Origin of the sequence: Bradyrhizobium sp. Gha (genome assembly GCF_900113735.1) — a bacterium.
Lineage (GTDB): Bacteria > Pseudomonadota > Alphaproteobacteria > Rhizobiales > Xanthobacteraceae > Bradyrhizobium.
The window spans coordinates 15,001-70,722 of sequence record NZ_FOQM01000028.1; the positions used below are offsets into that span (position 1 = coordinate 15,001).

Annotated in this window: 54 protein-coding genes and 1 pseudogene (1 of these 55 only partly in view); 36 read left to right on the forward strand and 19 right to left on the reverse strand. The window is 63.6% G+C overall.

Annotation, left to right across the window (positions count from 1 at the left end; translation table 11 throughout):
• Nucleotides 1–344, reverse strand: partial view of a GFA family protein gene (locus tag BM222_RS27680; RefSeq protein WP_092235108.1) — the 5' portion only. 55 nt of this gene lie to the left of the window's left edge; only the first 344 of its 399 coding nucleotides appear in the window; the start codon lies at nt 342–344; the stop codon falls past the left edge of the window.
• A 289-nt stretch (nt 345–633) separates the two neighbouring features.
• On the opposite strand from BM222_RS27680, the gene BM222_RS27685 reads away from it, so the two are divergent.
• The 5 genes and pseudogenes from BM222_RS27685 to BM222_RS27700 all read left to right on the forward strand — a co-directional run bounded on the left by BM222_RS27685 (nt 634) and on the right by BM222_RS27700 (nt 5,924).
• Nucleotides 634–1,224, forward strand: a complete 591-nt coding sequence (locus BM222_RS27685; protein WP_092235111.1) for a hypothetical protein — start codon at nt 634–636, stop codon at nt 1,222–1,224.
• A 268-nt stretch (nt 1,225–1,492) separates the two neighbouring features.
• Nucleotides 1,493–3,157, forward strand: coding sequence for a sulfatase-like hydrolase/transferase (locus BM222_RS27690; protein WP_092235114.1), 1,665 nt, complete (start codon nt 1,493–1,495; stop codon nt 3,155–3,157).
• Between the two features lie 816 nt (nt 3,158–3,973).
• Nucleotides 3,974–4,063, forward strand: a pseudogene (locus BM222_RS43410) (SOS response-associated peptidase); the annotation flags it as partial.
• Between the two features lie 133 nt (nt 4,064–4,196).
• The gene (locus BM222_RS27695; RefSeq protein WP_092235117.1) at nt 4,197–4,940 is read left to right on the forward strand and encodes a Crp/Fnr family transcriptional regulator; all 744 of its coding nucleotides are present in this window, start codon (nt 4,197–4,199) and stop codon (nt 4,938–4,940) included.
• A gap of 483 nt (nt 4,941–5,423) precedes the next feature.
• Entirely contained in the window at nt 5,424–5,924 is a 501-nt protein-coding gene (locus tag BM222_RS27700; protein WP_092235120.1) for a DUF1269 domain-containing protein, read from the forward strand.
• A 729-nt stretch (nt 5,925–6,653) separates the two neighbouring features.
• On the opposite strand, the gene BM222_RS27705 is transcribed toward BM222_RS27700, so the two are convergent.
• The 4 genes from BM222_RS27705 to BM222_RS27720 form a co-directional block, all read right to left on the reverse strand.
• Complete coding sequence (locus tag BM222_RS27705; protein WP_092235123.1) at nt 6,654–7,961, reverse strand: NAD(P)H-dependent oxidoreductase; 1,308 nt, start codon at nt 7,959–7,961, stop codon at nt 6,654–6,656.
• Between the two features lie 175 nt (nt 7,962–8,136).
• Complete coding sequence (locus BM222_RS27710) at nt 8,137–8,937, reverse strand: phytanoyl-CoA dioxygenase family protein (protein ID WP_092235126.1); 801 nt, start codon at nt 8,935–8,937, stop codon at nt 8,137–8,139.
• Between the two features lie 206 nt (nt 8,938–9,143).
• On the reverse strand, nt 9,144–9,956 hold the full coding sequence (locus tag BM222_RS27715) for an alpha/beta fold hydrolase (protein ID WP_092235129.1): 813 nt from the start codon (nt 9,954–9,956) through the stop codon (nt 9,144–9,146).
• 2 nt (nt 9,957–9,958) lie between these two features.
• Entirely contained in the window at nt 9,959–10,777 is an 819-nt protein-coding gene (locus tag BM222_RS27720; RefSeq protein WP_092235132.1) for an alpha/beta fold hydrolase, read from the reverse strand.
• Between the two features lie 136 nt (nt 10,778–10,913).
• Here BM222_RS27720 and BM222_RS27725 point away from each other — a divergent pair, with 136 nt between their 5' ends.
• Nucleotides 10,914–11,456, forward strand: a complete 543-nt coding sequence (locus BM222_RS27725; protein ID WP_092235344.1) for a methylated-DNA--[protein]-cysteine S-methyltransferase — start codon at nt 10,914–10,916, stop codon at nt 11,454–11,456.
• 3 nt (nt 11,457–11,459) lie between these two features.
• Here the strand turns inward: BM222_RS27725 and BM222_RS27730 are convergent, their stop codons facing one another.
• Together BM222_RS27730 and BM222_RS27735 are read right to left on the reverse strand one after the other, a co-directional pair.
• The gene (locus BM222_RS27730; protein WP_092235135.1) at nt 11,460–13,004 is read right to left on the reverse strand and encodes an acyl-CoA synthetase; all 1,545 of its coding nucleotides are present in this window, start codon (nt 13,002–13,004) and stop codon (nt 11,460–11,462) included.
• A 116-nt stretch (nt 13,005–13,120) separates the two neighbouring features.
• Nucleotides 13,121–14,293, reverse strand: a complete 1,173-nt coding sequence (locus BM222_RS27735) for an acetyl-CoA C-acetyltransferase (RefSeq protein ID WP_092235348.1) — start codon at nt 14,291–14,293, stop codon at nt 13,121–13,123.
• 214 nt (nt 14,294–14,507) lie between these two features.
• On the opposite strand from BM222_RS27735, the gene BM222_RS27740 reads away from it, so the two are divergent.
• From BM222_RS27740 to BM222_RS27775, 8 genes are all read left to right on the forward strand, one after another.
• Entirely contained in the window at nt 14,508–15,110 is a 603-nt protein-coding gene (locus BM222_RS27740) for a TetR family transcriptional regulator (protein ID WP_092235138.1), read from the forward strand.
• Between the two features lie 55 nt (nt 15,111–15,165).
• The gene (locus tag BM222_RS27745; RefSeq protein WP_092235141.1) at nt 15,166–15,924 is read left to right on the forward strand and encodes an SDR family NAD(P)-dependent oxidoreductase; all 759 of its coding nucleotides are present in this window, start codon (nt 15,166–15,168) and stop codon (nt 15,922–15,924) included.
• Between the two features lie 78 nt (nt 15,925–16,002).
• Nucleotides 16,003–16,809: an enoyl-CoA hydratase/isomerase family protein gene (locus tag BM222_RS27750; RefSeq protein ID WP_092235144.1), complete on the forward strand. Its 807-nt coding sequence runs from the start codon at nt 16,003–16,005 to the stop codon at nt 16,807–16,809.
• A 43-nt stretch (nt 16,810–16,852) separates the two neighbouring features.
• Nucleotides 16,853–18,724 carry an AMP-binding protein gene (locus tag BM222_RS27755; RefSeq protein ID WP_092235147.1) on the forward strand — a complete coding sequence of 624 codons (1,872 nt, stop codon included), beginning with the start codon at nt 16,853–16,855 and terminating at the stop codon, nt 18,722–18,724.
• 27 nt (nt 18,725–18,751) lie between these two features.
• Nucleotides 18,752–19,879: an acyl-CoA dehydrogenase family protein gene (locus BM222_RS27760; RefSeq protein WP_092235149.1), complete on the forward strand. Its 1,128-nt coding sequence runs from the start codon at nt 18,752–18,754 to the stop codon at nt 19,877–19,879.
• 118 nt (nt 19,880–19,997) lie between these two features.
• Nucleotides 19,998–21,242 carry an acyl-CoA dehydrogenase gene (locus BM222_RS27765; protein WP_092235152.1) on the forward strand — a complete coding sequence of 415 codons (1,245 nt, stop codon included), beginning with the start codon at nt 19,998–20,000 and terminating at the stop codon, nt 21,240–21,242.
• A 9-nt stretch (nt 21,243–21,251) separates the two neighbouring features.
• Entirely contained in the window at nt 21,252–22,496 is a 1,245-nt protein-coding gene (locus BM222_RS27770) for an acyl-CoA dehydrogenase (protein ID WP_092235155.1), read from the forward strand.
• 130 nt (nt 22,497–22,626) lie between these two features.
• On the forward strand, nt 22,627–23,328 hold the full coding sequence (locus BM222_RS27775) for a nitroreductase (RefSeq protein ID WP_092235158.1): 702 nt from the start codon (nt 22,627–22,629) through the stop codon (nt 23,326–23,328).
• Nucleotides 23,329–23,417: 89 nt separating this feature from the next.
• Here BM222_RS27775 and BM222_RS27780 read toward each other — a convergent pair whose 3' ends face one another.
• Nucleotides 23,418–23,966, reverse strand: a complete 549-nt coding sequence (locus BM222_RS27780; protein ID WP_092235160.1) for a sigma-70 family RNA polymerase sigma factor — start codon at nt 23,964–23,966, stop codon at nt 23,418–23,420.
• Nucleotides 23,966–24,199 carry a NepR family anti-sigma factor gene (locus tag BM222_RS27785; protein WP_177243502.1) on the reverse strand — a complete coding sequence of 78 codons (234 nt, stop codon included), beginning with the start codon at nt 24,197–24,199 and terminating at the stop codon, nt 23,966–23,968. Before BM222_RS27785 ends, BM222_RS27780 begins: the two co-directional genes overlap by 1 nt.
• A 208-nt stretch (nt 24,200–24,407) precedes the next feature.
• Between BM222_RS27785 and BM222_RS27790 the strand changes: the two genes are divergently transcribed.
• On the forward strand, nt 24,408–25,214 hold the full coding sequence (locus tag BM222_RS27790; protein WP_177243503.1) for a response regulator: 807 nt from the start codon (nt 24,408–24,410) through the stop codon (nt 25,212–25,214).
• 101 nt (nt 25,215–25,315) lie between these two features.
• Here BM222_RS27790 and BM222_RS27795 read toward each other — a convergent pair whose 3' ends face one another.
• Entirely contained in the window at nt 25,316–26,191 is an 876-nt protein-coding gene (locus BM222_RS27795) for an energy transducer TonB family protein (protein ID WP_244547268.1), read from the reverse strand.
• A 161-nt stretch (nt 26,192–26,352) separates the two neighbouring features.
• Here BM222_RS27795 and BM222_RS27800 point away from each other — a divergent pair, with 161 nt between their 5' ends.
• From BM222_RS27800 to htpG, 3 genes are all read left to right on the forward strand, one after another.
• Entirely contained in the window at nt 26,353–26,952 is a 600-nt protein-coding gene (locus BM222_RS27800) for a nuclear transport factor 2 family protein (RefSeq protein WP_177243512.1), read from the forward strand.
• Between the two features lie 251 nt (nt 26,953–27,203).
• Entirely contained in the window at nt 27,204–27,626 is a 423-nt protein-coding gene (locus BM222_RS27805) for a hypothetical protein (RefSeq protein WP_092235171.1), read from the forward strand.
• Nucleotides 27,627–27,740: 114 nt separating this feature from the next.
• Nucleotides 27,741–29,615 (forward strand): molecular chaperone HtpG, encoded by a 1,875-nt coding sequence (gene htpG / locus BM222_RS27810; protein WP_092235174.1) that lies wholly within the window; start codon nt 27,741–27,743, stop codon nt 29,613–29,615.
• Between the two features lie 157 nt (nt 29,616–29,772).
• Here htpG and BM222_RS27815 read toward each other — a convergent pair whose 3' ends face one another.
• Nucleotides 29,773–32,907, reverse strand: a complete 3,135-nt coding sequence (locus BM222_RS27815) for an efflux RND transporter permease subunit (RefSeq protein WP_092235178.1) — start codon at nt 32,905–32,907, stop codon at nt 29,773–29,775.
• A gap of 424 nt (nt 32,908–33,331) precedes the next feature.
• Here BM222_RS27815 and BM222_RS27820 point away from each other — a divergent pair, with 424 nt between their 5' ends.
• Nucleotides 33,332–33,607 carry a DUF3551 domain-containing protein gene (locus BM222_RS27820; RefSeq protein ID WP_092235181.1) on the forward strand — a complete coding sequence of 92 codons (276 nt, stop codon included), beginning with the start codon at nt 33,332–33,334 and terminating at the stop codon, nt 33,605–33,607.
• Nucleotides 33,608–33,668: 61 nt separating this feature from the next.
• On the opposite strand, the gene BM222_RS27825 is transcribed toward BM222_RS27820, so the two are convergent.
• Nucleotides 33,669–34,649: a Bug family tripartite tricarboxylate transporter substrate binding protein gene (locus BM222_RS27825; protein ID WP_092235184.1), complete on the reverse strand. Its 981-nt coding sequence runs from the start codon at nt 34,647–34,649 to the stop codon at nt 33,669–33,671.
• 224 nt (nt 34,650–34,873) lie between these two features.
• Here BM222_RS27825 and BM222_RS27830 point away from each other — a divergent pair, with 224 nt between their 5' ends.
• From BM222_RS27830 to BM222_RS27855, 6 genes are all read left to right on the forward strand, one after another.
• Nucleotides 34,874–36,688 carry a long-chain-acyl-CoA synthetase gene (locus BM222_RS27830; protein ID WP_092235186.1) on the forward strand — a complete coding sequence of 605 codons (1,815 nt, stop codon included), beginning with the start codon at nt 34,874–34,876 and terminating at the stop codon, nt 36,686–36,688.
• Nucleotides 36,689–36,839: 151 nt separating this feature from the next.
• Nucleotides 36,840–37,085 carry an acyl carrier protein gene (locus tag BM222_RS27835; protein WP_092235189.1) on the forward strand — a complete coding sequence of 82 codons (246 nt, stop codon included), beginning with the start codon at nt 36,840–36,842 and terminating at the stop codon, nt 37,083–37,085.
• The gene (locus BM222_RS27840) at nt 37,072–38,454 is read left to right on the forward strand and encodes a class I adenylate-forming enzyme family protein (protein WP_177243504.1); all 1,383 of its coding nucleotides are present in this window, start codon (nt 37,072–37,074) and stop codon (nt 38,452–38,454) included. The genes BM222_RS27835 and BM222_RS27840 overlap by 14 nt, the downstream gene beginning before the upstream one ends.
• Nucleotides 38,447–39,169 (forward strand): SDR family NAD(P)-dependent oxidoreductase, encoded by a 723-nt coding sequence (locus tag BM222_RS27845; protein WP_092235195.1) that lies wholly within the window; start codon nt 38,447–38,449, stop codon nt 39,167–39,169. The genes BM222_RS27840 and BM222_RS27845 overlap by 8 nt, the downstream gene beginning before the upstream one ends.
• A gap of 126 nt (nt 39,170–39,295) precedes the next feature.
• Nucleotides 39,296–39,496: a hypothetical protein gene (locus BM222_RS27850; protein ID WP_092235352.1), complete on the forward strand. Its 201-nt coding sequence runs from the start codon at nt 39,296–39,298 to the stop codon at nt 39,494–39,496.
• 173 nt (nt 39,497–39,669) lie between these two features.
• Nucleotides 39,670–40,821 carry a DUF3095 domain-containing protein gene (locus tag BM222_RS27855; RefSeq protein ID WP_092235198.1) on the forward strand — a complete coding sequence of 384 codons (1,152 nt, stop codon included), beginning with the start codon at nt 39,670–39,672 and terminating at the stop codon, nt 40,819–40,821.
• Here BM222_RS27855 and BM222_RS27860 read toward each other — a convergent pair.
• Nucleotides 40,818–41,258, reverse strand: coding sequence for a DUF2147 domain-containing protein (locus BM222_RS27860; RefSeq protein WP_092235202.1), 441 nt, complete (start codon nt 41,256–41,258; stop codon nt 40,818–40,820). The two genes, BM222_RS27855 and BM222_RS27860, sit on opposite strands and share 4 nt — an antisense overlap.
• Before the next feature lie 135 nt (nt 41,259–41,393).
• On the reverse strand, nt 41,394–41,921 hold the full coding sequence (locus BM222_RS27865; RefSeq protein WP_092235205.1) for a GNAT family N-acetyltransferase: 528 nt from the start codon (nt 41,919–41,921) through the stop codon (nt 41,394–41,396).
• A 233-nt stretch (nt 41,922–42,154) separates the two neighbouring features.
• Here BM222_RS27865 and BM222_RS27870 point away from each other — a divergent pair, with 233 nt between their 5' ends.
• The 10 genes from BM222_RS27870 (at nt 42,155) to BM222_RS27915 (ending at nt 49,844) form a co-directional block, all read left to right on the forward strand.
• Nucleotides 42,155–42,751 carry a superoxide dismutase gene (locus BM222_RS27870; protein WP_092235208.1) on the forward strand — a complete coding sequence of 199 codons (597 nt, stop codon included), beginning with the start codon at nt 42,155–42,157 and terminating at the stop codon, nt 42,749–42,751.
• A gap of 194 nt (nt 42,752–42,945) precedes the next feature.
• Nucleotides 42,946–43,170: a hypothetical protein gene (locus tag BM222_RS27875; RefSeq protein ID WP_092235211.1), complete on the forward strand. Its 225-nt coding sequence runs from the start codon at nt 42,946–42,948 to the stop codon at nt 43,168–43,170.
• Between the two features lie 2 nt (nt 43,171–43,172).
• Nucleotides 43,173–43,928 (forward strand): metal ABC transporter ATP-binding protein, encoded by a 756-nt coding sequence (locus BM222_RS27880; RefSeq protein WP_177243505.1) that lies wholly within the window; start codon nt 43,173–43,175, stop codon nt 43,926–43,928.
• A gap of 6 nt (nt 43,929–43,934) precedes the next feature.
• Complete coding sequence (locus BM222_RS27885) at nt 43,935–44,804, forward strand: metal ABC transporter permease (RefSeq protein ID WP_092235219.1); 870 nt, start codon at nt 43,935–43,937, stop codon at nt 44,802–44,804.
• 2 nt (nt 44,805–44,806) lie between these two features.
• The gene (locus tag BM222_RS27890) at nt 44,807–45,670 is read left to right on the forward strand and encodes a metal ABC transporter substrate-binding protein (RefSeq protein ID WP_092235222.1); all 864 of its coding nucleotides are present in this window, start codon (nt 44,807–44,809) and stop codon (nt 45,668–45,670) included.
• 55 nt (nt 45,671–45,725) lie between these two features.
• Nucleotides 45,726–46,784, forward strand: coding sequence for a CobW family GTP-binding protein (locus BM222_RS27895; protein ID WP_092235226.1), 1,059 nt, complete (start codon nt 45,726–45,728; stop codon nt 46,782–46,784).
• Entirely contained in the window at nt 46,784–47,803 is a 1,020-nt protein-coding gene (locus BM222_RS27900) for a WD40 repeat domain-containing protein (RefSeq protein WP_177243506.1), read from the forward strand. The genes BM222_RS27895 and BM222_RS27900 overlap by 1 nt, the downstream gene beginning before the upstream one ends.
• A gap of 30 nt (nt 47,804–47,833) precedes the next feature.
• A complete protein-coding gene (locus BM222_RS27905) occupies nt 47,834–48,550 on the forward strand; it encodes an MgtC/SapB family protein (protein ID WP_092235233.1) in 717 nt (238 codons plus the stop codon).
• 100 nt (nt 48,551–48,650) lie between these two features.
• A complete protein-coding gene (locus tag BM222_RS27910) occupies nt 48,651–48,989 on the forward strand; it encodes a hypothetical protein (RefSeq protein WP_092235355.1) in 339 nt (112 codons plus the stop codon).
• A 114-nt stretch (nt 48,990–49,103) separates the two neighbouring features.
• A complete protein-coding gene (locus BM222_RS27915) occupies nt 49,104–49,844 on the forward strand; it encodes an acetoacetate decarboxylase (RefSeq protein ID WP_092235235.1) in 741 nt (246 codons plus the stop codon).
• Nucleotides 49,845–49,881: 37 nt separating this feature from the next.
• Here the strand turns inward: BM222_RS27915 and BM222_RS27920 are convergent, their stop codons facing one another.
• The 5 genes from BM222_RS27920 to BM222_RS27940 all read right to left on the reverse strand — a co-directional run bounded on the left by BM222_RS27920 (nt 49,882) and on the right by BM222_RS27940 (nt 55,483).
• Nucleotides 49,882–51,489: a lyase family protein gene (locus tag BM222_RS27920; protein ID WP_092235239.1), complete on the reverse strand. Its 1,608-nt coding sequence runs from the start codon at nt 51,487–51,489 to the stop codon at nt 49,882–49,884.
• 99 nt (nt 51,490–51,588) lie between these two features.
• The gene (locus tag BM222_RS27925; protein WP_092235242.1) at nt 51,589–53,031 is read right to left on the reverse strand and encodes a homospermidine synthase; all 1,443 of its coding nucleotides are present in this window, start codon (nt 53,029–53,031) and stop codon (nt 51,589–51,591) included.
• Between the two features lie 64 nt (nt 53,032–53,095).
• The gene (locus BM222_RS27930; protein WP_092235245.1) at nt 53,096–53,485 is read right to left on the reverse strand and encodes a RidA family protein; all 390 of its coding nucleotides are present in this window, start codon (nt 53,483–53,485) and stop codon (nt 53,096–53,098) included.
• A gap of 138 nt (nt 53,486–53,623) precedes the next feature.
• Nucleotides 53,624–54,211, reverse strand: a complete 588-nt coding sequence (locus BM222_RS27935) for a GNAT family N-acetyltransferase (protein WP_092235249.1) — start codon at nt 54,209–54,211, stop codon at nt 53,624–53,626.
• Nucleotides 54,212–54,340: 129 nt separating this feature from the next.
• On the reverse strand, nt 54,341–55,483 hold the full coding sequence (locus BM222_RS27940) for a type III PLP-dependent enzyme (protein ID WP_092235252.1): 1,143 nt from the start codon (nt 55,481–55,483) through the stop codon (nt 54,341–54,343).
• Here BM222_RS27940 and BM222_RS27945 point away from each other — a divergent pair.
• The gene (locus BM222_RS27945) at nt 55,482–55,670 is read left to right on the forward strand and encodes a hypothetical protein (RefSeq protein ID WP_177243507.1); all 189 of its coding nucleotides are present in this window, start codon (nt 55,482–55,484) and stop codon (nt 55,668–55,670) included. The two genes, BM222_RS27940 and BM222_RS27945, sit on opposite strands and share 2 nt — an antisense overlap.
• The last annotated feature ends 52 nt before the right edge of the window (nt 55,671–55,722 follow it).

A 55,722-nucleotide genomic window follows, 5' to 3' on the forward strand; every position in this document is an offset into this window, starting at 1 on the left:
GACATTCCGATGCCTTCGGTTGCTCGCACCGGCACCGAGGCCGGATCGAAATCCTCGAGACAGAATACGTTGATCCCGAAATGATCGGGCGCCGCGCGCTTGCGGTGGAAGGTGTAGATGCCGCAGCGCGAGCAGAAAAAATGTTTCGCGCGATGGGTGTTCCACTCGTAAACCGACAGCAGATCCTGACCTGACAATACGGTGAGCGCGCTCTCATGGACCTTCGTCATCAGGGCATTCTTCTGCCTGCATAACGAGCAGTCGCAGGTCGTGAGTTCGTTGCTATCCGAGACCAGCCTGAACGTGACGGCGCCGCAATGGCACGAGCCTCGATAGGTCGACATGCGCTCTCCCGCTGTTGCTGATCTCAAGCATTGGCGAGCCGAGCCGGCCCGCGCAACAGACGAATTGCACGCAGAACAATGTTTTGGTGATCGCTGGTCACACCACACGGTTGTGATCATTCGGCCATGATCGGCCGCTAGCAGGGGCGTAGAGTTCATGCGGAGTTCATTTCGAGTTCCCTAGCTTGCCCCGGTCAGACCTTCCGGTCGAAGCCGCTCACGGTCCACATCTACGATCCAGACCTTCGGCGCTCAAAGCCAACCATTTCCCCCTCAGGAGGAGACTTCCATGCCAGCATTGCTTCGTCCCGCCCTCACCGCGTTCGGCGTCGCGTGCCTTCTGTCCGCAGCATCGTTGGCCTCCTCCGGTGTCGCGTTCGCGCAGGCCAAGCAACAACCCGCACCGGCGCAACAGGCTGCACCCGCCGAAGCGCCCGCGCTCAAGCAGATTACGCTGACTGACAAGCAGCTCGATGGCGTGCTCGCCGCGCAGAAGGACATGGATGCGATCACGGCCAAGCTGCCGGAGAACACCGCGCCCGATGCGAAGGTGATGGCCCAGCTCGACGGCGTCGCCAAGAAGCACGGCTTCGCCAGCTATGACGACTACAACAACGTCGTCGACAACATCAGCCTCGTGCTCGGCGGCTTTGATCCCACGACAAAGAAGTATGTCGGCAACGAAGCCGTGATCAAAGCGCAGATCGCGCAGGTCGAGGCCGACAAGAAGATGCCGGCCAAGGACAAGAAGGAAGCGCTTGACGAGCTGAACCAGGCTCTGAAATCGCCGGCGCCGGCCGTCGAGAACAAGGCCAACATCGATCTCGTCGGAAAGTATTACGACAAGCTGGTCGCAGCCCTCGGTGACGATCAGAACTGAGATCCTGACCGGGATCGCCATCGCTGGAGTGAGCGAGACACTCACCGCCGCCAAAAACAAAAGCCCCGGAGAAACCTCCGGGGCTTTTGCCGTTTCGGCCGCTCCTCGGTCATCAGCAGGGATCGCCAGCATCATCCGCATGATGCCGCGGTTCGCCAAGTACGGCTTGCTGCGGTGCAGAACCGGTCGTCGCGCTCGACAGCGCGCGTTGGGTGGGGAGTCCAAGAGCTAAATTGAAAAATTCCAATGCTCGGGGCATCCTGATCCCATGATCTCGATTTTGGTCCTTGTGGCGGCCGTCGCCATCTTGGCGTTGGCGGAACGGAGCGTTGAACATCTGCCGTTTGCGGTCGCAGCGCTCCTCTCAAATGCTGCTCTGCTGCTGCTGTTTCTTGGCGATGCCGAGCGAGCGGTCCTGCTGTCCGGCATGCTGGCCGTCGCAATCGCCGGCATATCCACGGTCAAGTTCAACCATAGCGCGCTCAAGCTGACCGTTTCCGATTTGCCCCTGGCGTTTGCCGGCACGGTCCCATTCTTCGTGCTGCAATACCCGCGCATGATGCTGGGTGTGCTGGCAGGGAGCGCATTGTTCGCCTTCGCCTCGATCGCGGTTCTGCTCTACGCGGCTGGATCTCCCGTCCCCGTCGGGTTTCGAATCCTCTTGCTCGTCATGGCGCTCATTGGATTCGCAGGGGCGTCCGGGTCCAAGGCTGCCACGTTCTTGCGGCGGGCCCTGACGGACGGGCGGAGTTTTTATGCGACCTTCATGGCTTCGCTGCTCGATCCCACGTGCTGGCGACAGTTCGGCGCGTTGGCCCTCAGCGATATCGCCGACGAACCACTGCCCCTGAGGGAAGCCACGCCGGCGCGGGTCGCCTGTCCTCCTGATATCATCGTCATCCAGCACGAATCCGTTTTCGACCCGCGTATTTTTGGGCTGCCGGTCGAACCTGTCGTCGAAGCTTTCCTGTCTCCCTCGAATGGCGAATATGGGCGCCTGAACGTCGACATCTTTGGTGGTGGTTCGTGGCAGTCCGAATTCAGCCTGCTCACCGGTCTCTCCAGCGCCAGCTTCGGTTCGAGCGCCTACTACCTCTTCAAGAAGGGCGCCGGACGTTTCCACAGCAGCCTGCCACGCTCGTTGGCGTCGCTCGGCTACAAGACAACACTCGTCTCCAGCTGCCGCCGCAGCTTCCTGGATTACGATAAGTTCTACAGTTCGATCGGCGTCGACGAGCGCATCTTCGTCGATGAGCTTCCTCCGCCATTCGAGGCCAGCCGTTTCGAGACGACAAATTCCGACGCGATGTTCCTGCATGCGGTCGTCGATGCGTATGCCAAAAGGGTCGCCCACGATCCGGCACCGAGATTCCTGTATGCGCTGACCAACTTCAATCACGGTCCGCATAGCAGGCAACTGGTGCCATCAGGTCAATTCGAGACGGAGCGCGCGTTTGCCAGGGAGAGCTGCCCCGATGCCGCATACGTCGAGTACTACACGCGGCTGGGAGAGACCGCGTCGGCCTGGCAGGCGCAAAGGGCCAGGCTGGCAAGCAGCTTCCCCGACCGCCCTGTTCTCATCGTGCACTATGGCGACCATCAACCCGTGTTGACGAAGAAACTCGATCGACAGCGGAAACATCAGGGAGCCGGGCGAGATGCGTTTGGTACATTCTACGCGATAGAAGCCCTGAATATCCCCGATTTAAGGCCCGGACGGGGCGCCGACCTCGACATCGCCTTTCTCGGAACTGTTGCCTTGCAGCGGGCGGGCATTGCGCTTGACCCGATCTTTGCCACGCGCGCGAGCCTGCTTGATGATTGCAGAGAGGCCTACTTCGCGTCGTCCTCCGAACGGAAACGTCGCTTCCATCGCACGCTCGTCGATCTGGGCCTGATCAACCTGATGCCCAACGCCAGGCCAGCGCGCTAGCTGGGCGCGCGCTAGGGCGGCACGGGGCGATCGCCGGCAAGTTTGGCATCGTGCAGCGCGGGCGGCATTCGCATTTCCGCCTCAGCCAAAGGCCGTGGATAGACAGTATGAAAATAAATCGCTGCCAACGACTCGGTCTGTTGGCGTCAGTGAGTTGGGTGATTGTGAGTGGTCTGTTCGCATCCTGGAGCGAAACGTGGCTCGCGGCTTTGCGGCTTTATTGCTCTTTCGCAGCTGACCCAACATGTGCAGGCGCCACTGTCTTTGTCGTGGTCCATTGGGGTGCGATCGCCGGCATCGTGATCCCTCCCCTTGTCCTGGCTTGGCTCATCGCCGGCGGACTGAGGTGGCGGATACGAAGATCCAGGCGCAGCGTCTAAACGCCATGAGATCGCGCCAGCGATCGCAAGTGCTCAGCCCATCCTGTATTGGCGCGCTCTGTTAGACTAGCCACGCGTCCTGAAAAGCACGCGATCACTTGGGCGGCCGCAAGCTCGTCGATTTCGCCCATGCGTTTAGATGCACCTCTATTTCGGCTTGCCGGGGTTGGCGTCGACGAGGCCAGGTCTTTTCACCGCGAGTGTACACATTGGTACGGACGCCGGAGAGGGTTTGGAGAGAGAATAGCCGCAGCGCGCGTGTTGTGTGTTTGGCGCGCTCGGCGGCCTCGGTGTCCGCCTCTCCAGCCCGGCGGCGCTGGGGGCCGCTCGGGCAGAGCTTAAACAGACCCTGGAATCTGGATGCTTGCGTCTCCAGCTAAGCCTCCCATTCGGAGCGCCGGCTGATGTGCAAAAAACCGATTTTCACCCGCCGAATGAGAACCGCTGCGTCACGCCGTTCAACGAGGGCGGCGATATCTGGTTCGCGCTGAAGGAGAGCCGTCCGCCCAGCTCGACCGAAGGTCTGTTGATGACGGCACTTCCGCCGTAACCTCAAGCAGAAGTTTCCGGACCACCGACCAGAAAAACGGCTGCTGGGAGGAACGTGCCCCCGGAACGCGTGTTTCGTGATTGTTTCTGCGGTTGAAGGAACATCCGCGATGGCGTTCCAGGCTGGCGTCGGGAATAGGCTTTTAACGGCGTTTGCGCCCAGTGATCTCAACCTGCTTGCTCCCCATCTCCAGAAGACGTCATTCGACTTTGATGCTGTGTTGGTGCGAACAGGAGATGAGTTCAAGCACGTCTATTTTCCCCTTAGCGGGGTCATAGCGTTTCTCGTTGAAATGGCGGACGGACACATTGTCGCGTCAACTCTCATGGGCTCGGAAGGAGCAGTCGGCGCACTGTCACTTCTAAGTCCCTCCCGATCGCCAGTCACGGCAACTGCCTATGTCGCTGGAGCAGCACTTCAGGTCCCTGTTGCACAGTTGCAGCTTGCCTTTGAGCAGAGCGCCACGATCAGGCAAGTTCTACGTCTCCATCTCCGCACACAATTGTTGCAGCTTAACAACGTGGCGGCTTGCAACGCGGTGCATCCGGTGGAATGTCGTATGGCTCGATGGCTGCTTGAGATTCACGACCGCGTCGGGCACAGCGGAATACAACTCACGCAGGAGGCGTTGGCGCAACTTCTCGGCGTGCGCCGAACAACGGTAACGCTAACGATGCGCAAACTCCGAGCAGCAGGCGGTATACTATCTGAGCGACGCGGGATGCTGGAGATCGACCGCAGGCGACTCGAGAAGATCACGTGCGAGTGCTACGCGGTGATGCGACGCAGAATCAAGCGCATGCACCATGAAGAGCTGCCAGTGGGATCGCCGGCATTCTCTCCTCCATCATAGCCATCCGGGCAGCTCTTTGAGTGATTGGTGCTCGTGCCGGGGCATGTGTCCCTAACAAATGTTGGTCACTGAAACGACGACGGTCGACGTAGAACAGCGAGTGGCGACTTCGGACGCTGGCACCGGCCAAGGATTCACAAATGTGAAATTCAACGGGATGAGTTTTTGGGATGAAGCTGTGTTTGCCGAACAGACCGGCAGACCGCTCGGTCCCAGCTCGTTTTTCGATCCGGACAAACCTCCAGGCTGGGGCCGATGTGGCCCGCTCTGGAAGTTTGCATTCCATTTGTGCGCGCCGCTCGCAGCGGCGCATATGACAGCTATGATTACTCAATTGCGTTGGGAGTGCATTACATCTCGTAATTGTGAATAGGTGGACCGCGTTTGAGGCGCAATGGATTTTCCAGTTCGGTGCTAGTTTTCGGGCGCACCCACCAAGCGTGCGTGAAGGGGCGGGACATCACATCGTTGCGGGAGAGCTCCATGTCGGATCTAGTCGCGATCGTGTATCCATCCGAAGCCAAAGCAGAAGAAGTTCGTCAGAAAATCCTCGAGCTCCAGAAAGAGTATCTGATCGCGATCCAAGATGCCGTGATCGCGGTCAAGACCGGCGAAACGGTCAAACTCAATCAACTCGTGAACACGACCATGGCGGGTGCCGCAGGAGGAAGCTTCTGGGGGCTGCTGTTCGGGATCGTGTTCCTGAATCCGCTCATCGGCGTGGCCCTCGGTGCGGGCGCCGGCGCACTAGGCGGCGCGCTGACCGATTTCGGTATTAACGATCAGTTCATGAAGGACCTCAGCTCGAAGGTGAAATCGGGAGATGCTGTTCTGTTCCTGCTGATCAAGAGCATGACCGCAGACAAGGTCCTCAACGAAATCAAGGCCGCGGGAGGGACTGTCCTGAAAACCTCTCTCGACGAACAGAAAGAACAACACCTGCGCGATACTCTCGCCGCCGCTACCCAGGCCAAGGCTGCCTAGGCGTGTGAGGCAAAGCCGAAAGGTTGGAGCTGAACACCAGAGCGCTCTTCGCGTTCGGCGGACGTCCTTGCCGCCGACTAGGTCAATTTCTCGGTAACGCCCGGTCAGCGCGCGAGCGGTAAAGGTCGCCGCGCAGTTTCCCGTGCGAACGGGCGGCCGAGCATTCGGGTCTGCTGTTTGGCGAGTTCTCTTCCTGGGCGGTCAAGAACCAAGGAGAAAACCATGCGGAAATCGATTTCTTGGATGCTCGCTCTTGCGGCTGCGTTGTCAGTGATGACGACGACCGGCAGTCGCTCGCATGCCGGAATTATCGGAGGACCGCTGGGCCTGCATGAGGCCGCCGATGATCTTCGGCTTGCGGAGACGGTCCAATTCCGCTGGAGAGGCTACCGCTACTGTTGGTACACCCGCGGGTGGCGCGGCGCCGGCTGGTATCGGTGTGGCTTTGACTGGCGGCGCGGCCAGGGCTGGGGTGGTCCTGCCGGCTGGCATGGATGGCGGCACCCAGGCCGCCCCGTGGCTCGTCCGCCGAAGCCGGGGCGGCCGGGAATCCAGCGTCCACGACCGCTCCCCGACAGGGCGCCGGGTCGGCCGGGAGTCCGGCCATTGCCTGACAGGATCTGACGGATTGGTGTTCATCGCTGACCTCCAACGAGGTTCGCCTTGGCGCCGCTGGGTAGGTAGCGGACAGTGCGCTCCGGCCGGTCCGCGCCTCCCGAGTGGCCTGCGCTACGTCGCGAACGCCGCCTCCATCGCCTTCCGTGTCTTGATCGTCTCGTCGTTCGCGTCGAACTCCACGTCGCTCCAGCGCACGATCTCGCCATGGGCGATGTCGTGCTTCAGCTTGAGGCGGTGCGCGAGGCCGATCGGCAGGGCGCCGGCCTTCAGGCTCGCGGCCGCCGGCACCAGCTTGCCCCACACCGTGTAGCCGCCTTCGCCATCCAGCATCTCGCCGGCGCGCAAACTGCGCTTGGCCACCGAGGCGACGTCGCCGCGGAAACCGAAGGGTTGCCCGGTCGGTTCGCCCCGGAGCGCCGCCGACAGCACCGAGATGTTCAGCTCGAGTCCGATCAAATGATACGGCTTGTACATCGCCGCAAACCGTCCGCTTGCATCGGTCTTCAGGCCGTATTGCCTGAAGCAATCCGCGGTGTAGTCGTTCGGTGCTTCCAGCACCACATAGACACCCCAGCGTAAATCGCGAAACACCGGCCGTCCGTCGCGCTCCAGAGACGAAACGACCTCGACGACGCCCGACCGCTCCAGCACGCCGCCCTTGTCGCTGGGCCGCATGATGTGCGGGAGATCATCGACGCCGCAGGGCGGAAACAGAAGTCCCCCCGAGGGCACGTCGAGCCCGCAGGCGTTCGCAATCGCCGCCATCTCGATTGCCGATTTGGTGCCGTCGAGGAAGGAGTTGAACATCTGCGGATTCATGCCGGCCGACTGCGCTTCGCCGGCGGTCAGGCCGTAGTGCTGCCAGACGCCGTCAGGCGTCACGTCGTGATAGGCAGGCAGATATTTTGTGCCCTTGCCGGCCGCGACGACGTGAAGGCCGGTGGCACGCGCCCAGTCGACCATTTCGGCGGTCAGCGCCGGCTGGTCGCCATAGGCCAGCGAATAGACCACGCCCGCCTTGCGCGCCTCCTCGGCGAGGAGGGGGCCGGCGAGCACGTCGGCCTCGACATTCACCATCACGATATGCTTGCCGGCCGCGATCGCGGCGCGCGCATGCCTGATGCCCACGGCCGGATTGCCGGTCGCCTCCACCACCACATCCATCGCGCCGCCGGCGATGGTGCCCGCGCCGTCATCGGTGAAGACGGTGGCGGCGATCCGCTCGGTGCTCCAGCCGACGGTACGGCAGGCCTCGCGCGCGCGGTCGCGGTCGATGTCCACGATGATGGGCACCTCCAGTCCCGGTGTGTGCGGCACCTGCGCCAAAAACATCGAGCCGAATTTACCGGCTCCGATCAGCGCGACGCGCACAGGCTTGCCGGCGGACGCGCGGGCCTGGAGAAGGCGGAAGAGGTTCATGGGGATGTTTCCGGTGATACAGAAATTCGTGGGACGCGTGTCTCTACCCAATCGTCATGGCCGGGCTTGACCGGGCTTGTCCCGGCCATCCACGTTCCTTTGCGTCAGATATGCGAAGAACATGTATGCCCGGGACAAGCCCGGGCACGACGGCTGAGATGGTGGGCGACTAAATCTACTCCGCCGCCTGCCTTGGTGCCCGCGCCAGCCGCACCAGCGCATCATCATCCACCGTCTTGATCGGCGCGAAATCGCGATGGGCGATGTACTCAGGCCGCGTCGGGGCGCGGATGTAGTTCGAGACCGCGTTCAAGGTCAGGTAGACGATCTTGCGCGGGTAGGGCGTGATGTTGCCGCTCGAGCCGTGGACGAGATTGCCGTGGAACATCAGCATGCCGCCCGGCTTGCCGGTCGGCGCGACGATGCCGCCTTGCTTGACGAGGCGTGTCACGGTGTCTTCGTCGAGCGTCCATAGCGGATAGGATGTGGTCGAGAGGTCGTGCGAGGCCTGGAGATCGCCGGCGTGCTGGCTGCGCGGCACCAGCATGAGGGGACCGTTGATCGGCATCACCTCGTCGAGGAAGATCGCGATGTTCATCGCGCGCGGCTCCGGCATGCCGTCGTCGCGCTTCCAGGTGCCGTAGTCCTGGTGCCACTGCCAGACGTCGCCGGTGAAGGCCGATTTCGCATTGATCTTGAACTGGTGCATGTAGACAGGCTCGCCGAACACCTGCTCGACCGGCTCGATCATGCGCGGATGCGCGCCCAGCGCGCCGAAGGCCTCGTTGTAGAGATGCGCGGCAAAGGCCGTGCGCGGCGCGCCGCTCTTCTCCCGCCAGACTTCCGGCCGGTCGGCGTCGTAAATGCCGACCGCCTCGCGCGCGAGCAAATCGACCTCTTCTTTGGAAAACAGTTCGGGCAGGAACAGCCAACCCTCGCGGTGGAAGAACTCCAATTGCTCTTGAGACAATTTCATGGGTCGTCCTCCTGTTTTGTTTTATTCTTGATGTCGTTCCGGGGCGGTCCGCAGGACCGAATCCGGAACCTCGAGATTCCGGGCGTGGTCCTTCGGACCATCCCGGAATGACGGCGAGTGCGTTTTGGCAGTCTAAGCCTTTGATTTCATTGAGGTGGCCTACGGTGCATGGGGTTGTTTTCGAGATTATGCGGCAGGACCAGCCGCTACGCCGCCAGAAACTCGCTCACGACCTCACTGAACTCCTGCGGCGCCTGCTCGAACATCCAGTGACCTGCATTGGCGATCACCGCCGTCCTGGCTCCCGCGATACGCTCCGCCAGCACGCGCCACAGCACCGACAGGCTGCCGGTGGTGGCGCCGCCGCCGATCAGCAGCGTCGGCGTCGTGATCGCCTGCGCATCCGCGAGCGTGTACGGCCGGCGCTGCTCGTTGATCTGGCCGAGCAGGGTGAGCGTGTTGTCGCGCAGCTGCTGCTTGGCGGCCGCCGGCACGCGCCGCCACGAACCGTCGCCCTCGATGCCGTCGTAGAAATTCTGCAGCGCGCCCTCGATGTCGCCGGCGCGGATCATCTCGACCGAGCGCATCGTCTTCGCAGCCAGCGGCGGATGCGCGGGCGTGCCCTCAGGCAGCGGCAGGCTGGCGTCGAGATCGCCGCCGGGCTCGACCAGCACCAGCTTGCGCAACAGATCAGGCCGCGCCTGCGCGACACGAAACGCGATGTGGCCGCCGCGCGAATGCCCCATCAGATCGACCGGCCCGGGCGTCACCTGCTCGATGAAGGCGATCACATCAGCGACGTGCTGCGCCATCTTGTAGTCGTCGCCGACGGCGTCCCAATGCGCGGGGAAGAAATGCCGCAGGCTGACCGCGATCACGCGGTGGCTCGTCGACAGCGGGCCGAGCACCGGGTACCAGGTGCGGAAATCCCCGAGCGTGCCATGCACGCAGACCAGCGGATGGCCCTCGCCGATTTCGAGATAGGCCATGTCGTAACCGTTGACGCGAAAGCTCTGCATGATCAGCCCGCCAGAAAGTCCAGGACCACTTCGCAATATTTTTGCGGCGCCTGCTCGAACATCGGATGCGTCGCGTTCGGGATGATCGCCGTCTTCGAATAGGGCACGTGCGCGGCGAGCGCATGCAGCACCTTCGGCAGCAGGCCCTTGGTCCGCGCGCCCAGGACGAACAGCGTCGGCATCTTGATCGATTCCGCGTCGGCCTTGGAGAACGGCGGGCGGTTGTCGCGGACCTGGCCGATCAGCGTGTACGCATTGTCGCGCAGATTCTGCTTCACCATCGCCGGCAGCCGCGGCCAGGTGCCGGCGCCCTCCAGCGTGTCGACGAAGACGGCAAGGCCGCCATCGATGTCGCCGGCGGCGATCTTCCCGGCCGAGGCCGTGAACCGCGCCAGCAGCGGCGAGGGGCCGCCGGCATAATCAGGATCGAGGCTCGCATCGAGCTCGCCGCCGGGCTCGGCCAGCACCAGCCGCCGCAGCAGATCGGGACGCTGCTGCGCCACACGGAAGCAGATGTGCCCGCCGCGGGAATGTCCCATCAAATCGACCGGGCCGAGCTCGAGCTTCTCGATGAAGGCGATGACGTCACTGACATGCTGGGCGATGGAATAGGTGTCGCCGACGCCGTTCCACTTTGCCGGGAAGAAGTGCCGCAGACTGGGGACGATCATCCGATGCCGCTGCGTCAGCGGGCCGAGCACGCAGCCCCAGACACGGAAGTCGGAGAGCGAGCCGTGCACGCAGACCAGCGGCGGCCTGTCTCTGTCCTCGCCCACGTCGAGATAGGGCATGTCATAACCGTTGACGTGGAGACTCTGCATTCTGGACTCGCGAGCGGGCGGAACTCCTGTGCAAGATTCCCGGAAAGCGGGTGGATCGCAACTATTTCCAAGCCTAGATTTAAGCAGAGATGACAATGGGGGCATGCGAGAGGGACGCAAGCTCAGGAACCCAGCCATGACCGACCAGCATTTCGCCCTGTTCGACACCAGGATCGGCCTCTGCGCCATCGCCTGGGGCCCCCGCGGCATCAACGGCACGCAGCTGCCGATGGGTGGCGAGCAGAAGATCCGCACCCGCATCAGCCAGCGCCACGCTGAGGCCACCGAGGCCGAGCCGACCGCCGAGGTGCAGCACGCGATCGACCGTATCGTGAAGTTGCTCGCGGGCGAGCCTGACGACCTCACCGACATCGAGCTCGATCTCGATGGCGTGCCCGAGTTCAACCGCGGCGTCTACGAGATCGCGCGCGCCATTCCGCCCGGCAAGACCGTCACCTATGGCGACATCGCCAAGCAGCTCGGCGGTGTCCAGCTGTCGCGCGATGTCGGCCAGGCGCTCGGCCGCAACCCGTGCCCGATCGTCGTGCCGTGCCACCGCGTGCTTGCGGCCGGCAACAAGCCCGGCGGTTTCTCGGCGAATGGCGGCGTCGTGACCAAGCTGAAGATGCTCGAGATCGAGGGCGCGCTGGTGAACCACACGCCGAGTTTGTTCGACTGATCTCTAAATCTTCGCCGCGGTCTTCGGCCAGTACCTGTCGCGCAGGTGCCGCTTCACCAGCTTGCCGGTCGGCGTGCGTGGCAGCTCGGCTTCGAAATCGATCGAGCGCGGACATTTGATCGCCGAGAGGCGGCTCTTGCAATAGGCGATCAAGTCTGCCTCGAGCGCCTTGCCGGCGCTCCTCATGTCGTGCGGCTGCACCACCGCCTTCACCTCTTCGCCCATCTCCTCGTTCGGCACGCCGAACACCGCGACGTCGGCGATTTCGGGGTGGGTGATCAGCACGTCCTCGGTCTCCTGCGGGTAGATGTTCACGCCGCCCGAGATGATCATGTAGGACTTGCGGTCGGTGAGGAACAGGAAACCATCCTTGTCGAGATAACCGACGTCGCCGAGGGTCGACCAGCCCTTGGCGTTGTAAGCCTTCTTCGTCTTTTCAGGATCGTTGTGGTAGGTGAAAACAGGCGCGTCGGCGAAATAGACCGTGCCGATCTCGCCGGCCGGCTGCTCCTCGTCGTTCTCGTCCAGAATCTTGATGTTGCCGACCACGGCGCGCCCGACGCTGCCACGATGCTCCAGCCATTGTTGCGAGTTGCAGACGGTGACGCCGTTGCCCTCCGAGCCCGCGTAATACTCGATCAGGACCGGTCCCCACCACTCGATCATGTTCGCCTTCACATCGACCGGGCAGGGCGCTGCGGCATGAATGGCTCCCTTCAGCGTCGACACGTTGTACTTGGCGCGGACCTCGTCGGGCAGCTTCAGCATGCGCACGAACATGGTCGGCACGAGCTGGGATTGCGTCACCTTGTACTTCTCGACGAGCCTTAAGAATTCCTCGGCGTCGAAATGCTCCATGATGATGGAGGTGCCGCCTAGCACGATCGCCATCATGTTGAAGCGCAGCGGAGCGGCATGATAGAGCGGCGCCGGCGACAGGTACGTGCTCTCGGCATTCATGCCGCACATGTCGGCGCAGAGCACGCGCAGGAATGCGTTCGGCACGTCGATCTTGTTGCCCTCGAACGCTTTCTTGATGCCCTTCGGCCGGCCAGTCGTGCCTGACGAATACAGCATGTCATAGCCGGCGACCTCGTCCGCGATCGGTGTGGTCGGCTGCGCGGCGGCTTCCTTGTCGTAGGAGCGGAAGCCGGGCAGCGGTTCGTCGACCATGTAGAAGATCGGTTCGCCCGGCGCGCCTTTGATCAGGTCCTTGATCTGGTCGGCGCATTGCGGCGTGGTGATGACGACCTTGGCGCCGCAATCACCGACGATGTAACCGATCTCGTCCTGCTTCAGATAGCGGCTGATCGCGGTGTAATACAGCCCGCTGCGTTGTGCCGCCCAGCAGATCTCCATGAAGGCGAGGCGGTTTTCCATCAACAGCGCGATGTGGTCGCCAGCGTTCAGGCCGAGCGAGCGGAATAGCCGCGCGCCCTGGTTCGAGAGCTCGTCGAGCTCGCGATAGGTAATCGCCTTGCCGGTCCCGGCCATCCGGTAGGCGATCTTGTCGGGCGTGGTGCGGGCGTAGACGGAGGGGTGGGTCATGGCGGTTCCTCAAAAGCGCGAATGGCGAGTAGCGACTGGCAAATAGGGAAAAAGGAAAACCGCCCTCCGCCTCTCACCATTCGCTACTCGCCACCCACTACTCGCCTTTGTCTTTCTTACAGCCGCTCCACGATCGTGACGTTGGCCATGCCGCCGCCTTCGCACATGGTCTGCAGCCCATAGCGCTTGCCGCGCTGGTGCAGGGCGTGAACCAGCGTCGTCATCAGCTTGGTGCCGGAGCCGCCGAGCGGGTGGCCGAGCGCAATGGCGCCGCCATTGACGTTGAGCCTGCTGGGATCGGCGCCGGTCGTCTTCAGCCAGGCTGTCGGCACTGAGGCGAAGGCCTCGTTGACCTCGAAGAGGTCGATGTCGTCGACCTTCATGCCGGCCTTCGCCAGCGCCTTCTTGGTGGCGTGCAGCGGCGCATCGAGCATGATGACGGGATCGCCGCCGGTCATGGTCATGTGGTGGATGCGTGCGAGCGGCTTAACACCAAGCTGCTTGAGGCCGCGCTCGTTGACGACCATGACGCCCGAAGCTCCGTCGCAGATCTGGCTGGCGCTGGCCGCGGTCAACTTGCCGTTCTCGGCAATCAGCTTGACGGCCTTGATGCCTTCGAGCGTGGCGTCGAAGCGGATGCCTTCGTCGATGTGGTGGGTGTCCTTGCTGCCGTCAGCGCGGGTGACCTCGAGCGGCACGATCTCCTTCTTGAAGTGACCGGCTTGCGTGGCCGCGATCGCCCGCTGATGGCTCTGCAAAGAATATTCGTCGAGATCATCCTTCGACAGACCATACTTCTCGGCCATCATCTCGGCGCCGGTGAACTGGCTGAACACGATGTTCGGATATCTCGCCTCGATGCCCGGGCTCTTGTAATTGCCGAAGCCGTTCTTGGCCGGAAGTTGCGAGGACAGGCCCATCGGCACGCGCGTCATCGATTCCACGCCGGCCGCGATCACCACGTCCATGGTGCCGGACATTACCGCTTGCGCTGCAAAGTGCAGCGCCTGCTGCGAGGAGCCGCACTGGCGATCGATCGATGTGCCGGGCACGCTCTCCGGCAGCTTTGACGCCATGATCGCGTTGCGCGCGACGTTGTTGGACTGCTCACCGACCTGCATCACGCAGCCCATGATTACGTCCTCGATCAAAGCGGGATCGACCTTGGTGCGATCGACCAATTCATTCAGCACCTTGGCCGCGAGATCGGCTGGATGCCAACCGGCGAGGCGGCCCCCCTTGCGCCCGCCCGCGGTCCGCGCAGCGGCGACGATGTATGCCTCGGCCATTTCGGTCTCTCCCATGATTATTTTTGATCGGGTTTGGTTGTCGGAGCGGATTTAAGGGGCGCGATATCGTTTAGTCAATCGATCAATTAACTCTTGTGGGGAGGCGCTGCTTGAGCTTATCTGCGACCCGCTTCATGCGGCTTGAACAGGGATCTCCGTGGCTACCAGCGTAACGAGCAAGCTCCCCAGCGGAAAGAATTCCACGGCAGAGAAATTGCTCGTGGCCGCCAGCGAGTTGATGATCGAACGCTCCTCGATCGAGATCTCACTCTCCGACATCGCCCAGAAGTCCGGTGCCAACGCCGCGCTGGTCAAATATCATTTCGGCAACAAGGATGGCCTGCTGCTGGCGCTACTCGCGCGCGATGCTGCGACCGAGATGTCCAACCTCGAATATCTGCTGGCCCAGCCGATCACGTCGACGGCGAAACTGAAGCTGCATATCGGCGGCATCATCCGCGCCTATCACCGGTTCCCCTACATGAACCGGCTGATCCACTATCTGCTGCACGAGAGCGTTGCGGGCTCCGCGGACGAAGTCTCGAAGTTTTTCGTCGCGCCGCTGCTGGACTTTCATCGCCGCCTGCTCGCGGAGGGCGTCAGCCGCGGCGAGTTCCGCCAGACCGATCCGGTGCTGTTCTACACCAGCCTGATCGGCGCCTGCGATCATCTCTTCTTCGGCCGGCACGCGATGTCTCGCGCGACCGGCGTCGGCCCGGTCACCGACGACGTCTGCCGGCAATACATCAAACACATGGAAACGCTGATCTGCGGCGGCATCCTCACGCAAGTCGAGGAAGCTGCCGCGGCCGGATAATCCGGCCATCACTCATAAGTCTAGAGAAAAAACGTCCAAGGAAAGGTAGCCTGTCATGGAATTGAAAGACGTAGCCGTTCTCATCACCGGCGGTGGTTCGGGTCTCGGCGAAGCGACCGCCCGTGCGATGGCCGCCAAGGGCGCCAAGATCGGCGTGATCGATCAGAACAAGGAAAATGCGGAGAAGGTTGCGGCCGAGGTGAAGGGCGTCGCGCTGCATGCCGACGTCACCAGCGAAGAGCAGATCAAGGCCGCGATTGCCAAGGCGGAAGCTGCGCACGGCGTCGCCCGGGTGCTGATGAACTGCGCCGGGATCGGCGGCTCGCAACGCATCGTCGGCCGTGACGGTGTGTATCCGCTCGAAAAGTTCGCACGCATGATCAACGTCAATCTGATCGGCACCTTCAACTGCCTGCGGCTGTTCGCAGAGCGTCTCGTCACCATCGAGCCTGTTGGTGAGGAGCGCGGCGTCATCATCAACACCGCCTCGGTGGCGGCTTACGAAGGCCAGATCGGCCAGATCGCATATTCGGCGTCGAAGGGCGGCGTCGTCGGTCTGACCTTGCCTGCCGCACGCGACCTCGCCAGCCAGAAGATCCGCGTCAACACCATCGCGCCTGGCCTGTTCTTCACGCCGCTGCTGATGGGGCTGAATGAGGAAGCCCGCAAGAGCCTTGGCGCCCAGGTGCCGCATCCTTCGCGTCTTGGCGATGCCAAAGAATACGGCGCGCTTGCGGTGCACATCGTCGAAAACGCGATGCTGAATGGCGAGACCATTCGTCTCGACGGCGCCATCAGGATGGCGCCGCGGTAGGCGGTGAGCTTCTTACCCTCCCCCTCCAGGGGAGGGTGGGTGACGGTCCCCGTGTGACACGAAAAGTGCGAGGCACCCATGTCCCAGCCGCTGCTGATCGAGCACGACGACGGCGTCGACCGGGTGACGCTCAATCGTCCTGATCGTCTCAACGCGCTCGATCCGTCTTTGATTGACGCGCTCAACGCCTATTTCCAGGGACTCCAGCGCAACCGTGATACGCGCGTCGTCGTGCTGAAGGGCGCCGGCAAGAATTTTTGCGCCGGCCTCGATCTCGAGGCCGCGATGGCGCGCCGCGCCGGGCAGCAGGAGCCGCCCGGTGTCACGGAGTCCTTGGACTCCCAGCGGCGCATCGCCGACGTCGTGATGCTGATGCGGCGCTGTCCGCAGCCAATCCTGTCGCTGGTCCAGGGCGCGGCGGCCGGTGGCGGCTTTGCGCTGGCGCTGGCCTCCGACATCCGCATCGCGACGAAATCGGCGCGAATGAACTGCGCTTTCATCAAGCTTGGTCTCGGCGGCTGCGACATCGGCACCAGCTATTTCCTGCCGCGGCTTGTCGGCGTCTCCGTCGCCTCCGAACTGATCCTCACCGGACGCTTCATTGGTGCCGAACGCGCGCTCGCAGTGGGGCTCGTCTCGGAAGTCGTCGACGAGGACAAGCTTGATGCAGCGGCCGAGCCTTATGTCGACGCGATGATGACGGCTTCGCCGGTCGGGCTGCGGCTCTCAAAGGAGTGCCTCAATATGAGCGTCGATGCAGGATCGCTGGAAGCCGTTATCGCGATGGAGGATCGCAACCAGATCCTGTGCAGCCGTTCCGAGGAGTTTTCAGAGGGCATCAGGGCCTTCCTTGAGAAGCGAAAGCCTGTCTATATCAAGCGCTGAAGGACAAAGATCCGTTCAGGGCAATAATTCCGGGAGACGCAAAATGAGTGGAAGCGCGGCGGCGGTGATGGCAAGGCCCGCCTTTCGCAAGGTCGACTGGCTCGCGCGCGACATCGATGTCGAGCGGCGCGCTGACGGCACGGTGGTGCTGAGGTCGCGCATTCCCTTGCAGGCCTACGAAAAGCATCTTCCGGCTTCGCTCGCGAAATGGGCGAAGGAAGCGCCCGAACGCATCTGGCTCGCGCAACGCGGCGGGCCCGATCGCGAGTGGCGCAAGGTTTCCTACGGTGAAGCCAAGCGCACCGTTGATGCGCTGACGCAGGCGCTGCTGAACCTCGAACTCGACGGGCGCCCGGTCGCGATCCTCTCCGGCAATTCGATCGAGCACGCGCTGATGACGCAGGCCGCGATGCAGGCGCGCGTCCCGGCGGCCCCGGTGTCGCCGGCCTATTCGCTGATGAGCCACGATCACCTCAAGCTGAAATACCTGTTCGACCTGATCAAGCCAGCCGTGGTGATGGTGCAGGACGGCGCGGTCTTCGAGAAGGCGCTGAAAGCGCTCGATCTCACCGGTGTCACAGTCGTTCACGTCTCGCGGTCCTGTCAGGGCATCAAGAGCGTCAGCTTTGCCGATCTCGCCGCAACGCCCGTGACTAAGGATGTCGAAGCGTCGATCGCCGAGATTACGCCCGATACGGTCGGCAAGCTGCTGTTCACGTCGGGCTCGACCGGCATGCCCAAGGCCGTGATCAACACGCAACGCATGATGTGCGCCAATGCGGCCATGATGATGCAGGTGCGGCCGCGCATGCCCGGCGGCCCTCTGGCCACTGTGCTCGACTGGATGCCGTGGAATCACACCATGGGCGGCAATGCCGCGTTCCATCCGGTGCTGATTGATGGTGGCACGCTCTATATCGACGAAGGCCGACCGATGCCGGGTCAATTCGAGGAGACGATCAGGAATCTTCGCGAGATCTCGCCGACCTATTACGCCAACGTGCCGGCCGGCTACGCCGCGCTCGCGTCGGCCATGGAGAAGGACGACGCGCTGTGCCGCTCGTTCTTCAAGAACCTTTCGATCATGGCCTATGGCGGCGCGCGATTGCCCGACGATCTCTATGACCGCATGCAGACGCTGGCCGTGAAGACCACCGGGGAGCGCATCGTGTTCTACACCGGCTGGGGTTCGACCGAGACCGCGCCGACCTCCACCGGCACCTATTGGGATACCGAGCGCGTCGGCCTGATCGGCCTGCCGTTCCCCGGCGTCGAACTGAAGATGGTACCATGCGGCTCCAAGTACGAGCTGCGCCTGCGCGGCGTCAACGTCACGCCCGGCTATTTCGGCCAGCCTGACCTGACCAGGAAGATGTTCGACGAGGAAGGCTTTTACTGCATTGGCGATGCCGGCATCTTCGTCGACGAGTCCGACCCGGTGAAGGGCATCATCTTCGCGGGGCGTGTCGTGGAAGACTTCAAGCTCACCACCGGCACCTTCGTGCATGTCGGTTCGCTCCGCACCGACGCGATCGCGGCTGCGACGCCCATCGTGCATGACGCGCTGGTCGCGGGACAGGATCGCGCTTTCATTGGCCTTCTGGCGTGGCCGAACCTGCACGCTTGCCGCCAGCTCGTCGGCAATCCCGATCTCGGCTTCGAGGATGCGGTGAAGCATCCTGACGTGATCGCCTGCTTCAGGCGCGGGCTGGAGGTTCACAACAAGGAGTGCGAAGGCGCCAGCAGCCGCATCATCGCGCGCGCGATGTTGATGGCCGAGCCGCCCTCGATCGACGGCAACGAGCTCACCGACAAGGGCTACATCAACCAACGCGCCGGCCTCGAGCGTCGCGCGGCGCTGGTCGAGCGGCTCTACGCCGACAAGCCGGATCAAGACGTCATCATTCTCAAGTAACCGACACCAACAGCACGGACACGCGCCATGAACTTCGATTTCTCCGACGACCAGAAGCAGCTCCGTGATCAGGCGCGCAAATTTCTGGCCGAGAAGTGCTCGCCCAAGGCGGTGCGCGTCGTCCTGGACGGCAAGGCGCCGTATGACAAGGAGCTGTGGAAGGGCCTTGCCGAGATGGGCTTCCTGGGCGTCGCGATCCCCGAGGAATTTGGCGGCGCCGGTGCGGGCCACCTCGAGCTCTGCGTGATTGCCGAAGAGATGGGCCGGGCCAATGCGCCGGTGCCGTTCTCCTCGACCGTGTATCTCGCTGCCGAAGCACTGCTGATCGCAGGGAGCGACGCGCAAAAGAAGAAGTGGCTTCCCGCAATCGCCACGGGCGAGGCGATCGGCACGCTGGCGCTGTTCGAGGGCAAAGGCAATCCCACGCCGAAGAACGTGAAGCTGACGGCCGCGAACGGCGCGCTCAATGGCGTCAAGAAGCCGGTGCCGGATGGCGCCATCGCCAACTTCGCTGTCGTCGCTGCCCGCACGGGATCAAGTGGGCGCGAGAATGACATCTCGCTGTTCCTGGTTGATCTCAGGGACCGCGGTGTCGAGGTCAAAAGCTTGACCAATCTCGATCCGACCCGCGGGCAGGCCGAGATCGCGTTCAACGACTGCAAGGCCGAGCCGCTCGGCGGGGCCGGCGAAGGCTGGAGCATCTTGACTCAGGTGCTCGACCGCGCGGCGGTGCTCTGTGCCTTCGAGCAGGTCGGCGGCTCCGACCGCACGCTGGAGATGGGCCGCGACTACGCGCTCGATCGCATCGCCTTCGGCCGCCAGATCGGATCGTTCCAGGCCATCAAGCACATGTTGGCGGATATGTACGTGTCGGCGACGCTGGCACGTTCCAATAGCTACTATGGCGCCTGGGCGCTCTCGACCAACGCCGCCGAGCTGCCGGAAGCCGCGGCCGCCGCGCGCATCAGCGCGACGCAGGCGTTCCAGCATTGCGCCAAGAACAACATCCAGGTTCACGGCGGCATGGGTTTCACGTGGGAATTCGACTGCCACATGTACTACCGCCGCGCCAACGCGATGGCGCTCGGCCTTGGCAGCTTGTCCTATTGGGAAGATCAGCTGATCGACCGCATGCGCAAGAAGAACGCGGCGTAATCAGGGTTCGTAGGGTGGGTTAGCGCAGCGTAACCCACCATTGCCAATTATGAGGACGGACGGAAGTGGTGGGTTACGCCTTCGGCTAGCCCACGCTACGAAGAGCAAGAGAAATCCGATGAACTTCGACGACACCCCGCAGGAAGCGGAATTTCGCAGCCAAGCGCGCGCGTGGATCGATGCCAACGCGCCCAAGCAGTACGAGGAGGAACTGCGCAAATCCTCGCTCGGCCGCACCGTGCTCAAGAACGCCAATATTCTTGATGTCGCAAAGGCCTGGCAAAAGAAAAAAGCCGATGCCGGCTGGGCCTGCCTGCATTGGCCGAAGGAGTATGGCGGCCGCGGCTCGTCGCCGATCGAGCGCGTGATCTGGCAGCAGGAAGAAGGGCCGTTCGGCCAATTGTCCCGCATGTTCATCATCGGCCACGGCATGTGCGGGCCGACCATGATGGCGTTCGCGCGCGAGGAGCATAAGCGCACCTATCTGCCGCCGCTCGCATCGGGCGAGAAGGTGTGGTGCCAGCTGTTCTCCGAGCCCGCCGGTGGCTCCGACGTCGCAGGGCTGCGCACGCGCGCCGAAAAGGATGGCGACGATTGGGTCGTCAACGGACAGAAGATCTGGACCTCGGGTGCGCACTATTCCGACTTCGGCATCCTGCTCACCCGCACCGATCCCACCGTGCCCAAGCACAAGGGGCTCACCATGTTCTTCCTGGACATGAAGAGCCCGGGCGTTGAGATCAGGCCGATCAAGCAGGCGAGCGGAGCCTCCGACTTCAACGAGGTCTATTTCACCAACGTCCGCATCCCCGATCATCAGCGCCTCGGCGAGGTCGGCGACGGCTGGAACGTCTCGCTGACCACGTTGATGAACGAGCGCAGCGCGATCGGCGCCGCCGTCTCGACTGGTTTCCCTGAATTGTTCGAGTATTGCTCCGGCCTGATGCTCGAGGAAGGCCCGGCGATCGAGGATCGTGCGGTGCGCTCGAAACTGGCGAATTGGGCGGTGAAGGCGAGCGGGCTGAAATACACCAGCATGCGTGCCATCTCGGCGTTGTCGAGGGGCCAGCGCCCGGGTCCGGAGAACTCCATCGGCAAGCTGGTCGCGGGCTCGATGATCCAGGATGTTGCGACCTACGCGCTGGATCTGCAAGGCGCGAACGGCGTGGTCAGCGGCGAGGATGCCGAGCTGGCCGGCCGTTTCCAGGCGATGCTGCTGCGCGCGCCGGGCACGCGCGTCGAAGGCGGCACCGACGAGATCATGCGCAACATCATCGCCGAGCGTGTGCTGGGTCTGCCCGGCGACATCAGGGTCGACAAGGACGTGCCGTTCAACAAGATCCCGACCAAGGGAAGAGGGTAGAGGTCCGCCATGAATTTCGACGACACCCCGCAGGAAGCTGCCTTCCGCGAGACCGCACGTAAGTGGGTCGATGCCAACGCGCCGAAGGAGTTCGAGCAGGAGCTGTCAAAGTCTTCGCTCGGCCGCATCAGGCTTGCGAAGCATGACATGGTCGAGGTCGGCAAGGCCTGGCAGAAGAAGAAGGCGGAGGGCGGATGGGCCTGCCTGCACTGGCCCAGGGAATATGGCGGCCGCGGCGCGACGCCGATCGAGCGCGTGATCTGGCAGCAGGAGGAGGGCGTCTACGGCAAGCTGACGCAACCGTTCCAGATCGGCGAGGGCATGTGCGGTCCGACCGTGATGGCCTGGGGCAGCGAGGAGGCCAAGCGCCGCTATCTGCCGAAACTCGCCGCGGGCGAGGAGATCTGGTGCCAGCTTTTCTCCGAGCCGTCCGCCGGCTCCGATGTCGCCGGCCTGCGCACGCGCGCGGAGAACAGGGGCGACAGCTGGGTCGTCAACGGCCAGAAGATCTGGACGTCAGGCGCGCACTACTCCGACTACGGCCTGTTGATCGCGCGCACCGATCCAAATGTGCCCAAGCACAAAGGCCTCACCATGTTCTTCCTGGACATGAAGAGCCCGGGCGTCGAGGTCCGCCCGATCAAGCAGGCCAACGGCATGCAGGAGTTCAACGAGGTCTATTTCACCGACGTGGTGATCCCCGATAGTCAGCGGTTAGGGGCGGTCGGCGAGGGCTGGAGCGTGTCGCTGACCACGCTGATGAACGAGCGCATGTCGATCGGTGCGCGGCTCGCGACCGGCGTCCCCGAGATGTTCGAGTTCTGCTCGAAGTTGATGCTGGAGAACGGGCTCGCGATCGACGATCCGGCCGTGCGATCGAAGCTCGCGAGCTGGGCGGTGAAGTCGAGCGGGTTGAAATACACGAGCTACCGCGCGATCTCGGCGCTGTCGAAGGGCGAGCGGCCGGGACCGGAAAACTCCATCGGCAAGCTGGTGTCGGGCCTGATGCTCCAGGAGATCGCGGCCTACGCCATGGACCTCCAGGGCGCGGCCGGTGTTTTCACAGGCGGCGACGAGGAGATTGCGCACGGCCAGTTCCAGCAGATGCTGCTGTCCTCGCCCTCGATGCGTATCGCCGGCGGCACCGACGAGATCCTGCGCAACATCATCGCCGAGCGCGTGCTGGGTCTGCCTGGCGACATCAGGGTCGACAAGGACGTGCCTTACAACAAGATCCCGACCAAGGGACGGTGAATTGATCTTGTAGGGTGGGTTAGCCTTGCGGCCGTGCGAAGCGCGGTCCGGTGGGCGTAACCCACCTCTTTGGTTCACAAGAGACAGAAGTGTTACGCCTTCCCACCCTTCGAAGAGCGCGAGCAAATTCATGGATGCAGAAGTGAGCCAGACCCAAGACCGCATCGACGTGCTCGAAGAGCTCCTCAACGAGCGCTACTCCGTCCGCGCCTTCCTGCCCAAGGAGGTCGATCGGCCCACCATCGAGCATGTGCTGACCACCGCACAGCGGACCGCGTCCTGGTGCAACAGTCAGCCCTGGCAGGTCATCATCGCCAGCGGTGAGGCGAAGGAGCGCTTCCGGCAATTGATCTACAAGGAGGCCTCGGCTGGTTTCGGCGACGATTATGATTTCACGCCGCCGCGCGAATATGTCGGGATCTATCTCGAACGCCGCCGCGAGAGCGGCTTCCAGCTCTACAACACGCTCGGCATCCCGCGCGGGGACAAGATGGGCTACGCCAAGCAGGCGCTGGAGAACTACAATTTCTTCGGTGCGCCGCATGTCGCCATCATTCACACCGACGAGCCGCTCGGCATCTACGGCGCGATCGATTGCGGGGCCTACGTCTCCAATTTCATGCTCGCGGCCCAGGCGCTCGGGCTCGGCACGATTCCCCAAGCCGCACTTGCGCGCCATTCCGGTCTGATCCGGCGCCACTTCAACCTGCCTGATGACCGCCGCGTCGTTTGCGGCATCTCGTTCGGATATGCCGACGTCGCGCACAAGGTCAACAGCTACCGTACCTCGCGGGCAACGGTGGCCGACACGGTGACGTTCGTCGAGAAGTGAGCGCGACAATCGCCGATCACACACACGCATGCCAAGACGGCCGCGCGAACGGCCGTCTTTACAGCTGTCGTCTTCAATCGATTGACGCGCTATCCGCCGCTGCCGCCGATCACGGCGCGCACGGTCTCGTCGGGCCCGAAATCCTCGGCGCCGTCGACATAGAGCAGCGCTGCGAGCTTCGAGCGCGCGCGGTTGACGCGGCTCTTGATGGTGCCGACCGCACAGCCGCAGATCGAGGCCGCATCTTCATAGGAGAAGCCGGAAGCGCCGACCAGGATCAAGGCTTCGCGCTGGTCCTGCGGAAGCTTTTCGAGCGCACTGCGAAACTCCTCGAACTCGAGATGGGCGTTCTGCGAAGGCTGCGTCTTCAGCGTCTTGGCATAGTTGCCCTCGGCGTCCTCGACCTCGCGGCGCCGCTTGCGATAGTCGGAGCGGAACAGGTTGCGCAGGATCGTGAAGAGCCATGCGGGCAGGTTGGAGCCGGGCTGGAACGAGTCGATGTTGGCGAGCGCGCGCAACAGCGTCTCTTGCACCAAATCGTCGGCCCGATCCGCATTGCCGCTGAGCGAGATCGCGAACGCGCGCAGGCTCGGCACGGCCGCCAGGATGTCGTCACGCAGGGAGTTCGTGAGAGGCATTAGTCCCTCCCATTATTGTCGTTAGAGCCCCCAGCTCCATTCTCGTTTTGGGATACACCTCCCGGCGCATCAAGCTTTTTGATGAGCTCCGCGAACCGGTCCGGCACCCCCTGCCGTACGACGTCGTCGTACATCGCGCGCAGTTGGTGCCCGATCCGGGACTGGATCTCCGGAGTTAGGCCTCCCTTGCCGGGGGTCGTGCTTTTGCTGGCTTGAGACTTGAGATCTTTCATGACCTGTTCCACGTTTCCCCGAGTTAAGTGACTGCAAAGTCGATAGGTTTTCTCAACCGGGAGCCGTTCCCTGGACGAGTTCAATTCGACGTCCGACAAAAAGTTCCGCCCTCGGCGGAACTTTTGTTGGCCTGAGGCGTAAACAGCCCAGCAGGGGAACCCGGGCCCCCCGTGTTGCCAAGCCGGCCCGAAGATGAATGGAGTGGGGATGTCCCGTTCACAGCTCGTTGCTGAACACTTGCCGTTGCTGCGTCGGTATGCGCGGGCCCTGACGGGCAGCCAAGCCTCCGGCGACGCCTATGTCGCAGCCATGTTGGAAGCCATGCTGGGGGACCCCTCGGTGCTCGACGAGAGCCATGGGCCTCGCGCCGGCCTGTTCCGGCTGTTCACCCAGATCTGGAATTCGGTCTCGGTCAACGACGATTCCGAAGTTGCGACGCTGCCGATGCCGCCTGAGCGGCGGTTGTCCAACATCACGCCGCTGCCGCGCCAGGCCTTCCTGCTGCTCTCGCTCGAGGGGTTTTCCGAAGAAGAAGTTGCCTTTGTGCTCGGCACCGACGTCGCCGAGACCCGGCGGCTGGCCGACGCGGCAGGTCGCGAGATGGCGGCCGAGATCGCCACCGACGTGCTGATCATCGAGGACGAGACCTTCATCGCCATGGATCTCGAGAGCCTGGTGAAGAATCTCGGCCACAACGTCGTCGGCGTCGCGCGCACCCATGCCGATGCCGTGGCGCTGGCCAAGAACAAGCGGCCGGGTCTGATCCTCGCCGATATCCAGCTCGCCGACGGTTCGTCGGGCCTGGATGCGGTCAACGAACTGCTCCGTACCTTCGAGGTGCCGGTGGTGTTCATCACCGCCTATCCGGAGCGCTTCCTCACCGGCGAGCGTCCGGAGCCAGCCTTCCTGATCTCAAAACCGTTCCAGCCCGCGATGGTGTCGGCGGTGGCAAGCCAGGCCCTGTTCTTCCAGCGCAACTCGCGCAACCGCGCGCCGAAGGCGCCGGCGGCTTGACGAGGCGCCGGCGGCGTAAGCAGGCCTCTATCGATACCGAAAACGGCGCGTCGCAAGGCGCGCCGTTTTTGCGTGTAAGGGAGAGTTATTTTTGCTCTGACTCAGCAGCCGCGGCAAATGCTGCGAAGCATGGAATTCAGCTTGGTATCGTTCGGTCCGGGGGATTTCGCATTCAGCTTGGCTTGGCCTTCGATCCAGGATTGGAGCAATCTTTCCTGCTCCGGCGACGGCCCCAGGTTTAGCCGTGTCCCGTCGAAAGCCATGAGGACGGTCACTCTCTGCAGATCATCTTTCGCCCCGGCAGGCGGCCTCGGGAACGGCACGGATCGCTCGACCATGGCGAGGGCGGCGGCATCCAGCGGCGCGGAGCCGGTGCTTTCAACCAAGGCGCTCGAGATCAGCTTGCCAGAACGATCGACCACGAATGTGACGCCGGCATCGGCCTTCTGACCGACAGCCTCTGGGGGAAACGTCCTGTTGCGCCAGACATGCTCGGTAACGGCCTTGCGCCAGGCAGTCATCGGTTCGGCCTCGGTGAGAGAGGGATCCGGCTTGCTCAACAGGATCGCGAAGGGCGACACCTGGAATTGTCGGCCGGTGAAGACAATCGGCACGGTGAACGAGAACGACTGGTCCTTCAATTCCGAAGGCGGTGCCGGAAAGGGTTCGGCGCGGGCGATGATCATGAGCGCCGCATCGTCGAGCGCCCGCGAGCCGGCGCTTTCCGTCAACGCCCGCGAAATCAATTTGCCTGACCGGTCGATGGAGAATGCGACCTTGGCTTGGCCGGTTTGTCCCAATCCGTTCGCTGGAAAAAACTTGTTGCTGGCGATATGCGCCGCAATCCCTGCCTTCCACGCTTTGACATTCTCGCTCTGGGTATCGGTCTGTGCGGAGGCGGGGAACGCCGCCAGCAGCCCGAAAAGCGCGGCCAATAACGGGGATTTCATCTGCATCGCGGCAATACTAGTCGCCATCAGGTTGATTGCAAGGTTCGCTACGCGTATCGCGCTTCGTCGTTGTGGGCAATTCGAACGGCTGCGAGCCATCGCACGCTTGACGGCAATCTTATTGCCCCGTTGATATCTCGCCGCGATGACATCGCTCGCCGCTTCAAGCCATCCGGAGACTTCGCATGTTGGACCAGCAACTGCTCGACCGCCTCGCCATCCGCGACCTCGTCGAGAACTGGGCGGTGTGGCGCGATGCCGGTGATTGGGAGCGGTTTGCCACGGTCTGGCACGAAGAGGGCTGGATGTCCGCGACCTGGTTTCAGGGGCCGGCGCGAGATTTCATGCGGGTCAGCCAGGAAGGCTTTGCCAGGGGCGTGCGCATCCTGCATTTCCTCGGCGGCATCAGCATCGATCTCGCCGGCGAGCGGGCGATTGCCCAGACCAAGATGACGATCTCGCAGCGGGCCCTGGTACACGACGTGCTCTGCGACGTCGTCTGCACCGGGCGATTCTACGATTTCCTGGAGAAACGAAAGGGCCAATGGGGCATCGTCCGCCGTCAGCCGATCTACGAGAAGGACCGGATCGACCCGGTTGATCCCGCCGCGACACTCCGTCTCGACCAGCAGGCGCTCGCCGCGCTGCCGGAAGGCTATCGCCATCTCGCCTACATGCAGGAATTGATCGGTTACAAGGTCAAGCGTGACATGCCGGGCCTGATCGGCCCCGAGGTTGAGAAGCTCTATGGCGAGGGGCGGGATTGGCTGGCGGGGAAGGCGAAGTAAACACCAGACAAAAGTAAGGCGCGACTGGCATCACCACAGTCGCGCCCTACGTCGCCGGCTTATGGGGCAGGGGGGAATAGCCGGCTGTTGAGACGACTCACGGGCCCCGAAGTCGTTCCAGGCGGTTGCGAAATTTTTTGTGCGGATTGGCGTGAATTTGGCACACGGTTAAGTGATCTTAACCTCTGGGAAACTCCGGTCCTCTCCTCGCGTTGTTCCCGCGATCGCCATGGGGCGAGGGACCGACAGCCATGCCACAGATTCAACAGGTATTTCTGGGTGCCGTCGCACTCGTCGCAACGCTTGGGGTCGTCCAGGTTGGCGCCGTGCAACTGGCCTCTGGCCAGGATATGGCCGACCGCTGGCAGGCGGTCACCGGCTCAACCTCGGGCCGAAACGTCGCAAGTGAGAATGTCAATCGCGCCGGCAAGTCCGATCGCCTGGGTGCCCTGAAACCTTCAGCGGTTCCCACCCGCACCGTCTCGATGCGGCTCAATGACCTTGCCGATACGTCCGTGCTGTTGCGCGTCCCCTCGGTCGTCGAGACCGGCAATGCGAAGCCGGCTCCCCTGCTGCTGAAGCCCGGCCGCAAGCCGACGATCGCCTGCGAGCCCATGGTCAGCTCCCTGACCGAAGTCGCAAAACTGCTCCAGCCCGGCCGCTGCGTGACCTGATCCGCGTCGTCAAAACCGCCTTCCGTCGGGATGGCATTTGGCGTGCCCACTTGATCCCCCATTCCATCGCGTTATATCCGGGCTTTCTCCACTTCTGATTGACCGGGTAAACGCATGACGACGTCCGATACGGCCACGCACACGCAGCCTTTCCAGGCCGAGGTCTCCGAGCTGCTGCACCTGATGGTGCATTCCGTCTATTCTGAAACCGACATTTTCCTGCGCGAGCTCGTCTCCAATGCATCGGATGCCTGCGACAAGCTGCGCTATGAGGCGATCGCCAATCCGGCCTTGCTGGGCGAGGGCGACGCGCTCAAGATCCGGATCGTCCCGAACAAGGCGGCGGGAACGCTGACCGTTGCCGACAACGGCATCGGCATGGAGCGGCAGGAGCTGATCGACCATCTCGGCACGATTGCCCGCTCCGGCACCAAGGCGTTCGTCTCGAAGCTGAAGGAGGCCAAGGACGGCCTCGGCCTGATCGGCCAGTTCGGCGTCGGCTTCTATTCCGCCTTCATGGTCGCCGACAAGATCGTCGTGATCAGCCGCCGCGCCGGTGAGAGCGACGTCTGGACCTGGACGTCCTCAGGCGGCTCGGGCTTCGAGATCGCGCGCGCCAGTGACGAGGAAGCGGCGCGCGTGGCGCGCGGCACCGAGATCGTCCTGCATCTGAAGGACGACGCCAGGAAATATCTCGAAACATACGAGATCGAGCGCATCGTTGGCGCCTATTCCGACAATATCCTGTTCCCGATCGAGCTGGTGCCTGGCGAAGGCGACCCTCGCCAGATCAACTCAGCGAGCGCGCTATGGCAGCGTTCGAAATCCGAACTTTCGGCTGATGATTACAAGAAGGCCTATCAGCAGATCGGATCCGCTTTCGACGATCCCGCGATGACCCTGCACTACCGTGCCGAAGGCCGCTACTCCTACGCCGTGCTGCTGTTCGCGCCGTCGACCAAGCCGTTCGACCTGTTCGAGCCGAACCGCAAGGGCCGCGTCAAGCTCTATGTCCGCCGCGTCTTCATCACTGACGATGCCGACCTGCTGCCGGGCTACCTGCGCTTCATCCGCGGCGTCGTGGACAGCGAGGATCTTCCGCTCAACATCTCGCGCGAGATGCTCCAGAACAATCCGCAGCTGGCGCAGATCCGGAAAGCGGTGGCGACCCGCGTCGTCAACGAGCTCGAAAGCCTTGCCGAGAAGGACGCGGAGAATTTCGCAAAGATCTGGGACGCCTTCGGTGCAGTGCTGAAAGAGGGCATCTACGAGGATTTCGAGCGCCGCGAAAAGCTGCTCGCTCTGTCGCGCTTTACCACCACGGCCGGTGAGAAGCGCGCGCTCAAGGACGTCGTCGCCGATTTCAAGCCGAACCAGACCGAGATCTATTATCTTGTCGGCGAGAGCATCGAGCGGCTGAAGGCCAGTCCACGACTGGAAGCTGCCACCGCGCGCGGCATCGAGGTGCTGCTGCTGTCCGATCCCGTCGATGCGTTCTGGACCTCGATGCCGACGGAGTTCGAGGGCAAGCCGCTGAAGTCATTGAGCCAGGGCGACCTCAATCTCGACCTGATTCCGCGCGTCGACGACAAGGACGAGGCGAAGAAGGACGAGCCCGAGGCGGATGAGGCCGCCACCATCGCGGTGATCAAGGCCGCGCTTGGCGAGCGCGTCAGCGACGTCAAGGCCTCGACCCGTCTCACCAGCTCTGCCTCCTGCCTCGTCGCCGATAGCCAGGGCCCGAGCCGCGAGCTCGAGCGAATCCTGGCGCAGCAGAACCGCGGCATGCGGACCAAGCCGATCCTGGAGATCAATCTGCGCCACCCGATGGTCACGGCGATCACCAAGGCGCAGGCCGGCTCGAAGACGGTCGACGATCTCAGCCTGCTCCTGCTCGAGCAGGCGCAGATTCTGGATGGCGAGCTGCCGGAAGATCCGGCCGCGTTCACCGCGAGGCTCAACCGGCTGGTGTTGCAGGGGCTCGGGTGAGACCCGTCGTATCCCGTCATTGCGAGGAGCCAGCGACAAAATTGCGAAGCAATTTTGCGCCTGGCGACGAAGCAATCCAGACTCTCTCCCCGGAGACAATCCTGGATTGCTTCGCTGCGCTCGCAATGACCGAGGAGCTGGCAGGAGCGCCGCCTACCTACTCCGCCGCGTCCTTCTGTCGTTCACTCTCTACCTCGACTTCCGGCTTGCTCGCCATCCAGCGTGACAGCGCGTTGGAGAAGCGGTCGAGGTAGAGATAGACGACGGGCGTCGTGAACAAGGTCAGTGCCTGGCTGACCGCGAGGCCGCCGACCATGGCGTAGCCGAGCGGCTGGCGGATCTCCGCGCCGGTGCCGGTGCCCAGCATCAGCGGGACGCCGCCGAGCAGGGCCGCCATCGTCGTCATCATGATGGGGCGGAAGCGCAGCAGCGCGGCCTGGCGGATCGACTGCTCCGGGGTCAGATGCTGCTCACGCTCGGCGGCAATGGCGAAGTCCACCATCATGATGCCGTTCTTCTTGACGATGCCGATCAGGAGGATGACCCCGATCAGGGCGATCAGGCTGAAATCGAAGCCTGATATCATCAGGATCGCGATCGCGCCGACTCCGGCCGATGGCAGCGTGGACAGGATGGTCAGCGGGTGGATGTAGCTCTCGTAGAGCACCCCCAGCACCAGATAGACCACGACGAGAGCGGCGAGGATCAGCATCGGCACGGTGCCGAGCGATTGCTGGAATGCCTGCGCGGTGCCCTGGAAGCTCATGGACAGCGTCGGCGGCGCGCCCATCTCGCCCACCGCGCGCATCACGGCGGCGGTTGCCTGTCCCAGCGCAACGCCTTCGGCAAGGTTGAAGCTAATCGTCACTGCGGGAAACTGGCTTTGATGTGCGATGGCGAGCGGGCGCACGGGGTCGTCATTCCAGCTGCAGATCACCGAGAGCGGAACTTCGTCGCCGGTCAGGGGCGACTTGATGTAGAGCTTGTCGAGCGTGTCGAGCTTGCCTTGCAGCGCAGGAGTGATCTCGAGGATCACGTGATAGCTGTTGGTCTGCGTGAAATATTGCGCCACCTGGCGCTGGCCGAAGGCATCATAGAGCGTGTCGTCGATCAGCTGCGGCTGGATGCCGTAACGCGCGGCGGTGTCGCGGTTGATCGTGAGCTGCAGCGTGGTGCCCTCGGTCTGCTGGTCGGTCGCGACGTCGCGAAGCTCCGGGAGGCCCTTCATTTCCGTCAGGATCTTCGGTGCCCAGGCGTTCAGCTCGGCCAGATTGGCGTCCTGCAGCGTGAACTCGAACTGAGTGCGGGTCGCGCGGCCGCCGAGCCGCACGTCCTGCGAGGCCTGCATATAGAGGCGCGCGCCCTCGACCTTGGCGAGCTTCGGCCGCAGCCGCGCGATGATCTGCTGCGCATTCGCGTCGCGTTCCCCGATCGGCTTCAGCGTGACATACATGCGCCCCGAATTCAGCGCCGTGCCGCCTCCGCCGATGAACATCGCGATGGAATCGACGGCAGGGTCCGCCTGCACGATGGCATTGAGCTCTTCCTGCCGCCGCTTCATCTCGGCGAAGGAGATGTCCTGGGGCATTTCCGACACCGCGGTGAGGAAGCCGTTGTCCTGTTGCGGAAAGAAGCCCTTCGGGATCAGGATGAACAGCAGCGCCGACAGCGCGACCGTGGCAAAGAACACGCAGAGCGTAATGAGGCTGTGCCGCAGAGCGAGGTCGAGCCCGCGCTCATAGGCGCCAAGCAGACGCTCGAACAGCTGCTCGCTCCATCGGTAAAAGCGGCCGCTGCGGGCCTCGTGGTCCGAGCGCAGAAAACGCGACGCCATCATCGGCGTCAGGGTCAGCGACACCACGAGGGAGACGAAGATCGCCATCGACAGCGTCACCGCAAATTCGCGGAACAGCCGGCCGATGATGCCACCCATCAGTAGCAGCGGGATCAGCACGGCGACCAGCGAGATGCTGATCGAGACGATGGTGAAGCCGATCTCGGCGGCCCCCTTGTAGGCGGCGGTGACGGGGTTCTCGCCCCGCTCGACATATCGCGTGATGTTCTCCAGCATCACGATGGCGTCGTCGACCACGAATCCGACCGCGATGGTCAGCGCCATCAGCGAGAGATTGTCCAGCGAATAGCCGAATACCCACATCAGCGAGCAGGCGCCGAGCAGCGCCAGCGGCACGGTGATGCTCGGGATGATCGTGGCCCAGAAGCTGCGCAGGAAGACGAAGATCACCATGACCACCAGCATGATGGTGATCATCAGCGTGATCTGCACGTCGTCGACGGCGTCGCGGATGGTGATGGTGCGGTCGCTGATGATCTTGATGCCGATCGCGGGCGGGATCGCCGCGATCAGCCGCGGCAGTCTCTGCTTGATGCGGTTGACCGTCTCGATGACATTGGCGCCGGGCTGCTTGAAGATGACGAGGAACACGCCGCGTTTGCCGTCGGCCCAGGCCGCGGTCTTCATGTCTTCCGGTCCCGACACCGCCTCGCCGATGTCGCGGATCCGCAAAGGCGCGCCGTTGCGATAGGCGACGATGACGTCCTGCCATTGGCTGGCCTCGAGCAGCTGGTCGTTGGCGTAGACGGTGTAGGCGCGCCTGGTGCCGTCGATATTGCCCTTCGGGCTGTCGGTGGTCGCGATGGCGATCTGGTTGCGCACGTCCTCCAGCGACAGGCCCTTGGCGACCAGCTTGGCCGGATCGACCTGGATGCGCACCGAGGGTTTCTGCTGCCCGCCGACGAACACCTGGGCGACGCCGGGAATCTGGCTGATCTGCTGCGCGAGCTGGGCGTCGGTGCGGTCGCTGACGGTGGTCAGCGGCAGCGTGTCCGAGCTTGCCGACAGGATCATGATCGGGGAATCCGCCGGATTGACTTTGCGGTAGGTCGGCGGCGAGGGCAGATTCTTCGGCAGTTGGCCGCTCGCGGCGTTGATCGCGGCCTGCACGTCGTTGGCGGCCGCATCGATCAGGCGGTTGAGATCGAACTGGATGGTGATCGAGGCCGAGCCGAGCGAACTCGTCGACGTCATCTGCGTGATGCCGGGAATTTGCGCGAGCTGGCGCTCGAGCGGCTGCGCCACCGATGACGCCATGGTTTCCGGGCTGCCGCCGGGAAGCGACGCGGAAACCTGGATGGTCGGAAAGTCGACCTGGGGCAGCGGTGCGACCGGCAGCAGGGGATAGGCGACGAGGCCCACGAACAGGATGCCGGCCATCAGCAGCGAGGTGCCGATCGGATAGCGGATGAACGGAGACGAAAAGCTCTCTTGCATGCCCTGAGCCCACGGACCGGCCAGCGCATCTTGGCCCCGCTCACAGCGGCGCTGCGCCCGAAGCCCGAGCGCACATGTGCGTTTCCTTCAGCCCATATGTTTGTTGATCGCCCTGGAACATCAGGGGTCCGGGGCGGCGTTATGATCGCAAGACTAGTCCTTTCGCCCGGGCGTGCGAACGGTTTCCTGCCCCAGTCACGTGCGACCTTTGTCGAAGGACTGACGTGGCGAGATATGCGTTCAGTGCAGGCTCGGCACGGAGCGCCTTCGCGGTTTCGGATCGCCAGGGCAACGTGTCGGACCGGTTTTGCTGCAGGTCACAAGCGGGAGAGGTATAAATAGGAACGGTCGCTTCTTCCGCGCTGTTGTGCCATATCGAAATGGCATAACGCTTGCCGTTGCCACCGCTTTAAGGACATGTCCGATGCGCCTGCCGCTCCTGATCGTCACTGCCGTTGCCACGCTGTTCGTTGCGGCAGATGCCAGCGCCCAGCGCTACGATCCACACTATCCGGTGTGCATGCACGTTTACTCGGGCGGTCTTCGCGGTGGCGGCGGCGACTGGTTCGACTGCTCCTTCACGTCAATGCCGCAGTGCCGGGCCACCGCGTCCGGCCTCGCTGCAACCTGCGACATCAACCCATATTATGCCTTCGATCAGCCGCCGCCCCCGCGCCGGCACCACAAGCGGGCGTACTAAAGGTCTGCGATGCCGTCGTTCGGGATGAACATCCGTCCGTTTGGCGCGCAGAAGCCGCAGGCTATTCCTTCCTGATTCCCGACAGCTCCACCACCTTGCGCCAACGCTCGGTCTCGGCGGTCAGCATGCCGCCGAACTCGCCTGGATTGCCGTGCAGCGGGATCGCGCCGAGCTCGGCGATGCGGGCCTTGATCCCGGCGTCGGATAGCGCCATGTCGATCTCGCGATTGAGCAGGTCGACGATCTCGCGCGGCGTGTCAAAGGGTGCGCCGACGCCGTAGAACGAAGACGTTTCGTAGCCGGCTAGTGTGTCGGCGATGGGCGGCACGTCAGGAAGGATGTCCGATCGCTCGCGCGTTGTGACGCCGAGCGCACGAAGCTTGCCGGCGCGCACCAGCTCAAAAGACGAGGTCACGTTGTCGAACATGCCCTGGATCTGGCCGCTCATCACGTCGGTCAGGCCGGGTGCGGAGCCGCGATAGGGCACGTGGGTGAACTGAACGCCCGCCATGGACTTGAACAGCTCGCCGGAGAGATGCAGTGACGTGCCGATGCCCGAGGAGGCAATCGACATCTTACCGGGATTGGCCTTGGCGTAGGCGATGAAGTCGGCGACGCTCTTCACCGGCAAATCGTTGTTGACGACGAGCACCAGCGGAATGCGTGCGACGCCGGCGACCGGCGTTATGCTCTTGGCGAAATCGTAAGGCAGTGTCGGATCGAACGAGGCGTTGATCGCATTTGCGGTCGAGGTCAGCAGCAGCGTGTAGCCGTCCGGCGTGGACGTGATCACCGCCTGCGTGCCGATATTGCCGCCGGCGCCCGGCTTGTTCTCCACGATGAAGCTCTGTCCGAGCCGGTCGGACAGGCGCTGGCAGATCAGCCGGGACAGCACGTCGGTCGCCCCGCCCGGTGCATAAGGCACCACCCATTTCACGCTGCGCGAAGGATAGGACGGGTTGCCAATCGCAAAGGCACGCGGCGCCGCGAGCGCAGCCCCGGCACCGGCGGCGATTTGAAGGAAATGTCGCCTGCTCATCATCGTCCGCGTCTCCGCTCTCTCTGTCCCTTCCCCCCTTGTGCGAGAGGGAAGCTTCGGCACCTCATGAGATATTGCAAGTAGCGCGAGACCGCACGCCGATCCGGTCGGCTTGGTAAAGGACGACTAGAGTTAATCCTGCACCGTCAGGCTTTTACCTTGTCTCTTAACACCTGGGCAGGGCGCGCGAGCTAAGCTGCCGCAACCAGCAGACAGGTTCCGGAAGAATGAACGGCATGAGCACCGGTGTCATCGAACAGCCGAAAGCCGCGCGCGCACCCTCGGCTTCAAAGATCTGGCTGAAGGCGATCGAGCTGACCGCGCGGATCGAGAAATTGCCGGGCCGCTTGTTCGCAGATGTCGTCGACGATTGGGCACGGCGCCAGCCCGACCACATCGCGCTGGTCACGGACGACGCCAGACTCGACTATGACGCGCTGTCGAAACGCATCAATCGCTATGCGCGCTGGGCGCGCTCGGTTGGCGTGGTCAAGGGCGACACCGTCGCGCTGATCATGACCAACGGCATCGATTATGTCGCGGCGTGGCTCGGCATCAGCCGCGTCGGCGGCGTGGTGGCACTGATCAATACCAGGCTGGTCGGGCAATCTCTCGCGCATTGCCTCGACGTCGCAAAGCCTTCGTATATCATCGTCGCGCACGAGATGATGGAGATGCTGGAGAGCGCCACGCCGCATCTGAGGACAGAGGCCAAGATCTGGACCCATGGCGATGCCCGCAGCGAGCGCGCGATCGACGTTGCGCTCGCCGTGCTTGATGACGGGGCGCTGTCGCCGGAAGAGCGCGGCGACGTCACCATCGATGATCGTGCGCTGCTGATCTACACCTCGGGCACGACAGGCCTGCCGAAGGCCGCCAGCATCAGCCATCGTCGCATTCTCAATTGGGGCTTCTGGTTCGCCGGTCTGGCCGGTGCGACGCCGCAGGATCGGCTCTATGATTGCCTGCCGCTGTTCCACTCGGTCGGAGGCATCGTCGCGCCGTGCAGCATGCTTGCCGCCGGCGGCTCGGTGGTGATCGCGGAGAGGTTTTCGGCCTCGAACTTCTGGTCCGACATCGTCAGGCACGATTGTACGCTGTTTCAATATATCGGCGAGCTCTGCCGCTATCTGCTCAAGGCGCCGCCGTCCGAATATGAGAATCGTCATCGGCTGCGGCTAGTGTGCGGCAACGGTCTGCGCGGCGACATCTGGGAGGATTTCCAGAGCCGTTTCGCCATCCCGCGCATTCTCGAATTCTATGCCGCGACCGAAGGCAATTTCTCGCTGTTCAACGTCGAGGGGCAGCCTGGCGCAATCGGCCGCATTCCGCCGCTGCTGGCCCATCGTTTCCCGGCTAGCCTCGTCAAGCTCGACCCCGACGGCGGTGCTCCGCTGCGCAACGAGGAGGGCCTCTGTGTCCCTTGCGCCCGCGGCGAGGCGGGTGAGGCCATCGGTCGCATCGGCAAGGCGGACGAGGGCGGCGGCCGCTTCGAGGGCTATACCGATGCCGGCGAGACCGAGAAGAAGATTCTGCGCGACGTCTTCGCCAAGGGCGATGCCTGGTTCCGCACCGGCGACTTGATGCGGCTCGACGACAAGGGCTTCTTCCATTTCGTCGATCGCATCGGCGATACCTTCCGCTGGAAAGGTGAGAACGTCGCGACATCGGAGGTCAACGACGCCGTGCGCGATTTCGCGGGCGTGGTTGATGCCACCACCTACGGCGTGAGCATTCCCGGCACCGACGGTCGCGCGGGCATGAGCGCGATCGTCGTGAACGAGGGATTCGATATTGAAGCGCTGCCAGCCCATCTCGCGCAGCGCCTGCCGGTTTACGCCCGTCCCGTCTTCATCCGCATCTCGCGCGAGCTCGATGCGACCGAAACGTTCAAGCAGAAGAAGGGCGAGCTCGCCCGCGCAGGCTTTGACCCGGGTGCGATAGCGGAACCGCTTTTCATGCTCGAGCCGAGATCCGGCGCTTACGTTCCGCTCGATTCCGGAACTTTTGCGCAGATCGTGGGCGGCGCGATCAGGCTGTAGCCGCAGCAAAATTGCCAGATAGGTCCAATTTTATCCGAATTGTCCAAGAGGCCATTTACTTCTGTCTGGTAAACAGGTGCCATGGGAGGCGGTCATCCGAGAGCCGCCGCAAGAAGCACGATCGATTAACTAACTCAGAGGCAAGCCAGCCATGTCGGTAAGGTCCAAGGTCATCGAGGCGATCCAGCAGATCGCCAAGGAGCAGCAGGTCACGCTTCCCGCCCTCTCGGACGATTTGTCCCTGCAGGAGACGGGGTTCGACTCGCTCGCCTTCGCAATCCTCGTCGCGCGACTCGAGGACGAGACCGGCGTCGACCCCTTCACCATTTCCGAGGACGCCGCGTTCCCCGCCACCGTGGGTGATTTCGTGCGGGCCTACGAAAATGTCCCCGCCTGAGATCTTTGCGCTCCGCAACCATCTCGGCACGGAGCTGACCGGCCGCACCCTGTCGGATGCCCACGATGTCGTGTCGCTGACGGACATCCTGTCGCAGACGGTCCTCGGTGGCCGCCTGCGCGAATTGTCCGGCCGCGCGGTGCTGCTGAAATTGTCCGACCAGCTCCGTTCCGGCGTTGCGATGATCGAGCTCGACGGCATCGCCCGACGCATGCTGCTGTGCCCGCCGGATCTCAACCCGGCCCATCTGGACGCGCTGATCGCGGATGCCGGGATCGATGCCGTCGTCACCGACGAGCCCGATCGTTGGGCCGCGACCGGCGTGTCGCTGGTCGTCATCGCACAGTTGCCGCTTCAGCCCGCGGACCCTGCCGAGACCGAACGCGCCACAGAATGGCTGATGCTCACCTCGGGCACCTCAGGCGTGCCCAAAGTCGTCGGTCACACGCTGGAAGCGCTCACCGGCGCCATCGTCGCCGAGGGTCCCGCAAAGGGACCCGCGCCCGTTTGGGCCACGTTCTATGACATTCGCCGCTATGGCGGCCTGCAGATCTTCCTCCGCGCCATCCTCTCGGGCGGCTCGATGGTGTTGTCTGACCCGCATGAGGCGCTCCCCGATCACGTCGCACGGCTGATTGCGCGCGGCGTCTCACACATCTCCGGCACGCCTTCGCACTGGCGCAAGCTCCTGATGAGCGGCTCGGCCGCGCAATTCAAGCCGGGCTATGTCCGGCTCTCCGGCGAGATCGCCGACCAGGCGGTGCTCGATGGCCTGAAGGCGGCCTTCCCCAATTCCTCCATCGGCCATGCCTACGCCTCGACCGAGGCCGGCGTCGGCTTCGCCGTCAATGACGGGCTCGAAGGCTTTCCGGCCAATTATCTCGGCAACCGCAATGGTGTCGAGATGAAGGTCGTCGACGGCTCGCTTCGCATCCGCTCGACCCGCACGGCACACGCCTACATTGGCCGCGACGCTGCGGCGCTCACCGATAGCGAGGGGTTCGTCGACAGTGGCGACATCGTCGAATTGCGCGGCGACCGCTACTATTTCGTCGGCCGCCGCGGCGGCATCATCAATATCGGTGGGCTGAAGGTTCATCCCGAAGAGATCGAGGCGGCAATCAACCGTCACCCTGACGTGCTGATGTCGCGGGCCAAATCCCGCCGCAGCCCGATCACCGGCGGCATCGTCGTTGCCGACGTGATCCTCGCTGACGGCACCGATCAGGCGCGGGCGAAAGAGATCCGCGACCAGATCCTGGATCAGTGCCGCGCGCAGCTTGCGTCGCACAAGGTGCCGGCGGTGATCCGCTTCGTCGAGGCGCTCGATGTCACCCCGGCCGGCAAACTGGCGCGCACCGATGCATAATGTTCTCGTCACCGGCGGCAGCCGCGGCATTGGTCTTGCGATCGGCAAGCGCCTGGTGGGTGCCGGCTACAACGTGATTGCAGCCGCGCGGCGCGAGAGCGACGAGCTCAAGGCCGCGATCGGCGTCTCCGAGGGGCGACTGCATTTCCGCGCCTGCGACCTCGCCGCGATCGACGCGATCCCGGCTTTCGCAAAGCTCGTCCGCGACGAGTTCGGTCCGACCTACGGACTCGTCAACAATGCCGGCCTCGGCACCGAGGGGCTGCTCGCGACCATGCACAATTCGCAGATCGAGGCGCTGGTGCAGCTCAACGTGCTGTCGCCGATCATCCTCACCAAATATGTCGCGCGTCAGATGATGGCCGATGGCGCCGGCCGCATCATCAACATCTCCTCGATCATCGCGACGACAGGCTATAATGGCCTGTCGGTCTACGGCGCGACCAAGGCTGCTGCCACCGGCTTCACCCGCTCGCTCGCGCGCGAAGTCGGCAAGCTCGGCATCACCGTGAACGCGATCGCGCCCGGATTCATCGATACCGAGCTCACGCATAATCTCTCCGACGACGGCCGCAAGCGGATCGCCAGCCGCAGCGCGCTGCGCCGCCTGCCGGAGACCGACGACGTCGCGCGCATGGTGGAATATCTGCTCGGCGAGGGCGGTCGCAACGTGACAGGTACGGTGTTCACGATCGACGCCGGCAATACGGCGTAACCGGAGCCCGGCGGACACAATTGCCTTGATCTGGCCCGATGACATCATGCCGGATTTGGTCGTAAGATGCCGCGTCATCGAATGCGTTACGTCAATCGAACTGCCCTAAACGACAGGGAGCAGTCCATGGCCTCTCGAAGTCTCGGCCAAACGCCTATGGAGCCGTCGCCCGCGAAACTGGACGACGCGCGCTGCCCGCCGATGTCGCATCAAAACTCCGGCGGCCACGGCCATGAAATGTACCCGCAGCAATTCGTGCGGCTGATCGGCTGTCATGACACGCCGGCGTCAAGCTTGCGCAAGTGCCAGGACGAGAAGCTGCACTAACGCGCTAGCCCGCGACATTGCCGACGAACGGCGCCGGGCCAGCCTGCTCCGGCATCTTGTTGTCGTCGTCCATTTCAGCCAATGATGCCTTGTTGCTCGGGAAAGCCGGCAGGTGAACCCCGATCGATCTCGCCCCGTATCTGTTCTCGTGCAAACCTGACCGGCTTCCTGCGATGACAGCCGACTCCTTTTACGGCAGCATCCCCGTTTTCCGGGGCTTCACCCAGCTGATGGAGCCGAAACTCTATTCGCCGCTGCCGGACGACTGGAGCGTCGGTGTCGCCGACATCGTCGATTCCACCAAGGCGATCGCGGCGCAGCGCTACAAGGCAGTCAACATGGCCGGCGCCGCCGTGATCGCGGCGGTGACGAATGCGCTCGAGGGACGCGAATTTCCCTTCGTGTTCGGCGGCGACGGCGCGAGCTTTGCGGTCGCGCCCGGCGAGCTCGAAGCCGCTCGCGAAGCTTTGGCTGCGACGGCGACCTGGGTCCGGGAAGACCTCGACCTGAAGATGCGCGTCGCGCTGGTGCCGGTGAGTGCCATCCGCGCAAAAGGTCTCGACGTGCGCGTCGCGCGTTTCGGTCCGTCGGCCAACCTGTCCTATGCGATGTTCTCCGGCGGTGGGCTCGCCTTCGCCGACGCCGCGATGAAGCGTGGCGAGTTCGCCGTCGCTGAGGCGCCCGGGGGGACGCAGCCCGATCTTTCCGGCCTGTCCTGCCGCTTCGAGTTGATGCCGGCCTCGCGCGGGCTGATTCTGTCGGTGCTGGTAATGCCCGCGCGCGACGCCGATCCGCTGGCGTTCCGAAGAGTGATCGAGGACATCATCCATCTGGTCGAGCGCAGTCCGGATGCGGGGCGTCCCGTGCCGCCGCAGGGGCCGCCGCTGAAATGGCCGCCGCAGGGGCTGGACTACGAGGCACGGGCGATCCGGGGAGGCTCGTTGCTCAAGCGCCGCGCAGGCCTGCTCGCCTATACGTTCTTTGCTTATGTCCTGATGCGCTTCGACATCAAGGCCGGCGGCTTCCTGCCGAAAGTCTACAAGCGCCAGGTGGTCGAGAATTCCGACTTCCGCAAATATGACGACGGCCTGCGCATGATTCTCGACTGCACGCCGGAGCTCGAACGCGCCTTGAGCGATCGTCTCGTCGCCGCTGCGCGCGACGGCATCGTGCGCTATGGGCTCTATCAGCAGGATGCCGCGATGATGACCTGCTTCACGCCCTCGGCGTTGCGGAGCGACCACGTTCACTTCATCGACGGTGCGCGCGGCGGTTACGCGTCGGCGGCCGCGGCACTCAAGGCGATGATGGCGGCTGCGAGCTAGTGTTCCGCGCGCGTCCAGGTCTCGCCGCCGCAGAGCGCGCCGACGCAGCCTTCGACGCGCAGCGTCTCTGCCCCGGTCACGGTGATGCTGCTCGCATAGGTGCTGCCGTCATCGGCATTGTAGATCTGGCCCGACCATTTGTTCGATCCTGCCGGCTGCATGCCGGAGAATAATGGCAGGCCGATCATCGAGCGCTTGGCGAGCGTGGGATTGGGATTCTTGCTGTCGGTTGCGGGCTGGCCGGTCGCGGTGTCGTACGGCTCTTTCAGCCAGATGATGACGCCGCAGAGGCCGCCGCCGCATTTGCTGATTTTCACGCGGGCATCGCCCGCCTGGGTCAGCCAGGTCCCGCTCGCGCCGGCGCTCTGTGCATGGGTGGCCGGTGCGCTGGACAGCGCAGCCAGAAGGGCGGTGAGAGCGGCAAATCTGCGGGACATGGGAGGGGGCCTCGGAATGGAGTGCCTCCAATAGCAGTATTTTCGAGCCATGCAACGTCTGATGGAATCACATTGTTGCGTTCATTTGCCCCAGGGCTGCAGGTGGCCGAGGCCGCCGTCGAAAACCTCTGGCTCTCACCAGGGCAGGCCGCAGAGGTCGATGGTGCCGAGCGTCGGCGCGCGCACGATGTTGAAGACGTAAGGCGCCATGACATCGAAGCGGATTCGCCCTTCAGGCTGCCTGCAATAGACTTCGCCCTTGAAAGGCAGCCAGCTGCGGGCCTCGTAGAACGCGAAATTGTGCGGTTCGCAGAACAGGATCGCGAAGCGAACCGCCTCGTTGGCGCGCATGGTGTGAACGGCGGCGTCGATCGCCATGGTCGCATAACCTCTGTTGCGGCGGTCCTCGCGCGTGCAGACGCCGCCGATGCCGCCGACATGCGTCTTCTGTCCATTCCAGGTGATGGTGCGGAAATAGATGCCGACATGGCAGACGAGGCCGTCCTCGGGCGTCTCGATCAGCACACGCAAATCGGCATTGGCCCATTTGAGGTGGCCCCAGGGCCGCTTCGCGACCATGTCAGGTGCCCAGACCGCCTGATGCAGCGGCTTGGCGATCGGCCACGAGGCGTCGCCGTTCAAAATGTCGATTTCGATACTCATGGCTCTGCCTCGTCCCGGCCTCGATGGTGCATTCGTTCTGTCATAACCGCTTCAAAGGCAACGATATTTTGCAGCACATCAGGGCTGACATCCACTTGCCTGCGGCGAACTTGTACAAATCGGCCCGCGCGATCGCATCGCGCCTTTCGCAAATTGGCGGTATTTAACGGCGCAGGAACCTTCTATAAGGGGTCACCGTTAGATGTTCCCCACCAAGTTGCGGACAAGAACCCATGACCTTTACGCTGCCCCCACTCCCTTACGCCTATGACGCCCTCGGCCAGTTCATGTCGAAGGAGACGCTGGAATTCCACCACGACAAGCATCATCAGGCCTACGTCACCAACGGCAACAACGCGCTCAAGGGCACCGAATGGGAAGGCAAGTCCCTTGAGGAGATCGTCAAGGGCTCGTTCGGCAAGAATCCCGCGGTGTTCAACAATGCCGGCCAGCACTACAACCACATCCACTTCTGGAGCTGGATGAAGCCCAATGGCGGCGGCAGCAAGCTGCCGGGCAAGCTCGAGAAGAAGATCAACGAAGACCTCGGCGGCCTCGAAAAGTTCAAGACCGACTTCCAGGCCGCGGGCGTGGGCCAGTTCGGCTCCGGCTGGTGCTGGCTGTCCGTGAAGAACGGCAAGCTCGAAATCTCCAAGACCGCGAATGGCGAGAATCCGCTGGTGCACGGCGCCACGCCCATCCTCGGCTGCGACGTCTGGGAGCACTCCTACTACATCGACTATCGCAACCGCCGTCCTGATTATCTCAAGGCGTTCGTCGAGAACCTCGTGAACTGGGAATACGTCGAGTCCCTGTTCGAGAAGGCGTAAGCTTTACTCCGTCATTCCGGGATGGTGCGTTAGCACCAGACCCGGAATTTCGAGATTCCAGGTTCGGCTTCGCCGTCCCGGAATGACGGGAAGCAGCAAAGGCGGTCGCATAGCAGCGACCGCCTTTTTGCTGCAGAAAGCGTCCCGGGGGCAGGCATGGACAGACGTAATGTTATAATATAACATCCTTAGCCATGGTTCCCGCCGCGTCCCACAGCCACAATCACGGCCATTCCCACGACCATGCGCATTCGCACGGGCACGACCACAGCCACGCCCATGTCCACGATGCAGCCTCTCCACATCCGGCCCAGGACGCGCCCTGGTCGATCCTGCGCATGACGGCGGCAGGCCGCCTTTCGGCCGCTGCCGCCGTCTGTGCCGCGCTCTGGGTTGTCGTCTGGCTGGCGATGAGGTGACCATGGCAGCGCTGCACTTTCACAACGTCACGCTCGGCTATGACCGCCATCCGGCGGTGCACCATCTCAATGGCGAGGTCGCATCGGGCGCGCTGGTCGCCGTGATCGGCCCCAACGGTGCCGGCAAGTCGACGCTGCTGCGTGGCATCGTCGGCATCCTCAAACCGCTCGACGGCAGCATCCATCTCGGGCTGCTGGACGCCCGCGACATCGCCTATCTGCCGCAGAGCGCGGACATCGACCGCAGCTTCCCGATCTCGGTGTTCGATTTCGTCGGCACTGGACTTTGGCGCGGGACCGGCCTGTTCGGCGGGATCGGCAAGGCCGCGCGTGCAAAGATCCTGCGTGCGATCGCCGCCGTCGGCCTCAATGGTTTCGAGAACCGCCCCATTGGCACGCTCTCCGGCGGCCAGATGCAGCGCGTGCTGTTCGCGCGCGTGCTGCTCCAGGACGCCAGGCTGATCGTGCTCGACGAGCCCTTCAACGCCATCGACAGCAAGACCATTGCCGACCTGCTCGCACTGGTGAAGCATTGGCACGCCGAAGGCCGCACCGTGCTGGCCGCACTCCACGACATGGAGATGGTGCGCACGCATTTCACCGAGACGTTGATTTTGGCGCGCGGTCCGGTGGCATGGGGGCCGACGGCAGAGGTGCTGACGCCAGAGAATCTGATGGTCGCGATGCGGATGTGCGAGGCTTTTGACGACAGCGCGTCGGCCTGCGCGGCTGACGATGTCAGCTCGCGGGCGGCGTGACCGCAGATGATCTATGACGCGCTGATCGGTCCGTTCACCGAATTCGAGTTCATGCGGCGCGCGCTTGCCGCAATCATCGCGCTGGCGCTGGCAGGCGCCCCGATCGGCGTGTTCCTGATGCTGCGGCGCATGAGCCTCGTCGGTGACGCCATGGCGCATGCGATCCTGCCCGGCGCCGCAATCGGCTTCCTGCTCTCCGGCCTCAATCTGTTCGCGATGACGGCCGGCGGATTGATCGCGGGTTTTGCGGTCGCAATCCTCGCCGGCGTGGTCGCGCGCTCGACCGGGCTGAAGGAGGACGCCTCGCTCGCGACCTTCTATCTGGCTTCGCTGGCGCTCGGCGTCACCATCGTCTCGATCAGGGGCACCAATATCGACCTGCTGCACGTGCTGTTCGGCAACATCCTGGCGATGGACGACCAGACGCTGCTCGTGGTCGCCTTCAACGCCACGGTGACGCTGCTGGTGCTCGCGGTGATCTATCGTCCTCTGGTGATCGAAAGCGTCGATCCCCTGTTTCTTCGCACCGTCAGCCGCGCCGGCGGCCCCGCGCATCTCGCCTTCCTCGCCCTCGTCGTCATCAACCTCGTCAACGGCTTTCAGGCGCTCGGCACGCTGCTGGCGGTCGGCCTGATGATCCTGCCGGCAGGCATCGCGCGGTTCTGGTCGCGCGATCTGACGGTGATGATCTGCATTGCTGTCGTCGTTGCCGCGCTCTCGGGCTATGCCGGCCTCGTATTGTCGTTCCAGACCCGCGTGCCGTCGGGCCCTGCGATCATTCTGGTCGCGACCGTGCTCTACATCGTCTCTGTCCTGTTCGGCCGCGTCGGCGGCATCGTCAGGCAGATGTTCCCCGGCCGGCATCTGGAGGCGTGACGATGCGCTGCCTCCTGATGTATGCCTTGCTGCTGATCGCCTCGCCGTTGCAAGCCGCGGAGCGGCTCAATGTCGTCGCGAGCTTCTCGATCCTCGGCGACTTCGTCCGCACGATCGGTGGTGACAACATCAACCTGACGACGCTGGTCGGCCCTGACAGCGACGTGCACGTCTACACGCCCGCGCCCGGTGATGCGAAACGCATCACGGACGCAAAACTCGTCATCGTCAACGGGCTGGGGCTGGAGGGCTGGCTGCCGCGCCTGGTGCAGTCTTCCGGCGGCAAGGCGCAGATGGTCACCGCGACCGCCGGCATCGCGCCGTTGAAGCTTGGCTCGGCCGCCGATCCGCACGCCTGGCAGTCCGTGCCGAACGCGAAGGTCTACGTCACCAATATCGCCAATGCGCTAATCACGGCGGCCCCGGATGACGCGGAATTTTTCCGCAGCCGGCTCAAAGCCTATCTGGAACAGCTCGACGCGCTCGACCATGAGGTCCGGGACGCCGTGGCTAAGATCCCCCCTGAGCGGCGCAAGGTGATCTCGACCCACGATGCCTTCGGCTATTTCGCCGCCGAATATGGCATCCAGTTCATCGCGCCCCTGGGCGTCTCCACCGAAACCGAGCCCAGCGCGCGGGATATCGCCGCCATCATCGGCCAGATCAAGGCCCAGAAAATCCCGGCGGTTTTTCTGGAAAATATCAGCGATGACCGCCTGATCCGGCGGATCGCGGCCGAGACCGGCGCAAAGGTCGGCGGGACCCTGATTTCGGACGGTTTGACCGGCGAAAAGGGGCCTGCACCCACTTACATTGACATGGTCAGGCACAATATAAAGGCCCTGACCAGCGCGCTTGACCATTAGGGCCGGGGCCACCCCGCCTGGCGTCGCGCGAAAAGCCCGATAGTCCGGAGTTGTTATGCCTGAAGCGACCTCGCCAAAAATTCCCGTGACCGTCCTGACCGGCTATCTCGGTGCCGGCAAGACCACGCTCCTGAACCGCATTCTTTCGGAAAACCACGGCAAGAAATACGCCGTCATCGTCAACGAATTCGGCGAGATCGGCATCGACAACGACCTCATCATCGGCGCCGATGAGGAAGTGTTCGAGATGAACAATGGCTGTATCTGCTGCACCGTGCGCGGCGACCTCGTCCGCATCATGGACGGGTTGATGAAGCGCAAGGGCAAGTTCGACGCCATCATCGTCGAGACGACAGGCCTTGCCGATCCGGCGCCGGTCGCCCAGACCTTCTTCGTCGACGAGGACGTGCAGAAGAACGCACGGCTCGATGCGGTCGTCACGGTCGCCGACGCCAAATGGCTGTCCGATCGTCTGAAGGACGCACCCGAAGCCAAGAACCAGATCGCGTTTGCCGACGTCATCGTGCTGAACAAGACCGATCTCGTCACCAAGCCCGAGCTTGCGGAAGTCGAGGCTCGCATCCGTGGCATCAACCCCTATGCGAAACTGCATCGCACCGAGCGCTGCTCGGTGGCGCTGGCCGACGTGCTCGATCGCGGCGCGTTCGATCTCGACCGCATCCTCGATATCGAGCCTGATTTCCTGGCGGCCGACGATCATGATCACGACCATGATCATGATCACCATCACGGCCATGACCATCATCACCACCACGATCACGGCCACGGCCACGGCCTAAAGCACTATCACGACGAGGACATGCAGTCGCTGTCGCTCAAGACCGACAAGCCGCTCGATCCAAATGTCTTCATGCCCTGGCTCCAGAACCTGGTGCAGGTCGAGGGCGGCAAGATCCTGCGCTCCAAGGGCATCCTCGCCTTCCATGACGACGACGACCGCTACGTGTTCCAGGGCGTCCACATGATGCTGGAAGGTAACCACCAGCGGAAGTGGAAGGAGGGCGAGCCCCGCGAGAGCCGCCTCGTCTTCATCGGCCGTGAGTTGCCGGAAGAGCTCATTCGCACTGGCTTCGAGAGCTGCATCGTCTCGTGATGAAAGAGTTTACGCCCGCTCCCGATTCCGCCTCGATCGTCTCCGTCACCGACCGCGTCAAGCCTGTCACGCTTGGCATGGGTGTAACCTCGGTGCATTTCCTCAGGGACCGCGCCGCCTTTGTGGGCGGCGAGGAGAATGTCGCCTTCGTCGACGCCAAAGGCGAGATCAGCATCGTGGCCGTTCACAGCGGCGGCATTCTCTCGACTGCCTCCGACGGCAAGCGCCTCGTGATGGGCGGCGACGACGGCAAGGTCGTCTCGGTCGATGCCAAGGGCGAGGTGACGCTGCTCGCCACCGATCCGAAGCGGCGCTGGATCGACGCTGTGGCGTTGCACCCTGATGGTGCCTTCGCCTGGTCGGCCGGCAAGACGGCGACCGTCAAGAGCGGCAAGGCCGAGCCAAAGTCGCTCGATGTGCCCTCGACCGTCGGTGGTCTCGCGTTCGCGCCCAAGGGCCTGCGGCTCGCGATCGCGCATTACAACGGCGCGACGCTGTGGTTTCCCAACATGGACGGATCGGCCGAATTCCTGCCCTGGGCCGGCTCGCATCTGGGCGTCACCTTCAGCCCCGACAACAAGTTCCTGGTCACGAGCATGCATGAGGCCGCCCTGCACGGCTGGCGTCTCGCCGACAACAGGCACATGCGCATGACCGGCTATCCCGGTCGCGTCCGCTCGATGTCCTGGAGTGCGGGCGGCAAGGGACTGGCGACCTCAGGCGCCGACACCGTCATCATCTGGCCGTTTGCCAGCAAGGACGGCCCGATGGGCAAGGAGCCCGCGATGCTGGCGCCGCTGCAGGCGCGCGTGGCGGTGGTCGCTTGCCATCCGAAGAACGACATTCTGGCCTGCGGCTACAGCGATGGCACGGTGCTGATGGTGCGAATGGAGGATGGCGCCGAGATCCTGGTCCGCCGCAACGGCACGCCGCCGGTGGCCGGGCTGGCCTGGAACGCCAAGGGCACGCAACTCGCTTTCGCCGACGAAAATGGGGACGGCGGCCTGCTGGAGCTTTGATCTGTCATGGTTCCGGCCGTATAGGGGACCATGCGGTTTCTTACGACCTTCCAGCTCGCTGATTTCGCCGACACGCTGGTCAGCCTGTTCACGGCTTTCGTGCTGGGCACGCTGATCGGCGCCGAGCGGCAATACAGGCAACGCACTGCCGGCCTGCGCACCAACGTGCTGGTCGCGGTGGGTGCCGCAGCCTTCGTCGATCTCGCCATGCATCTGGACGGCGCTGATGGTGCTGTGCGGGTGATCGCCTATGTCGTCTCGGGTATCGGCTTTCTCGGTGCCGGCGTCATCATGAAGCAGGGCATGGACGTGCGTGGCCTGAACACGGCGGCGACGCTGTGGGCTTCCGCCGCTGTGGGATCATGCGCCGGCGCCGACATGGTCGCCCAAGCGGCGGTGCTCACCGTCTTCGTCATTGCCGGCAACACCATGCTGCGCCCGCTGGTCAACGCCATCAACCGCATTCCGCTGAACGAGAAGGCGTTGGAGGCGACCTATTACTTCAAGCTCGCGGTCGCGGCCGACGCGCTGCCTGACATGCGCGACCGTCTCGTCGACAAGCTCGAGGCCGCGAAGTATGCGGTGGCCGATATCGACGTCGCCGAGATTGGCGACGACATTCTGGAGATTGTCGCCAAGCTGGTGGCGACTGCGGTCGATCCGAACGAGCTGAACGCGGTCGCGACCGATCTCCAGCATCTGCCCGGCGTGAGCCACGCCACCTGGGAAGTCAGCACCACGGACTAACGTGCTATTTTGGCGCACGAGCCCACAGTTCCAGTCATGCAGGGCGCGGAACCCCGGTGCCGGAAGTTCGTTGATCCCGCAGATAAAGGCGGTGATCGATATGCCCGGCCAGAATGACAAGCGAAACGTGAAGCTCGACCTGACGATCGCCTGCTCGCTGTTCGCAGCAGGCGTCGTCGTTTCGGTGATGTCGCTGGCGCAAATCCGCGCGGAACACCGGATGGAGTTGGCGCAGGCCACGCAGCCGCTGCAGGGCACGCCATCCACCGATCAGGACAAGATGCCCGCCGAGGCAAAGCCAGGCGGCGAACGTCCGACCACGCCGGCTCCCCAGCCGGCGCGTCCCGATCCGCAGACGCAAGGCGCGGCGGGTGCTGCCAAACCGGCGTTGCCGCCGGCCCCTGCCGAGAAAATCGCGCCACCGCTCGAGAAGAAATAGGCTCGACGGTCCCGCATTTTGACGCGCATGTGACGTCTGATGCCCAGTCAATGACCTCGCCATGGCGCGCGGCCCCCTCCATAATCCGTCGAACCAACGACAGATGGGGCTTCCATGAAGATCGAGGACGTTCGCCGTAACGCTTATTCGATGCCGCTCACGAACCCGTCATTCCCGCCGGGGCCATATCGCTTTTTCAACCGCGAATATTTCATCATCACCTACAGGACCGATCCAGAAGCCCTTGCCGCCATCGTGCCCGAGCCGCTCGAGGTGGCGGAGCCGGTGGTGAAATACGAATTCATCCGCATGCCCGACTCGACCGGCTTCGGCGACTACACCGAGACCGGGCAGGTGATCCCGGTCCGCTTCAAGGGCGAGCTCGGCGCCTACACCCACGCGATGTATCTCGACGACGAAGGCCCGATCGCCGGTGGCCGCGAGCTGTGGGGGTTTCCGAAGAAGCTGGCGCGGCCGAAGATCGAGGTCGAGAGCGACGTGCTGGTCGGCTCGCTGCATTATGGTTCGGTGCTCTGTGCCTCCGCGACCATGGGCTACAAGCACCGCAAGGTCGATCTTGACGGGGTGCTCCAGCCGATGAAGGCACCGAACTTCATCCTGAAGATCATCCCGCATGTCGACGGTAGCGCCCGGATCTGCGAGCTGGTGCGCTTCCACCTCGAGGACATCACGTTGAAGGAAGCCTGGACCGGACCCGGCGCGCTCGGCCTGTTTCCTCACGCGCTCTGCGATGTCGCTCGGCTGCCGGTGCGCGAGGTGCTCTCGGCGCTGCACTTCAAAGCGGACCTGACGCTTGGGCTCGGCAGCGTGGCGTTCGATTACATGGCGAGATGACGTGAGTGGGCGGGGCGCGGCATGACGCGCCCCGGTCCTATTGCGCCGCGTCGTTGGGCAAGAGCGCCGCAAACGCCTGATCGAGCGCGCTATCGGCCTTCGCGAGCTTGTCGTGCTGGGCCGCTAGCCAGAGCTTGTCTGCGTCGAGGCGCTGCTGGGCTGCCTTGAGCATGCGTGCAGTCTCCTCCGGCTGCGGACCGCCCACGCCCCGGGTGTGCGCCACGATCCAGTCCGGTGACATCACCTCCCTGAATTCGGCTTCGCTCATCGGGAACGGCCGCGCCGGCATGTTGAATTTGGCAAGCGTCTTGGCGAAGAGGTCAGTCACCTCGCTGAAGGGGATGGTCTTGGGCGTGAGATCCAGCGGCCGTGCATAGCTGACCATCTGTGATGCAAAGCCATGGCCGACGCGGAACGGGATCTGGTGCGCCTGCAACAGCAGCTCGGCGAGGTTCATGGTCGAGGTCCAGTCGCTCTCCAGCTCTTCCCTGGCGCGGGCCTTGTTGACCACGATCGCATCCAACACCCGGCCGGTGGCGGTGACCATGTCGATGGCGCGGGGGAGCAAACCGACATCCTCTGACTGGGACTTGGAGTCGACCATGCCCGACATGACGTTGTGCGCGCGGATCGACACTGCCGTCGACAGCCCCACCACGTCTGAAGCCGCGATCCTCGCCTGCATGATCAGGCCCGGATTGCGCTTCTGCGGCATCGAGCTGCTGGTGTAGGTCGAGCCCTCCTGCAGCAATAGCCACGGTCGTATCTCGGCGTATTGGGTATGCAGATCCTGCATCATCGCGCCGATGCGGATGGCGGCCGAATTGGCGATTGCGGTGGCCTCGAGCTGGTTGTCGAACGGGATCACCTGGTTGGCATCCATCGAATTCTCGACGACGCCGTCAAAGCCGAGCAGCTCGGCGAGACGCGTGCGGTTCAGCGGCCAGACCGAGTCGGACATGACGCCGACGCCCATCGGGCTGAGGTTGAGCCGGCGATGGGCCTCGCTGACGCGCTGCTGGTCGCGCTCGAACGATTCCTCATAGGCCAGCAGGTAATGGCCATAGGTGATGGGCACCGCCTGCACGCCGTTGGTGTAGCCGGGCATCAACGCATCGAGATTGTCGGCCGCCTTGGCGAGCAGCTTGGCACGCAAGCCCAGCAACGCCTCGGCAAAATCCAGCGTCTGGTTGCGTAGTTTGGCCGCGCGAAAGGTCGCGTACATGTCCTGACGGCTGCGCCCGGCGTGGATGACGGATGCCTCCTCGCCGACCTTGTCGGTCATGATCTTCTCGATCTGAAGGACGTCGCTGGGGCGCTTGCCGTCGGGCTCACGCGCCTGGCGGATCGTGTAGTCCACGCCGGCGGCGATCAGCTGGCCGGTCTTTTTCGGGAAGATGCCTTCCTCTACCAGCATCACGGTGGAGGCCTTGTTGATCTTGTTGAGCCAGTAGAACTGGTCCTCGGCGGCGTCCGATTTGCTGGTCGAGGGCTGCGCGTCCCTGGGGGCGTTGGCGCCGATCTTGGCAGCGTTTTCGTTGCATTCCTGCGTGGTCTTGCAGGGCAACTGACCGGTGTCCGCGGCCCATGCGTGGGACGCGATCAGAAGATTGATGCCTCCCGCGATGCAGGCGATATGCTTCATGCCGACCTCCCGGTTGCCGTCCGGCCAGGGTTGGTTAGCACCCGGGGCGGCGGAAGGCCATGAGCCTCCCGTTCATTGCGGCCCGGGCAGGTGCGCCTGTCAGCGCACCAGGATGTTCTTGAACTGCCAGGGATCGCTGGTGTCGATATCCTCCGGGAACAATCCCGGACGATCCGTCAGCGGCGTCCAATCGGTGTAGAAGCCTTTCACCGGGCCGAGGTATGGCAGCTGGATCTCCAGCAGGCGGTCGAAATCCATCTCGTCGGCTTCGACGATGCCCTCGTTCGGGTTCTCCAGCGCCCACACCATGCCGCCGAGCACGGCGGAGGTCACTTGCAGGCCGGTGGCGTTCTGATACGGCGCAAGTGCGCGGGTCTCTTCGATCGAAAGCTGCGAGCCATACCAATAAGCATTCTTGTCGTGGCCGAACAGCAGCACGCCGAGCTCGTCGATGCCGTCGACGATCTCGTTTTCATCCAAGATGTGGTGCTTCTCCTGCATCTTGGCGGCGCGGCCGAACATCTCGTGCAGCGACAGCACGGCATCGTCGGCCGGATGATAGGCATAGTGACAGGTCGGCCGGTAGATCGCCTTGCCGGAGGCATCACGCACGGTGAAGTAATCGGCAATCGAGATCGATTCGTTGTGGGTGACGAGGAAGCCGTACTGCGCCCCCCGGGTCGGGCACCAGGTGCGCACGCGCGTGTTGGCGCCGGGCTGCATCAGATAGATCGCCGCGCCGCAGCCGGCTTCGTGGGTCCGCGCATTCTCGGGCATCCATTTCTCATGGGTGCCCCAGCCGAGCTCGGACGGCTGCACGCCTTCCGAAAGGAAGCCTTCCACCGACCAGGTGTTGACGAAGACGTCAGGCTCCTTCGGCGTCTTGGAGCGCTGGGTGTCGCGTTCTGCGATGTGGATGCCCTTGATGCCGGCCTGCCGCATCAGATCGGCCCATTCGGCCCTGGTCTTCGGCCGGGGCGCATTGAGCTTCAGATCGGCGGCGACGTTGAGCAGCGCCTGCTTGACGAAAAACGAGACCATGCCGGGATTGGCGCCGCAGCAGGAGACGGCTGTCGTCGAGCCCGCCGGGCGCGCCTTCTTGGCGGCCAGCGTCACTTCCCGCAGCGCGTAGTTGGAGCGCGCTTCCGGGCCCTTGGTCGAATCGAAATAGAAGCCGAGCCAGGGCTCGTTGACCGTGTCGATATAGAGCGCGCCGAGCTCGTTGCAGAGCTCCATGATGTCGGTCGAGCCGGTGTCGACGGAGAGATTGACGCAAAAGCCCTGGCCGCCGCCCTCGGTGAGCAGCGGGGTCAGCAATTCCCGGTAATTCTCCCTGGTCACGGCCTTCTGGATGAAGCGCACATTCTGCTTCTCGCAATGCGCCTTGCGGCCCTCGTCCTTCGGATCGATCACGGTGACGCGCGACTTGTCGTAGTCGAGATGGCGCTCGATCATCGGCAAGGTGCCTTTGCCGATGGAGCCGAAGCCGACCATGACGATGGGACCGGTGATCTTCGCATAGATCTGCGAGGGAGGGCTCATGGGATGGTTTCTCCGGAACGTGCTGGCGGACAATTGGTGGATGGATCAGGCGCTGCGGCGCTTGCTAGATGCCGCGGCGCTTGGCGGTGACTTCGATCTCGACCTTCATCTCGGGCTTGAGAAGCGCCGAGACGACGAGCAGCGTGGCGGCCGGGCGGATCTCGCCCAGGACCTGGCCGCAGACCGCGAAGTGCTCATCCGCGTCCTTGGCATCGGTGAGGTAGTAGGTCGCGCGGACGATGTCGGCCATCTCGAAACCGCCCTCCTTCAGGGCCGCTTCGATGGTCTTGAAGCAGTTGCGTGACTGGCTCGTGACATCGTCAGGCATCGTCATCGTCGCGTAGTCATAGCCGGTGGTTCCGGCGACGAAGCAGAAGTCGCCGTCGACCACAGCGCGGCTATAGCCGGCGGTCTTCTCAAAGGGGGAGCCGGTGGAAATCAGGCGACGGGACATGGGGTGGGCCTCGACTGAATGGGGGAATTCCGTGGGGTTAAAGGGCGTTTCCGGGGCTCACGCAACCCCTGCTCAGCGCAGGCACGGCCGCACGTTGCCGCGGAGCGCGGCTTCGGTGGTCGCCGTCATGGCTATCCCTTACGCCGCGTGCGCCTGAAGGGGGCGAACTACCCTCCGTTTGGCCAGCGCCGCGCCGGTCGGGACGATCATCCCCTCGGCGCCATCGAGCGCACCGATCTGGAATTCGATCGCCAGCAGGCGCTCGCTCTCGAACGGGCCAGGCAGCATCAATGCGCCGGTCTTCTCGGCCGAGAAGCCGAAGCGGGCGTAGTAGGGGGCATCGCCGAGCAGGATCACGGCTTCATGCCCGCGCGCCCGGGCGGCGGCCAGCGCTTGATGCATCAGCGCGGCGCCGATCCCGAGCTCGCGGCAGGCAGGGGCCACCGCCAGTGGTCCGAGGACCAGAGCGGGCCTGCCGCCGGCGCTGACGTGCCACAACCGCACGGTTCCCACGAGCTCGCCCTCGCGCATCGCCGACAGGGCAAGGCCTGCGGCAGGCGCGCGTCCGTCGCGCAGGCGCTGGCAGGTGCGGTCATGGCGGTTCTCGCCAAAACAGACATCGAGCAGCGCTTCACGCATCGCGACGTCGGATGCACGTTCCGCGCGGATCACGAACGGAACGGCATGCGAAGTGAGGGCGATCTGTGGCTTCCGAAAAGCAGTCATGGCGCGTCAGTCCCCGCTTGAAATCCGGCGAAGGCACGCGGTCTCAAGCGTCGTCAGAATGGCAATGTCGGGTGAGGAGCCGGCAAGCCGGCTCTCGGGTTCGTCAGGCCTCGGAAGAAGAGAGGCTGCTTAGATGTGGTAGGTCTTCAGCGGCGGGATACCGTTGAACGCCACCGCCGAGTAGGTCGACGTATAGGCCCCGGTGCCTTCGATCAGCAGCTTGTCGCCGATCTCGAGCGTAACAGGGAGCGGATACGGGGTCTTCTCGTACAGCACGTCGGCGCTGTCGCAGGTCGGACCTGCGAGCACGCACGGGGTCATGTCCGCGCCGTCATGCGGGGTGCGGATGGCGTAGCGGATCGACTCGTCCATGGTCTCCGCGAGACCGCCGAACTTGCCAATGTCCAGGTAAACCCAGCGCACCTCGTCCTCGTCGCTCTTCTTCGAGATGAGCACGACCTCGGATTCGATGATGCCGGCGTTGCCCACCATGCCGCGGCCCGGCTCGATGATGGTCTCCGGAATCTGGTTGCCGAAGTGCTTGCGCAGCGCGCGGAAGATCGAGCGGCCGTAGGTCACGACCGGCGGCACGTCCTTCAGGTACTTGGTCGGGAATCCGCCGCCCATGTTGACCATGGTCAGGTTGATGCCGCGCTCGGCGCAGTCGCGGAACACCTGCGAGGCCATGGCCAGCGCACGGTCCCACGCCTTCACCTTGCGCTGCTGCGAGCCGACATGGAACGAGATGCCGCACGGTTCCAGGCCCAGGCGCTTGGCGGCGTCGAGCACCTCGACGGCCATCTCCGGGTCGCAGCCGAACTTGCGCGACAGCGGCCACTCGGCGCCGGCGCAATCATAGAGGATGCGGCAGAACACCTTCGCGCCGGGAGCGGCACGGGCGACCTTCTCGACCTCGGCGGTGCAGTCGACCGCGAACAGCCGGATGCCGAGCGCGAAGGCGCGCGCGATGTCGCGCTCCTTCTTGATCGTGTTGCCGAAGGAAATGCGGTCGGGCGTCGCACCGGCGGCCAGCGCCATCTCGATCTCGGCGACCGTCGCGGTGTCGAAGCAGGAGCCCATGGAAGCGAGCAAGGACAGCACTTCCGGCGCCGGGTTCGCCTTGACGGCGTAGAACACGCGGCTGTCGGGCAGCGCCTTGGCGAAGGTCTGGTAATTGTCGCGCACGACCTCGAGGTCGACGACGAGGCACGGCTCGGTGTCGAGACCTTCCTTGCGGCGGTTGCGCAGGAATTCCTGGATACGTTCGGTCATGGCACTCTCCGGCGGCCCCAGCGACGGGGTCCGTATCAACGTGACGTCGGATAAGAGCGCTCCGGCCACATCGCGCGATGGAGGCGCGCTGAAGCCAAAAGACTCAAACCAGACTGTGCTGCCGTGGATTGGTTGGGAGAGTTTCCCGCCCGCTCACCTGGCAATGAAGGACAAGCCTTTTCAGTAGCCCGCGCCGGCGGTGGAATGCCGGTAGAGACCAAAAAAGCCCGATCCGTCGT

What these genes read in the sequence shown, in the direction of transcription:
- BM222_RS27715 (WP_092235129.1), bottom strand. Translation starts at nt 9,956, where the DNA reads ATGCAGAGCTTTCGCGTCAACGGTTACGACATGGCCTATCTCGAAATC.
- BM222_RS27750 (WP_092235144.1), top strand. Translation starts at nt 16,003, where the DNA reads ATGTCCCAGCCGCTGCTGATCGAGCACGACGACGGCGTCGACCGGGTG.
- BM222_RS27915 (WP_092235235.1), top strand. Translation starts at nt 49,104, where the DNA reads ATGAAGATCGAGGACGTTCGCCGTAACGCTTATTCGATGCCGCTCACG.
- BM222_RS27930 (WP_092235245.1), bottom strand. Translation starts at nt 53,485, where the DNA reads ATGTCCCGTCGCCTGATTTCCACCGGCTCCCCCTTTGAGAAGACCGCC.
- BM222_RS27760 (WP_092235149.1), top strand. Translation starts at nt 18,752, where the DNA reads ATGAACTTCGATTTCTCCGACGACCAGAAGCAGCTCCGTGATCAGGCG.
- BM222_RS27890 (WP_092235222.1), top strand. Translation starts at nt 44,807, where the DNA reads ATGCGCTGCCTCCTGATGTATGCCTTGCTGCTGATCGCCTCGCCGTTG.
- BM222_RS27790 (WP_177243503.1), top strand. Translation starts at nt 24,408, where the DNA reads ATGTCCCGTTCACAGCTCGTTGCTGAACACTTGCCGTTGCTGCGTCGG.
- BM222_RS27910 (WP_092235355.1), top strand. Translation starts at nt 48,651, where the DNA reads ATGCCCGGCCAGAATGACAAGCGAAACGTGAAGCTCGACCTGACGATC.
- htpG (WP_092235174.1), top strand. Translation starts at nt 27,741, where the DNA reads ATGACGACGTCCGATACGGCCACGCACACGCAGCCTTTCCAGGCCGAG.
- BM222_RS27830 (WP_092235186.1), top strand. Translation starts at nt 34,874, where the DNA reads ATGAACGGCATGAGCACCGGTGTCATCGAACAGCCGAAAGCCGCGCGC.
- BM222_RS27935 (WP_092235249.1), bottom strand. Translation starts at nt 54,211, where the DNA reads ATGACTGCTTTTCGGAAGCCACAGATCGCCCTCACTTCGCATGCCGTT.
- BM222_RS27725 (WP_092235344.1), top strand. Translation starts at nt 10,914, where the DNA reads ATGACCGACCAGCATTTCGCCCTGTTCGACACCAGGATCGGCCTCTGC.
- BM222_RS27860 (WP_092235202.1), bottom strand. Translation starts at nt 41,258, where the DNA reads ATGTCCCGCAGATTTGCCGCTCTCACCGCCCTTCTGGCTGCGCTGTCC.
- BM222_RS27685 (WP_092235111.1), top strand. Translation starts at nt 634, where the DNA reads ATGCCAGCATTGCTTCGTCCCGCCCTCACCGCGTTCGGCGTCGCGTGC.
- BM222_RS27730 (WP_092235135.1), bottom strand. Translation starts at nt 13,004, where the DNA reads ATGACCCACCCCTCCGTCTACGCCCGCACCACGCCCGACAAGATCGCC.
- BM222_RS27945 (WP_177243507.1), top strand. Translation starts at nt 55,482, where the DNA reads ATGGCACTCTCCGGCGGCCCCAGCGACGGGGTCCGTATCAACGTGACG.
- BM222_RS27695 (WP_092235117.1), top strand. Translation starts at nt 4,197, where the DNA reads ATGGCGTTCCAGGCTGGCGTCGGGAATAGGCTTTTAACGGCGTTTGCG.
- BM222_RS27770 (WP_092235155.1), top strand. Translation starts at nt 21,252, where the DNA reads ATGAATTTCGACGACACCCCGCAGGAAGCTGCCTTCCGCGAGACCGCA.
- BM222_RS27840 (WP_177243504.1), top strand. Translation starts at nt 37,072, where the DNA reads ATGTCCCCGCCTGAGATCTTTGCGCTCCGCAACCATCTCGGCACGGAG.
- BM222_RS27745 (WP_092235141.1), top strand. Translation starts at nt 15,166, where the DNA reads ATGGAATTGAAAGACGTAGCCGTTCTCATCACCGGCGGTGGTTCGGGT.
- BM222_RS27855 (WP_092235198.1), top strand. Translation starts at nt 39,670, where the DNA reads ATGACAGCCGACTCCTTTTACGGCAGCATCCCCGTTTTCCGGGGCTTC.
- BM222_RS27705 (WP_092235123.1), bottom strand. Translation starts at nt 7,961, where the DNA reads ATGAACCTCTTCCGCCTTCTCCAGGCCCGCGCGTCCGCCGGCAAGCCT.
- BM222_RS27925 (WP_092235242.1), bottom strand. Translation starts at nt 53,031, where the DNA reads ATGAGCCCTCCCTCGCAGATCTATGCGAAGATCACCGGTCCCATCGTC.
- BM222_RS27785 (WP_177243502.1), bottom strand. Translation starts at nt 24,199, where the DNA reads ATGAAAGATCTCAAGTCTCAAGCCAGCAAAAGCACGACCCCCGGCAAG.
- BM222_RS27765 (WP_092235152.1), top strand. Translation starts at nt 19,998, where the DNA reads ATGAACTTCGACGACACCCCGCAGGAAGCGGAATTTCGCAGCCAAGCG.
- BM222_RS27775 (WP_092235158.1), top strand. Translation starts at nt 22,627, where the DNA reads ATGGATGCAGAAGTGAGCCAGACCCAAGACCGCATCGACGTGCTCGAA.
- BM222_RS27735 (WP_092235348.1), bottom strand. Translation starts at nt 14,293, where the DNA reads ATGGCCGAGGCATACATCGTCGCCGCTGCGCGGACCGCGGGCGGGCGC.
- BM222_RS27850 (WP_092235352.1), top strand. Translation starts at nt 39,296, where the DNA reads ATGGCCTCTCGAAGTCTCGGCCAAACGCCTATGGAGCCGTCGCCCGCG.
- BM222_RS27875 (WP_092235211.1), top strand. Translation starts at nt 42,946, where the DNA reads ATGGTTCCCGCCGCGTCCCACAGCCACAATCACGGCCATTCCCACGAC.
- BM222_RS27720 (WP_092235132.1), bottom strand. Translation starts at nt 10,777, where the DNA reads ATGCAGAGTCTCCACGTCAACGGTTATGACATGCCCTATCTCGACGTG.
- BM222_RS27835 (WP_092235189.1), top strand. Translation starts at nt 36,840, where the DNA reads ATGTCGGTAAGGTCCAAGGTCATCGAGGCGATCCAGCAGATCGCCAAG.
- BM222_RS27845 (WP_092235195.1), top strand. Translation starts at nt 38,447, where the DNA reads ATGCATAATGTTCTCGTCACCGGCGGCAGCCGCGGCATTGGTCTTGCG.
- BM222_RS27870 (WP_092235208.1), top strand. Translation starts at nt 42,155, where the DNA reads ATGACCTTTACGCTGCCCCCACTCCCTTACGCCTATGACGCCCTCGGC.
- BM222_RS27795 (WP_244547268.1), bottom strand. Translation starts at nt 26,191, where the DNA reads ATGGCGACTAGTATTGCCGCGATGCAGATGAAATCCCCGTTATTGGCC.
- BM222_RS27885 (WP_092235219.1), top strand. Translation starts at nt 43,935, where the DNA reads ATGATCTATGACGCGCTGATCGGTCCGTTCACCGAATTCGAGTTCATG.
- BM222_RS27755 (WP_092235147.1), top strand. Translation starts at nt 16,853, where the DNA reads ATGAGTGGAAGCGCGGCGGCGGTGATGGCAAGGCCCGCCTTTCGCAAG.
- BM222_RS27905 (WP_092235233.1), top strand. Translation starts at nt 47,834, where the DNA reads ATGCGGTTTCTTACGACCTTCCAGCTCGCTGATTTCGCCGACACGCTG.
- BM222_RS27780 (WP_092235160.1), bottom strand. Translation starts at nt 23,966, where the DNA reads ATGCCTCTCACGAACTCCCTGCGTGACGACATCCTGGCGGCCGTGCCG.
- BM222_RS27710 (WP_092235126.1), bottom strand. Translation starts at nt 8,937, where the DNA reads ATGAAATTGTCTCAAGAGCAATTGGAGTTCTTCCACCGCGAGGGTTGG.
- BM222_RS27895 (WP_092235226.1), top strand. Translation starts at nt 45,726, where the DNA reads ATGCCTGAAGCGACCTCGCCAAAAATTCCCGTGACCGTCCTGACCGGC.
- BM222_RS27815 (WP_092235178.1), bottom strand. Translation starts at nt 32,907, where the DNA reads ATGCAAGAGAGCTTTTCGTCTCCGTTCATCCGCTATCCGATCGGCACC.
- BM222_RS27825 (WP_092235184.1), bottom strand. Translation starts at nt 34,649, where the DNA reads ATGATGAGCAGGCGACATTTCCTTCAAATCGCCGCCGGTGCCGGGGCT.
- BM222_RS27900 (WP_177243506.1), top strand. Translation starts at nt 46,784, where the DNA reads ATGAAAGAGTTTACGCCCGCTCCCGATTCCGCCTCGATCGTCTCCGTC.
- BM222_RS27920 (WP_092235239.1), bottom strand. Translation starts at nt 51,489, where the DNA reads ATGAAGCATATCGCCTGCATCGCGGGAGGCATCAATCTTCTGATCGCG.
- BM222_RS27940 (WP_092235252.1), bottom strand. Translation starts at nt 55,483, where the DNA reads ATGACCGAACGTATCCAGGAATTCCTGCGCAACCGCCGCAAGGAAGGT.
- BM222_RS27880 (WP_177243505.1), top strand. Translation starts at nt 43,173, where the DNA reads ATGGCAGCGCTGCACTTTCACAACGTCACGCTCGGCTATGACCGCCAT.
- BM222_RS27690 (WP_092235114.1), top strand. Translation starts at nt 1,493, where the DNA reads ATGATCTCGATTTTGGTCCTTGTGGCGGCCGTCGCCATCTTGGCGTTG.
- BM222_RS27805 (WP_092235171.1), top strand. Translation starts at nt 27,204, where the DNA reads ATGCCACAGATTCAACAGGTATTTCTGGGTGCCGTCGCACTCGTCGCA.
- BM222_RS27700 (WP_092235120.1), top strand. Translation starts at nt 5,424, where the DNA reads ATGTCGGATCTAGTCGCGATCGTGTATCCATCCGAAGCCAAAGCAGAA.
- BM222_RS27865 (WP_092235205.1), bottom strand. Translation starts at nt 41,921, where the DNA reads ATGAGTATCGAAATCGACATTTTGAACGGCGACGCCTCGTGGCCGATC.
- BM222_RS27820 (WP_092235181.1), top strand. Translation starts at nt 33,332, where the DNA reads ATGCGCCTGCCGCTCCTGATCGTCACTGCCGTTGCCACGCTGTTCGTT.